Source organism: Alkalibacterium putridalgicola, assembly GCF_040959045.1.
Taxonomy (GTDB): Bacteria; Bacillota; Bacilli; order Lactobacillales; family Carnobacteriaceae_A; genus Alkalibacterium; species Alkalibacterium putridalgicola.
The window spans coordinates 2,364,120-2,421,790 of the sequence record NZ_CP162615.1 but is presented as its reverse complement, the minus strand read 5'-3'; the positions used below and the strand labels follow the sequence as shown (position 1 = coordinate 2,421,790).

Here is a 57,671-nt window from a genome sequence, read left to right as displayed (position 1 = left end):
AAACCGAATCCCTTTTCTAAATTTAACAAATTAACTACTTTATTATTCTTTTAAAAACTCTTGAATGAATCGCTTTCACATGATAAGGTGTATACATATTAATGAAAGGGATGATTTTAAATGCATATGAACAGAAAAAAGTAACTGCATTATTGGCTATGTCTTTACTTTCTTTTGGTCTGATTACTTCTAACGGCTCTGACATCGTTAGTGCTGATGATCCTAATATTGTAACAACTTATGCTAAAGTTACAACTGCTCATAATGTATGTCCCTACCTTACACACTGACATAAGGGAGGTCACTATAAATAAATGAAAAATTACATATTATTATTCAGTACGGCTTTAGTTATATCCGCATGCGGCACAACTGAGGACTCCCCTGAAGTCCAACCCAATGAAGATATTGTTGGAAAAACAGATATAGATGAGGAAACAGTCATCGATCTAGGTGAAAAAGAAGCGGTCAATAACGAAGTTAAGGAAAAATATTTCTTTGATTTGTCAGAATTCCCTACAGAAAAGGGAAGCTCAGAAGGAAATAAAGAAGACAATACTTACTGGATTCGTGCAAATGGTTTTCCAGTACGCGGTGAGGAGTACTTCTCATCTGTTGGTTTAGTTTACGCTGAGTACGACGCCGATACTGATAAAATAGAGATTGCTCATATCCTAAACGAAGAATCGATGATTCAAGATATTCCAATAGAAGAGGATTTGTATGTGAGTTGGGTCTATGACTTTACAAATGGAGAATTACAAGACCTTGTTCAAGTCAATGCTGAAGACGAACCACAAGATGTGATCCCTTTCTCAAAAGAAGAATGGTCAGATTTTTCGAATGGATATAAAGAGAATCTATTACAAATGCTAAAATAAAGAGATAAAGGAGACCAGACAATGAAAAAATTATTTAACGTAATTTTTATCTCACTGTTTAGTCTTCTTTTTTTTATGATTTTTTTAATTTATCGCGAACAAGATATTTCTAATATGCATAATCTATTCGGTTTTACAGATCAATACGAAAATGGCGATATTTATTTTCAAAATCCGCTATCGGAAGAAGAACAAAATCAAGTTATTCAAAAAGTTGAGACGATTGCAAATAACGAAGACGTTACGATCATGTTTGCTCATTACGAAGGATCAACTGGAGAAACAAGCCACTTTCACTATTATGTGAGTGGTAAGGATAACTTCATACAACAAATGGTGCCTTCATCAGTCAGTATCCCTAGAAAATTTTCAAAAGGGTCCGCTTATTTAACGACTGATCTAAACGATTCAAATACAGAATCGATACCTTTTTTCTCTTTTTATCAAGAGGCCACGTATTCCGTTTATCCGATATCTCATCTGATGGAAAACCCAGAAGCCATGCGATTCGGTTTTACATATTTCTATGAAGATAAAGAAGATAGATCTTATTTTGAAAATGTCTTTTCAACAACATTTAGAGAGTTTAATATAGATCATCAAATGGTTCACCATGAAGTTTATAATAGTGACCAAGCCTTGTTAGAAAATACAATTTATATTTCATTAATTGTGTTGGCCTTGTCAGTTACCTTTGTTTTATTCCAAATTTCTAACACACTAAAAGAAGTGGCTATTTTGAAGTTGAATGGTTACCGGCTCAAAGATATTCTCCTTTATTTATTTAAAGAAAATATTATCTTGGCTGCTCTTTTCGCAATGACTATTCCTCTTGCTCTGACACTCATTTCTTTTCGATCAATCAATGCACGTGTTTTAAACTTTCTAACGCAAGTCCTTTCAGTTAGTTTTCTTTTAGTTGGTTTTTATGTCTTGATCGTTTTATTAAGCATGTTCATTATTCGTCATGTTCGACTCAGTGATTTGTTGAAAAATAAAAATATTAATCAGCTGCTTACTCACTTTATTTACGGAACATTGATTTTAACGAGTATTTTTGTTTTGCCTATCATCAATGCTTCAGTTGAAAAGCTGGTTGCGGTTGCTCCATATTATCTCGAACAACAGTACACTTTAAAAGGCTCAGGCGATCTATACACCATTCAAGAAGTGAATGACCCTAAGCGCGAGTGGGAATTTAATCAAATGGACTATGCACAAGGAAAAGAAAATATTCAAAATGAAAAGCACATTGAAATCTATAACGCCTTAGACAGTATGGATGCATTATATCAACTATCGCCCAATGTCATCGGTGGTAGTCAGTGGGATAGCGATGCGACGTATTTACTCTATCAGATCAATGAAAAGTCCTTTGAAGACCAAGTCTTTTATGTTGATGATGAAAAGATCAGTGTCACAGATAAACACGTCATTAATGTTTTTATGGATCAAGCGACCGCTCGAAAAGAAGAGTGGCAAGTCGAACAGTTTACGCAGCTAGAAAATGTAGAAGTTACCATCTATTTATTCGATCAAGTAGATTATATTGCCTATGATCAAGAAGATTATCGCAATTATGACAATGAACATGCCCCTATATTTGTTTATACAACTCATCCTGATGCGTTCAGACCTGACATTACAGCAGGAGGTCTTTATTTTGACGGAGAAAAAATAAATGAGACAAAAGAATACTTAAATACAATGGGAATAGGCGAACACTTGACTTTCCGTTCATCTAAAGAAGAACAAGAAAAATTATTTAAAGATTTACTTTATACTGTTCGTGTGGACCTAATGACTTTTTTACCAGGAGCTCTTTGCTTAATTGTTTTATTCATTGCCTTCCAAAAATTTATTTTGCTTGGCAATCAAAAAGAATGGCGTATCTTAAAAGGTGTAGGTTTTAAAACCTTCGATTTAACCAAACCGTATTTTATGGAGCTTATTCTGTTAAATTTATTAATTATTGCCATCCAATATGTGTTTTTAAGAACCATTTTATGGGGAAGCATGAGTTTACTTGTATTCCTTTCATTAGTTAGTTACCTCTTAATGAATAGGGAAAGTAATAAAATAAAGATTAATTGATTGAGGAGAAACGTATGAATGTAAAAGCAGAAGGCATCCGAAAAAAATATAGTAACAAAATTCTTTTTAAAGAGTTTAGCTTAACGATTCATGAGGGTGATAGTATCGTTATCGTGGGTAAATCAGGGTGTGGTAAAACAACTCTTTTGAATTTACTCAGTCTGATTGAAAAGCCAGATGATGGAAAAGTTCTTTGGCGAGATAAAGAAATAAAAAAAGTAAATACCCGTGAAACAAGTAAGATTATTCGCGAAGAAATCGGCTATCTTTTTCAGAATTATGCCTTAATCGACAATGCAACAGTTGAAGAAAATATAAAAATCGGTTTAAAATACCGAAAGGATAAAAAAAATAAACAGCAATTAGTTGAACAAGCCTTAATACAAGTTGGTTTAGAGGGTTATCAAAAACGAAAAATTTATTCTCTATCAGGAGGAGAACAACAGCGTGTTGCTTTAGCTAGAACGATAGTTAAACCGGGTTGGATCATCTTTGCCGATGAACCAACAGGAAACCTAGATGAAGAGAATTCAAAAAAAATAATGGATATTTTATTTAAACTAAACCAAGATGGCAAGACAATCGTTGTGGTCACGCATGACTTAGAACACATAAACAATTTTAATCAAAAGATTGTTTTATAATATTATAAAACAATCTGGTTTTAGTTCCTGATTTTACCATAAAGCGAAGTAGGACAAACGGATATTTTAAACAGTAAGACGATCATATCAACGTTCATGCCGACTTTTTGGCGTGGACTTTTTATATATAAACCGTTAATTCTGTCCCGGTCAAGTACTTTTACCGAATGGCAAGAAGTGGATGGGCAGAAGAAAAAAGACAAGAAAAAGATAGCAGTCAAAGACGTCCCTATTTTCTCCATGGCCGGTATCTGCGAACGCTACACGGACGAAAACGGCGACAGTTATCTGACCTATGCGATCCTTACCACAGATGCCAACGACCAGATGCGTCCCATCCACGACCGCATGCCTGTGATACTTGATCCTGAAGACGAAAAGCATTACCTAGATTTAGAATCAGACCCCAAAGAAGTGCAGACACTTTTGAGACCGACAGATAAGGAAATAGTTATTGAATAGACATTTTTCTTATAAAAGAATAGAACAGAGCAGTAAAAAACTGCTCTGTTCTATTGTGTGGGTTTGTAAAGTGAAACAATCGTGTTACACAAAAGTATAATATGCCTTATTGCTATATTAATACTTTATAAATCCATGTATCCGATAATTTGAATTAGTTTATAAACTAGAAACTTGTTTTACACCGTAAGCGATGAATAGCTTGGCACTTGTGAGCTAGCTATTCATCGCTTACGTACAATTGGGCTTTATGCCGTCAATCTTATGTTTTTTCACTCCTTCTCTGATATCTCTTCTCATTCCTATTCCACTCCAAATCTATAGGGGATAAGAAGAGTATAAAAAAATGTAGGAGAAGCAACAATTTCACATTGTCACTTTCCTACATTTTATAACTGCTCTTTACACTGTCTACTTTATTAGGAGCATATCAAACTGAAAAGGCACTTTTTTTGTTATTTTTACAATTCAAGTATTAATAAATTTTAATCATTAATATCTTCAATTAAATCAACTAAATCTTCAATTGATTCACCGGTAATATTGTCGTCAATCTCGCCTTCAACGTGAGCTTCAACTATAATGTCTTCACCACCAATAGTGTGGTTTGTAGTAGAAGTTAATTCACCATGTTCGCCATCTAAAAGATTGGATTTCAATTCTGCTGTTCCATTTTCATCGAAAACTATGGAGAAAGGTTCAATTGAGCCATAATAATTATTGAAATCGTCATCTTTTGACAAAAAGACGAGATATTTTCTATTCAGTTCAGGCTCAATATACAAAGGATCAATGACTTCTATTTCATGAATGGTGACTTCTGTTGCTTCTTTTTCGATGATACCTTCTGGAGAAACGACTGAGTTTGACTCTTCAAACTCAATAATTTCGGAATACCGCATGTTGATCTCTATTAATTCGGAGTCAACGTGACCTTTTATTATTTCGTCAACTTTAAAATTATAAATACGCCCTTCAACATATCTGTCTTCATCTTCTTTATAGATATCTTCTAAATCTCTTGACATATTCCAACTACGATCAAAATTTTCATAGTCTCCAATGGCCACTAAGTCAGCTGTTTCAACCATTTCTTTAAGTTCGCTGGTCGTTGGGTAGTCTAGGCCAATATTTATACCTGTATCATTCCCAGTAACATGCTCATTTTCTACAGGTAAATCTGCTGAGGAAAATCCCTGAATACCGAAATAAAGTAATGTCAAGGCTACTAGCAAAGTTGAAATGGATAAAATGAATTTATTCCTTTTCATTTTTGAAACCCCCTAATTTATTTTGTAAATTGCCGATATTCCGGCTTTATCATCCGCCGTGGGATTGTGCAATGTAGATCTATTTCGTCTCGAGTTCATAATACTATCCCCAAAATTGTGAGCAATGCCAAATGCGTGTCCTAACTCGTGAACTGCGACACTTTTAGCTACATTAATTTTAGCAATATCTGTAGCATTAGTATTAATTATACCGGAAAATTTTGTAACTATACCGGACACGTACGAGGTAGTCATGGTACCATATAGTGTTGTAGAAGCTTCTCTTGCGCCATTTAATACATTAACAGAATTATTATTATTAGTAATAAGTAAGCCACTTGCAGTTTTCCACGAAGCTGCACCGTTTTTCCAACCATTAGCTACGATAGAGTTTGAAGGTGCTTTGTCTCCAAATTTATAAGTAGTCGCAGTGGTACGCATTTTCCACGCTTCCCTATTATATGCTTCAACTGTTTGAGATGAAGAAAAAAACAATCCTAAAAGCAAAATAGATATAAATATCCCTTTAAATCGTTTCATTATTAACCTCCTATTAACTTTAGTAATAACTTTCGTTTTACTGCATAAACACTTTGTGATATAGACAAATTACTGAGTATATGAGTGCAGTACTTTTAATTGGAAGTATTGCAAACAAAGAGGAGTTCGTTTTTAAAAATGTAAACCGTTTTGAGAAACAGTATAGATCTCAAATTTTAAGTTGTATTTAAATAGAAAAGAATATAAAAACGTATACAATATAGGGTAATTGTTAATTACTAATAGTCACTTATGTTCCGTTCATGTTTTAAAATTATACAAACTCCTCCTTTTGAAAAGGCATTAAATAAATACACTGGTATTACGTCAATATCTTGGACACGATTTAAGAGAATTTCTTAATGAAACATGGACCCGTTTTGAGGCCTCAAGGTTTCGGTAAACGTTCTAACCACTGACGCTTTTTAGAACATTTACCGAAACCATGAGGATAGCTAAAGTCTTTCTATTTAACCGTCCTATGGTTCCGTCTAACTTAAATGACTGCTTGATCTAAGTATGCTTGCTCAATGGCCAGGGGTGTTCGGTTCCCAAGTGCCGAGTGGATTCTCTTCCGATTGTAGAAGGCTTCAATGTATTGAAATAATTCTCTATAAGCCGTATCGAAATCAGGATAATTCTTTTGGTAAACTTCTTCCTTTTTTACGATAGAATGAAAGGATTCGATTACGGCATTATCGTGAGGACTCCCTTTCCGACTGAAACTATGACGAATCCCTTGTTTTTCCAGCGCAGATTCATACGCTTCGCTTGTGTACTGCGAACCAAGATCAGAATGGAGAATGAGGCCTTCGGCCGCACCGTATCGTTGGGTTGCCTTTGTTAAAGTATCTAAGACCAGATCCACAGTCATCTGTCGGCTAAATGACCAAATGGCTTTCCGTGAATATAAATCAATAATCGTAGATAGATAACTCCATTCATCTTTGCCTGTCCAGATATAGGTGATATCCGTTACCCATACTTGGTTCAATCCGGTGGTAGAAAAATCTTGATTTAACAAGTTTACTCGATCGTCTGGCACAGGATCAGCGGACCTGTGTGGCCGCCATTTCTTTTGTGTAATGGAACGAATACCTTGTTTATGCATCAGTTTTTGGACACGTTTGAGACTGCAGTCTTCGTTTTCGTGAGTAACCAAAAGTGCGTGAATTTTCGGGGCACCATACACACGCCCACTTGATTCCCATATGCGTTCAATTTTTTCAAGGATACGCCGATTTTCACGCTCTCTATGCGATTCCTCGCGATTAATACGTTCATAAAAACTTGATCGTGGGATCTCAAACAATTCCAGTGTTCGCTTTAAATTGATGTCGTCTTTGATTGCGTCGAGTTCGAAAATAAAGTCATCGCGGTCTATTTTTGAGTGAACATGGCTAAGACCTTTTTTAGGATATCATTGTCTGTCTTAAGACGGGCATTCTCTGCTTTAATTTTTTCGATATCTGCTTCAGAATACCCGGTTTTTTCATCTGTGGAATATTTTTTGATCCACCGATAAATGGTTTGTTCTGCTATGCCATGTTCCTCACTTAAATTCTTTACTGAATGACCATTTTCGTACAAACTGACTAGCGTTTTCTTATAGTCGACATCATAGGTTCTTCGGTTTGACATCGATAGACACTCCTTTTCGATAGTTTATATTCTATCAAAACGTGTCCAGGATTTCATACTAACATCACACATTAAAATGAAGTAGTATGACTATTTCTCCAGGAAAGTATAGCATAGTAATCAATGTATAGATATAGGTAAAATAATGTTATTTTAGGTTAATATACTAGAATAATTCAAAAATTAATATATTGCTATATAAATCATGCTAAACATACCTAAGGATTAAAGCAATCACAAAATAGGCATATATTTATTCCTTTCTATTATAAATTAGGTGCCTTTTAGCTTTTCAGATGTATCGATTTGATAAGCTTTTAAATCTGTCTTTTAAGTATTGGTCTCGTTGATGTTTCTATTCATCTCAACCTTAACCTATGATAGTATTAACCCTAACATAGAAAATTAAAAATCAGTGATAATTGTCATATTATACAATTATGAAAGGAGACAGCATGGATCATATTGGAAAAACGTTTCGAACACTTCGGAAAGAACGCGGCTATACATTAAAAACGATGTCCAAAGGCATTGTCTCTTTTTCATACTTAAGCAAATTCGAACAAGGGAAGTCGGATATCACGCTGTCCACGCTGATCAAGTTACTACAGAGACTGAATATAAGTATTAATGAATTCCTGTTCTTTAATAAGATAATCATAACTGAATACAACCATTTATTTAAAAAGGTTTCTATTGAATATACCAAGAATAATCTTCCCAAACTTCTTGAGTTTTCTGAAGGCGAACGGAGCTTATATAAAGAAACCGGCAATCCCTATCATAAGTGTAACGCCATTATGATTTCGGCGATCGTTTACGATATAGATGAGAGTTATGACGTCTCAGCCGAAGACAAAGAGTTCTTGATTGATTATTTAGTCAACTGTACTTACTGGAGTAAATATGAGGTAAGTTTATTTGGGAATGCCCATGCCATATTTTCCGCTTCTTCTTTACTTGTTCTTTTAAAAGAAATCGAAAAAAGAGCCGATGCGTACAAAATCAAAAATCAGAATGTCAGAGAACTCATTATGGTACTTGAGAACGTCTGTCTATCTTTACTGAGAGAGGGTAAAGTTGAAGAAGCTAAAGAGGTTTCTATTTCTTTAGATGCATTTATAGTAACAAATTATTACTACGAAAAAACGAGGAAACTTTTTATTGACGGTTTGATTCATTTTCTTGAAGGAAATGTGGAGGAAGGGACCGTCAAGGCAAAAAAAGCAATCGAGATCATGAGACATATGGATGAGCAGTTTGCGGAAGACCATCTGGCTGAACTCGATAAGTTTTTGAAATAAGAGTACATCAAAAGGAAAACACCAGAAGTTCGGTGAGTAATAGAGAAGTCCATTCGACTCTCGGCCAATTAATACAAGAGTAAACTTATTTTAAAAAACCGCAAATAAAATCACGGAAGTCATTCGCTAAATGGTAGTGGATGACTTCTGGGGTTTATTGTTTTTAATTAGACTTTTTATGCTAATGCATTCGGAGACTTCAGTTTAAGTAAATGATTCCTTCATTAGACTTTATAGTTTCAAGTTTCTCAGACAGATGAACAAATTTTCAGCCAGTACGTACACATACATTTTTCTATATTGTCAGTAAAAGCTGTTCATCCTGCATGGATTCAATTATGTACATGATAAAAAGAAATATTCAGATTATAAAATAATTGTATAATATGATAATTATCATAGTTTTATATTTTTGTATGATAAGGTATAAATAATAACAGAGGTAGTTTTTATAATTCTTTAATTGTTTTAAAATATTGGTGTTTATTGAACTATTTCAGAAAAAGAAACTGAATACAGATTTTTAAAAGGAGGATTAGTATATGAAAAGGGGGGGATTCGACACTAATAAGAAACGCATGTTGTTAACCATTATTATCTTAATAGCAATAGTCACTGTCATTTCACTTTTTAGTAGTCACAAAGATAAAGAGCAAATGATCAGTGAAGAGCTTCTAAAAATAGATAATATTGAATACATACGGGTTGATATACCTGGTGAAGAGGAAATCAACATCAAAGAGACTGAAAAGGTCCACGAAGTAATATCTCTTCTTCAACAACTTAATGGAAAAATCGAATTAAAAACATTACCTCAGGATGATGAACCTATATTAGGTATTCATATTGCTTTAGAAGGGTATTATCCAAGTGCAGCAATTGCTGTTTATGAGGATGCGATATATTATGGGGGTGGCAGAAGCGCTCCAAAAGAACGTGTTAATCAATTAGTTAGTTCTATCAAGAGTAATCATGATAAATAACTTTATTAATAAGTGTTGGAGGAGATAACCACTAATAAAAAGAGTCTAACGTACTTTGCGATCATTCTTGTTGTATCACCCGTCATTGCATTTCTGAGCGGTCAGGTTGCTAAATGGTTAGTTGATAAGAGACTCGGAAATGATTCGAAAAGATCTGAATAAGGTTGGATTCCAGCAATCATCCGCTGACTGAAGGAAATAATGGATGGAAATCAGTAAATAATAATTTAAAATCTAATGGTTTGATTTAAGAATCAGTATAACTCCCACTTATCAGCTCTCATGATATAGGTGGGGGTTATACTGATTTGTCTTTATGTTCTGCTTTCTCACTCTCCGTCATTAGTGATTCGGGCTTGTCATGCCATTCCAGAAATTCCATGCGGTGACCGAAAAAGGCATAGGTGTAGAATCGTCTGGCTCCGGGCATGTTGAAGTCTTCTTCATAGGGAATATTATGTTCATCCAGTCTGTCCATCAGCCCCTGCAGATTTTCTACGTCAAAGGCCGGATGACCGCGTTTTTCACTGTGATGGTTTTCCTCCAGTCCCACGTGAATGATGTGGCGTCCCATATCGAACCAGATACTTTCAAAGTGACTCAGCGAGTCCGGTTTTTCTACTTCAGGGCATCCCAGCACGTCTGTAAAGAAGTGATGCACCTCTTTTTCCGTACCCAGTGGGGCAGTGATTTGATAATGGTCTAACCCGTTAAATGAAAATGTCATTGCTTTTTCTCCTTTCACACTCTTTCTAATAGTCTAGCATAGAAATGAAAGAACAGTAATAGTGTCAGACTATGGATGCCGTAAAAAAGAATGCTAGATCCTTGTCATTACAGTAGCTATTCGTGGAGCAAGCTGACTGGTTTATGCTACAGTTTAAGTGTGAAGGTAACAAGGACGACAGAATAAAAACAGGAAAGGATAGACGATAATGACTAAGGAAAAAGAGTATGCATCAGCCCAGTATTTACAAAAAGTGGATGCCTGGTGGCGCGCGGCGAACTATTTATCTATCGGCCAGATTTACCTGAAAGATAATCCGCTGCTGAAACGTCCGCTTGAAGAAAAAGACGTGAAAGTCAATCCGATCGGTCACTGGGGGACAGTACCGGGACAGAACTTTGTCTACGCCCACTTGAACCGGGTCATCAATAAGTATGATCTGGATATGTTTTACATTCAGGGGCCCGGACACGGCGGACAGGTCATGGTCTCCAATGCTTATCTGGACGGCAGTTATACTGAAATTTACCCGGATATCACGGAAGACGAAGAAGGCATGAAAAAGCTGTTCAAGCAGTTCTCTTTCCCGGGAGGAATCGGGTCACACGCAGAACCTTCTGTACCCGGCTCGATCCATGAAGGCGGCGAACTGGGCTATGCCTTGTCTCATGCGACAGGGGCGGTGCTCGACACGCCGGATACGATCGCGGCTGTGGTGATCGGGGACGGGGAAGCGGAAACAGGACCTTTAGCAACGTCGTGGTTCTCCAATGTCTTTATTAACCCCGTCACAGATGGGGCCGTCCTGCCGATCCTGCATTTGAATGACTACAAGATTGCCAATCCGACGATCCTTTCAAGGAAGTCGAATGAAGAACTGCAGCATTACTTTGACGGCCTGGGATGGGATCCGCTGTTTATTGAAGGGGAAAATCCCAATGACATGCATCCCGAAATGGCTGAAGTGATGGATGAAGCGATTGAAACGATCCATAACATTCAAAAATATGCCAGAAAGAAATCCGCCCAAACTGTGGGAATGCCCAAGTGGCCTGTCATCATCTTAAGGAGTCCGAAAGGCTGGACAGGTCCGGAAGAATGGGACGATGAGCCGGTCGAAGGGAGCTTCCGTTCGCATCAGGTGCCGATCCCGGCTGAACAGGAGAAGATGCAGCACAGTGATGCCTTGACCAACTGGATGAAATCTTACCGTCCGGATGAGCTGTTTGACGAAAACGGACGGTTGAAAGAAGAAATCAGAGAGATTGCGCCTAAAGGGAATAAGCGGATGGCACTAAACCCGATCACCAACGGTGGCAGAGACCGAAAAGAACTGAAACTGCCGGACTGGCGCCTGTACACGCTGGATATCGACACGCCAGGTGCAGAAAAAGGGAAAGACATGACGGAGTTCGGGAAATTTGCCCGTGATATCGTGGATGCTAATCCGGACAACTTCCGCATCATCAGTACGGATGAACTGAAGTCGAACCGATTGAACGCGGTCCTTCAAACGACGAACCGCCAGTGGATGGAAGATATCGACGAACCCGAAGACGAGGCACAGTCCAGAAGCGGCCGTGTGATCGACTCCCAGCTTTCCGAGCATCAGGCAGAAGGGTGGATGGAAGGCTACACGCTGACCGGACGCCACGGCTTCTTTGTGAGCTATGAAGGCTTCCTGCGGATCGTGGATTCCATGCTGACGCAGCACTTCAAGTGGATGCGCAAGGCAGACGAACTGGACTGGCGTAAAAAATATCCGTCGCTTAATATCATCGCCTCGTCAACCGTCTTCCAGCAGGATCATAACGGCTACACGCATCAGGACCCGGGGATCAGCACACATCTGGCAGACAAGAAGCTTGAGTATATTCGTGAGTACTTCCCGGCAGACGCCAACTCCTTGATGGCAGTGATGAATAAAGTACTGAAATCCCAGCAGAAGATCAACCTGATCGTTTCCAGCAAGCATCCACGCCCGCAGTTCTATACGGCTTTGGAAGCAGAGACGCTGGTAGAAAAAGGTCTGATGGTCATCGACTGGGCCAGTACCGATCAGGACCTTGATCCGGACATTGTGATCGCAGCTGCCGGAACAGAACCGAATTTAGAGGCTTTGGCCGCCGTATCGATTTTGCATGACGAATATCCTGATCTGAAGATACGCTTTATCAATGTAGTGGACCTGCTCAAACTCAACAGTCCGAAAAATGACAAACGCGGTCTCAGCGACGAAGCCTTCAATGAACTGTTCACGACAGACAAACCGGTCCTCTTTGCCTTCCACGGCTATGAAGGACTTTTGAAGAATTTATTCTTTGACCGTCAGAACAGAAACCTGATCCCGCATGGTTACAAAGAAAACGGAACAGTGACCACACCCTTTGATATGCGCGTGGTCAACGAGATCGACCGCTTCCACCTGGTCAAAGATGCCGCACGTGCGGTCTACGGTGACAAAGCAAGCGACGTGGAAAAGAAGATGGACGGCTTGCTCGAGAAGCATCATAACTACATTAGAGAGCACGGCGATGATATGCCTGAAGTCAAAGACTGGAAATGGCAGCCTTTGAAATAAGGGTCATGGAAGGTTAGATGTTGATTAAACAGGTAAGATAGCGCTTGCATTTTTAGGGTATTGTGTTTACGATTAATGTGTAAGCGAAGTAACATTCAGTAGATGGAGGTTGCTATGACTAATCATAAAAAAGACACAGGGATCAGACTGTTTGCCCTGAATTCCAACCCGAAACTGGCGAAGGAGATCGCTCAGGAAGTGGGGGTCGAACTGAGCAAGGCCAAGATCGACCGCTTTTCCGACGGTGAGATTTCCCTTCATATCGAAGAAAGTATAAGGGGAGACGATGTCTATTTAATCCAGTCAACGAACGACCCGGGCAATGACTACCTTATGGAACTTTTGATCATGATTGATGCGCTGAGACGAGCCAGCGCCGGGTCGATCAATGTCGTGATGCCGTACTACGGTTATGCCAGGCAGGACAGAAAGCCAGGACCGCGCGAAGCCATTACGGCAAAAGTCGTGGCGAACATGCTGACCCAGGCAGGTATCGATCGCCTGATAACCATGGAACTGCACGCCCCGCAAATCCAGGGGTTCTTCGATATTCCGGTCGACCACTTGTCGGCGACGGCACTTCTGGCCAATCATTTTACGTTAAATGACTTGGGAGGAGAAAATACGGTGGTGGTCTCGCCTGATCACGATGGGGTGAAGCGTGCTCGTGAAATGGCCGAACTTCTAGATTCACCTTTAGCCATTATTGACCGGCGATTATATGAAACGACAAAGCCCAATACGTATGAGCTTGTCGGAGAAGTCGACGGGAAAGACTGCATTTTATTTGATGACATTATGGATACCGCCAAGACCGTCACGAAAGCGACTCAGTCACTTAAAAAAGCAGGCGCAAAAGATGTCTATGTCTGCGTGACCCATGCGGTCCTTTCAGGCAAAGCAATGGAACGCTTAATGAGATCCGGTGTCAAAAAAGTCATCATCACCAATACGATCAACTTATCTGAGAAAAATAACACAGATTTGGTCAATCAGTTAAGTGTGGCGCCGATACTGGGAGATGCCATCAAACGCATTTCGAATCATGAATCCATCAAACCTTTATTTGACAAAGAATACGTTGAAAAATTGATGCATTGATCAGAAAGTCGTTGATCTGGCAACTGCAGGAAGTTAATAAACTAATAATGAAGAGGCTGGGGTTCCAGCCTCTTTTCCTTTTTGAAGTCTTTTCAAGGTTAAAAAACCGGAGGGGTGAAGGATTGCATCGGTTTGCGACCACTTCCTAGAGAATTATTGTGTGAACTGGTCACTAAACGGTTATTGCACCTAGTTCCTGGGGAATTATCGTATGAACTAGTCACTAAACAGCTAGTGCGACTACTTCCTGTGGAATTATTGTGTGAACTGGTCACTAAACGGCTATTACGACCACTTCTGGGAGAATTATTGTGTGAAGTGGTCACTAAATGGTTATTGTGACTCTCCTTCTATCTTACGTTCACTGACATATACTGGTATACTATGCCTAAAGAAAGTGCTTACGGAAAAGAGGTTTTTGGATTGCCTTTAAAAAATTATGTTCAGTTTATTTTAAGTGTCCTGATAGTCGGGACTGGGATCACGCTCATCACTCAGTCAGGTTTGGGAACGACAGCTGTGTCGAGTCTGCCTTTTGTAGTCAGCGAAGTCACGCCTTTAAGTTTTGGGATGCTGACGATGCTGTTCAACAGTCTGTGGGTTATTCTGCAGATACTGCTGCTCAGAAATCGCTTTGAAAAAAGACAGTTCCTTCAATTTTTGGTCGGGCCGGTTTTAGGGCTGGCTATCGATGGGTCAAACGCTGTATTCAGTTTTCTCAGTCCGGCTACCTATCTCAGTCAACTCTTCGTGCTGTTTGTCGGGATCGCTGTGTTAGCCTTGGGGATCTTTGTTCAAATCAATGCAGCTGCCATATATAATCCGGCTGAAGGCCTTGTTTATTCGATCGCAAGAGTGATCAACAGGAAATTTGGAGATATTAAATTAACATTTGATTTGGTCCTAGTCCTGTCCGCTGGGCTGCTCTCTCTGATCTTTAGAGGCGAGATCATGGGATTAAGAGAAGGGACGCTACTGACTGCCTTGCTTGTCGGACCGATGGTGAATGGCCTTCAGATCCTTTTGGCTAAGAGAGCTCCGGTCATAAGGGACAATAATTAAAAACGAGGATCCTTAACAAAAAGAACACCACTCTAATTATGATTATATTAACTTTGTAAACGGTATTGGAATCAGGTGTATAAACGATTTTTATGCGTTATTATGTATAAAAACAAGCTGTCTGACATGGTCATTTCAAGATGAGATACAGGAATCGTACCCTATTAAAATAAGTTCGTTTTAGTTTACCTTATCTAATGTAAGCGTTACAATAGTGTTGAAGGAAAGAGAATAACTTCACAAGACGAGTGTAACGGAAAGGGGCAAGAGAAATGAACAACATGTTTCCTTCGCGACGTGATTTCAGAGATTTGCGCAGACAATTTTTCGACGACACCTTTGACCAAGTACTGGGAGAAGCGGGGAACTTCAAGACCGATATCATAGAAGACGACAAAGAATATACAGTGGAAGCGGAACTGCCCGGTATGGATAAGGAAAATATCGAACTGGATTACCATGACAATATCCTTTCCATCTCAGGCAAGCAGGAATCGGAAACGAATGAAGAAGATAAAGAACGCAACTATATCAGACGGGAACGCTCGAGTCGCTCATTCAGCCGTCAGTTTTTGATTCGCGATGTCGATGAAGACAATATTTCGGCCAGCTTTGAGAATGGTATCCTGGAGGTGAAGCTGCCTAAAAAAGAATCTGGCAAGTCGGAAAATAAACGTATCGATATAGAGTAGTAAATCAGAAGTTAAAGATCTCGACGACTTATACAGGTTATAAGTTGTCGAGATTTCATTTTGTCCGAGCAAATATGATAAACTAGAGTGGCAAGGATAGAAGATAAATAATAGAGCGTTCAAGAAGGAATAAGAAAGGAAGTATTCGAATGAAAAGAGTTGAATCAGTAACAGAATTGGTCGGAGGTACCCCCTTGCTGAAATTGAATCGAGTGGTTCCAGAAGGAGCGGCTGACGTCTACGCAAAATTGGAGCTGGCCAATATCGGTGGGAGCGTAAAGGACCGCATTGCTTTAAATATGATCGAAACAGCCGAAAAAGAAGGCAAGCTAAAAGAAGGCGATACGATCGTTGAAGCAACGAGCGGGAATACAGGCGTCGGACTGGCTATGGTGGCTGCAGCTAAAGGGTATAAAGCTGTATTTATCATGCCTGATACACTTAGCGTTGAACGTCGCTCACTGATGAAAGCCTATGGGGCCGAGCTGGAACTAACACCAGGGGATAAGGGAATGCCGGGCGCCATGGCTCGTGCACGTGAGTTGGCTGCACAAGATGATTTCTTCATGCCCTCACAATTTACCAACCCGGCTAATCCGGCGATTCATATCGAAACAACAGGGCCGGAAATTATTGAAGCTTTAGACGGAAAAGTGCCGGATGCTTTCGTTGCAGGTGTAGGTACGGGCGGCACAGTGACTGGTGTAGGGAAAGCTCTGAAATTGGAGGATCCCTCGACACGAATCATTGCTGTAGAACCCGATGAATCAGCTGTATTAAGTGGGCGTGAGAAAGGGAAACACAAGATTCAGGGGATAGGTGCTGGGTTTATTCCAGACGTTCTGGATACCACTATCTATGATGAAATCATCACGGTCACGAGTGAAGAAGCGATGGAGATGACCCGACGATTAGCTAGAGAAGAAGGCCTGCTGACGGGTATTTCCGCTGGAGCCAACATTGCGGCCGCAGTACGTGTGGCAGAAAAATTAGGCAGCGGTAAAACGGTCGTCACTGTAGCCTGTGATACAGGTGAACGTTACTTGTCTACGCCTGTCTTTTCTGATGATCAATAAAAAACGAACAAAAAAGAACCGGAGGACGAGTTAATGACTCGTTCCTCCGGTTCTTTTTTGATTATTGGGTTATTCTTCTTCGGATGATTTATCAGAAGAAGACAAACCCATGTCCTGTTTCATACGCTCGAGCTCTTCTTCGACAGCAGCGGATCCTGTTTCTTCTGCGTACTTCTCTTCGAGTGCCTGAGCCGAATCTTTCGGCTGCTTGTTCAGTTCTTCCATGGCATTCGCTTCATCCAAGCGGCGTGTCGCTTTATCCTCCATACGTTCAAAGTTACTCATTGCACCTTTGGATTTTCCGAGAGAGGTGTCTACTTTGTTCAATTTTTCCTGGGTATCAGCGACAGACATCTGAGCTTTGATCATCGAACGGCGGTTTCTTAGTTTCTCGATATCCGAAGCCAGTTTGTCATGCATCTGACGCATTTTCATGGCATTCTCGTGCGCTTTTGCATAAGCATTTGCCAAGCCTGTACCGACGTCTTCAAGTTCCTGTTTTTTGGACAGGAAGACGCGCGCATCCGCATCGTTCCCGGCCTCCAGCGCTTTTTTAGCGTAGCGTTCGTATTTTGATACTTCCGCTTCGTTTTCATCCACTAGACGTTTGGCACGTGTTTCTTCAGCCATGACGCTTGCGGTATTTTTCTTCACTTCTGCCAGGTCATCCATCATGTCACGCAGATACTGATCGATCATTTTCTCAGGATCTTCCATGCGATCGATAATCGCGTTGACGTTTGCACTGATGATATCTGAAAAGCGGTCTAAAATTGCCATGTGTATTCCTCCTAATTGTGAATGCTTCATTTTTTCAAAAGTTAATTACTTCTTGTCGTCATCGTATTTTTTCGCCAGTTCATCGGCTTCACTGCTTCCGAAGGTTTCGATCGGCCGCTTGAGCATTTCTTCTGTTCGTCTGGCTTCGCGTTCTTTGCTAGCTTGTCGCGATTTCCACCATCTGAATAGAAGATACAACAAGGCCAGGACACCGAAGATCACAAGGACCGGGATCCATGGTGAAGTAGTGACTTCCATGATACGGTCAGCTGCTTCTTTGAAAGACTGGCTAAAGTACTCTTCATCGCTTAAATCGTCATCGTAGTAATTTCTGTCCAGATAATCAAGCAGGATGTCTCCCGCTTCAGTATCAATGACGGATCGTGCCTGAGAGCCTGTGACATAATACGTCGTGTAGTCGTTTAGGGTAGGTTCATAGAAAACGAGCAGCAGATGCGCTTCGTCTGTAAAGAGTTCATCGTACAAGTTGTTGGCGTACGTTTCGATTTCATCCAGTGTCGGATCGCCGGATGCGCCGATGTCACCGGTAATGTAGACGTGGGGCTGGACACCTGTTTCATTATAGAAATACTGCAGGCCATCCACCATCTGCGTATGATTGCCGATCCACCCAAGTTCATCCGTATAGTAGTCGGTCTCATTGACAGCTCCAGTCGGCAACGGTTCACGCTCCACCGTTGAAGAAGTGATGTTCGTCGGCCCTCCATTCCCGCCACCCATGAAGTTACCCAGGGATGAAAAGAGAGTGAAAATAATGAACATGAATATCAGGACTGTGAAAATACTTCCACAGCCTAGAAAGCCGCAGCCACCACCGCCACCGGGAGAATAGCGTCTGCGACCAAAACCGCCGCCTCCGAACCAGATCGGTCCCATTCCGGGGCGTCTGTTGCCGCCTGAACGGTTGCTGCTTCCGCCACCGAACAAGCCGCCACCACTGTTTCCACCGCCGCGGCCACTTCCGAAACCACCACCCATACGGCCGCCTCCGCCTCGACCACCGCCGAAGCCACCGCCACGGGAACCTCCGCCGCCGAAGCCGCCACCGCCACCACGGCCGCCTCCTCTACCCATATGTATCATCTCCTTTTAAAGTCAGATTGTTTTAATTTAAATAATTAATAGGGTGCTGCTGATTTTGATCCAGCACCTTTACGTACCTTAAACACATTATAGCTCAAAGATATTTTTATTCATAAAAATATCACTTGATATCAGTCTTCAAGAATAGCTCTTTAAATAAAAAGTCAGTTATTCGATAAACGGACAATATAATAGGTAGACTAATAAATTGGAGCGTGAGCAAATGATTGTAAAAGAACGAGAACCATCGAACCAACTGGAGATGCTTCAGATCTTGGACCGGCGCGGGGATCTCTTGAACCCCCAAACGAATACTATCCGAAATAGGGTAAAAGGGTTTGAAGGAGAATGCCAGTTTGATGAGTTACTTAAAAAGTTGAAGTGTGAGTGTCTGATCGTGAACGACTTGACGCTGAAAATAAGTGGTCAGACCTGTCAAATCGATTCACTTCTGATAACGAGTAAAGGGGTGATCCTCTATGAAGTGAAAAACTATGAAGGGCAGTTTGTCTGTACCGAAGACAAGCTGAAGGTCCTTTCCACGAATAAAGAGATCTCGAATCCGGTTCATCAGTTGAACCGAACGACCAACCTGTTTCGCCAGTTGATGGAAGAACAGCATGCAAACTTTACGCTGCAGTCGTATATTGTCTTTATAAATGAGGCATTTACGCTTTATAACGCACCGGTAGATAGTCCGTTGATTTTACCGACGATGCTGGATTATCATATGAAGAAGCTGACGAATGAACGGAGAGCGCTGAATAAAAGTCACTATACGTTTGCAGAAACCCTCAAACAGTTGAATCAGACGGATCTTTCCTTTTACTCGTTCCCGGAATATGACTGGTCGGGACTGGAAAAAGGAGCTTTCTGCCGCGAATGTGAGACGGCGCTTGAAAAACCCGTGGGAAGGATATGCGAGTGTAGTCAGTGCGGATTTAAGGAAGTGACTACAGATGTGATAAAGAGACAGATAAACGAGTATCTCCTGCTTTTCCCTGAAAAGAAACTGACCACAAACGAAGTCTATGACTGGATAGGAAAGCTTTTTTCCAAAAAAAGCATCCGATCAGTGTTGAAAAAGAATTTTGAGCTGAAAGGTCAGAGTACAGGCTGCTATTATGAATGATTTTTAAGCGGAAGGACCGGCGCGTGCCCTTCAGAGAAGAAAAGAAGAGGTGAAGGTCACGCAAATGGCTCGCGCGTGCCCTTCAGGAGAGAAAACTGAAGTCGATGGTCACGCAATGGGCCCGCGCGTGCCCTTCAGGAAAGAAAACAGAAGTCGAAGGTCACGCAATGGGTCCGCGCGTGCCCTTCAGAGAAGAAAAGAGGAGCCGAAGGTCACGCAAACGGCTCGCGCGTGCCCTTCAGAGAAGAAAAGAGGAGGCGAAGGTCACGCAAACGAGTCGCGGGTGCCCTTCAGAGAAGAAATGAGGAAGCGAAGGTCACGCAAATGGCTCGCGCGTGCCCTCCAGAGAAGAAAACAGGAAGCGAAGGTCACGCAATGGGTCCGCGCGTGCCCTTCACAAAACAAGTCAGTGCACGAAGGACACAAAAGACGAAGATATCCGCCCTTCAAACAAAAAAACTTAAAGGAAGGGCGGATATCCACCTCACAAAAAAAATAATGCAGTGGAAAGAAGCCCGCGGCTTCTTTCTTCCTCCCTGAAACAAAAAAGAACACTCACGACCGCGGTCGTGAGTGCTCATCATTTAAATAAGTTAGGCGTAAAGAGCCGCAACTTGTTCTTGTGCAGTTTTATTTTCCAGGAATTCGTCGTACGTGATTTCTGAACGGTCTACCACACCATTTGGTGAGATCTCGATAATGCGGTTAGCCAGCGTCTGTATGAACTGGTGGTCATGCGAACCGAATAAAATAGCGCCTTTGAAATCGATCAGGCCGTTATTCAGTGCCGTAATGGATTCCAGATCCAAGTGATTCGTCGGATCGTCAAGGACCAGTACGTTCGCTTTGCTCAACATCAGTTTAGAAAGCATACAACGGACTTTTTCGCCACCGGACAAGACAGAAACTTCTTTCATGACTTCTTCACCGGAGAAGAGCATGCGTCCCAGGAAACTTCTCAGGAAGGTGTTGTCGTTCTCTTCTTTATTGACGACATATTGTCTCAACCAGTCCAGGATAGTCAAATCACTGTTTTCGAACTCGCTGTTCGTATCTTTCGGAAGATAAGCCTGTTTCGTTGTGATGCCCCACTGATACGTTCCAGTATCGGGTTCCATTTCGCCAGTAATGATTTTGAATAAAGTCGTGATCGCGACGTCACTCATACTGGTGAAAGCGACCTTGTCTTCACGTGACAGGTTAAAGGAAATGTTGCCCAGGACCTTTTTGCCGTCGATCGTTTTAGAAATGTTTTCAACGCGCAGAAGATCATTACCGATTTCACGTTCAGGCGAAAAACCGACGAACGGATAACGGCGTGACGACGGCTTGATATCATCCAGTGTGATCTTTTCAAGCATTTTCTTACGCGATGTTGCCTGCTTGGATTTAGACGCATTTGCGCTGAATCGGGCGATAAAGGCTTCGAGTTCTTTGATTTTTTCTTCTTTCTTGCTGTTCTGGTCTGCGGCCATTTTTGAAGCCAGCTGACTGGATTCCAGCCAGAAGTCGTAGTTACCGACGAACAGTCTGATCTGACCGAAGTCGACATCGACCATGTGCGTACAGACTTTATTCAAGAAGTGTCTGTCGTGGGAAACGACAATAACAGTATTTTCAAAGTTGATCAGGAAGTCTTCGAGCCAGGCGATCGAATGTGTGTCCAGGCCGTTTGTGGGCTCATCCAATAGAAGAACGTCCGGTTTACCGAACAAGGCTTGAGCAAGCAAGACCTTAACGTGCTGTCCACCGGTCAGTTCGCTCATTTTCTGAGTATGCAAGTCTTCGGGGATGCCTAAGCCTTTAAGCAAAGTCATGGCTTCCGGTTCAGCTTCCCAGCCATTAAGCTCGGCGAATTCACCTTCAAGTTCAGCCACACGAATACCGTCTTCGTCAGAGAAGTCCGCTTTCATGTATATGTCATTTTTTTCCTGCATGACGTTGTATAAACGTTCATGTCCCATGATGACTGTGTCGACAACAGTCTGGTCTTCATAATCGTAGTGGTTCTGTTTCAAAACGGCCATACGTGAATCCTTCGGCATAGACACGTCGCCTGAAGTTGGAGAGATCTCTCCGGATAATATTTTTAGAAAAGTTGATTTACCGGCACCGTTTGCCCCGATAACACCATAGCAATTGTCGTTTGCGAATTTTAAAGTGACATCTTCAAATAGTTTTTTGTCAGAAAAACGTAAGCTTACATCTGTTACTGTAATCATATTTAATAAAACCTCAATTCTTTCTGTGTAGTCCTGGTCTGTTTTTTTGCCATTATGTCTATTATACTTACTTTTACATAGATGTCAGGCTTTATGAGAATTTAATAACCACAATTTACCCGATTGTGACAGAATAGTGAAGTTGTAAAGGCATTCACGGGCTGAGAGGAGAAATATCAGGGTGAAAAAGGTAGAATGAGATTATCAGGTGCTCCTCTGGTTCAGCAGGAGCCGGTCAGCCTACCGATCAAGAATTCAAAGACCATTCGTTTCTGTTATACGAAATGTGGATTTGAAGTAGAAAAACTAGTAGTTTTTTGTTAAAAACATTGGTAAACTTATTATTAAATAGATAATTGTCTATGTATAGGAGGATCAACTTATGAAAATCGTAGTCATTGGATCGGTTGCAGCAGGGACATCGGTTGCTGCTAAAGCCAGGCGCAACGATGAAACGGCCGAAATCGTCGTTTATGAAGAAGCGGAGGATATTTCCTATTCCGTGTGTGGGATGCCGTACTTTTTAGGCGGAGAAGTGGATGAACTGGATACGCTCATCCCAAGAGATGCTGAATGGTTCAAGAAACGTTTTGAGATCGACATCCACACGAATCATCATGTCAAAGCCATTCACCCTCTGGCTAAAGAAATAGAAGTGTATGACAAAGTGAAAGGTGAAGGGACAAGAGAAACGTACGACAAACTGGTGCTGGCTACGGGGTCATATTCGCTTACTCCACCGCCATTTACTCTGGATACTTACGAGAACGTCTTTCATGTCAAGACGATGGATAACACGAAGGCTATCGATACTTATATGAAGAGTAACGAGGTTGAGCATGCGACGATCATCGGTTCCGGCTATATCGGACTCGAGATGGCCGAGCAGCTGACGAAAAAGGGATTGAAAGTGTCGATCGTAGAATTGGCCGACCAAATTTTCCCTCGCATCGATGCAGACATGGCCTATCATCTTGAAAAAGAATTACAAAACAACAATGTCGACCTTCATATAAACGATAAAGTCAAAACGATAAAAGGTGAGGGTAAAGTAGAAGCTGTCGGTACAGAAAACGGTGCAGCGATCGAAACGGATCTGGTCATCCTGGCCGTTGGTGTCAGACCCAACACGGTGCTGGCGACAGAGGCTGAAATCGAACTGGGCGAAACCGGTGCGATCAAAGTAGATAACTACATGAAGACATCTGCAGAAGATGTTTATGCCGTTGGAGATGTGGCTGAAAGTTTCCACAGAGTGACCGGTCAGTCCATATACCATCCACTTGGCTCCACCGCGAACAAGATGGGACGTATCGTGGGCGATCACCTGACCGGCGGACCGCTTGAATTTAAAGGAACACTGGGGACGGGGATCTTCCGCCTGTTCGATCTGACAGTCGCTTTTACCGGCTTTTCTGAAAAAGAAGCAGCCGCTGCCGGCTTCGATCCGGTGGTTATCCATAATATCAAACCGGCGCATGCCAAGTATGTCGGGGGGCAGGAGATCACGATCAAAGGGGTGGCGGACAGAAAATCCGGACGCTTCCTTGGCGCTCAGATCATCGGACCGGAAGGCGTAGACAAGCGCATCGATGTGTTTGCGACGGCCATTACCTTTGAAGCCACAGCCGAGGACTTGTTCCATCTGGATCTGGCCTATGCACCGCCATACAGCACCACGAAAGACCCGGTGATGTATACAGGCATGGTCCTGGAAAATGCCCGCAAGAATCTGCCGGTCGTGACGCCGGAAGAATTAGTGAGGCTCCAGGATAAAGATGTTCCGCTGCAGATCATCGATGTGCGCTCGCCTAAGCAGTACGAGAAGAACCATGTGAAAAACGCCGTCAACATTCCGATGCCGGATCTGCGCAAAGGGGTTGCGGACTTGGATCATTCGGTCAAAACGGTCGTCTACTGCAACAAAGGCGTCACCAGCAACACCGCTCAGAATCTGCTCTTGAACATCGGCTTTTTAGATGCGAATGTTTTGTCTGGCGGTAACACAAATTATCAGAATTATATTAAAAGTCAAAACAGATAAGCACTCAGTAACGTAAAAAAGGGCTGTTCAGCTCTTTTTTTATGTTCGGATTGACAAGCTTTGACGATTGCCGTAACTTATATATAGAAGATTATCTATGTATAGAAATTTGGAGGTAACGATATGAGTGAAACACAAAAAACAACATCCGCGATAAGTGTTTTTGAAAAATATCTGACGGTCTGGGTCCTGTTATGTATGGGGATCGGGATCCTGATCGGCCAGTTCCTGCCGGTCATTCCGGAAACATTGAGCCGCTATGAATACTATCAGGTCTCTGTTCCAACGGCTGTACTGATCTGGATCATGATCTTTCCCATGATGCTGAAGGTCGACTTCTCAAGCGTCGTCGGGGTCACGAAAAAACCAGTCGGCTTATTTTTAACTACTTTTGTTAACTGGGCGGTCAAACCATTTACGATGTTCGCCATTGCTTCTTTGTTCTTCTTGTTTATTTTTGATGGACTGATTGCCAATGAACTGGCGCGCGAATATATAGCCGGTGCAGTGATTTTAGGAGCTGCCCCGTGTACGGCCATGGTGTTCGTCTGGAGCAAGCTGACCAACGGGGATCCCGCGTACACACTGGTTCAGGTCTCAGTGAACGACATCATCGTCATCGTCCTGTTCGCGCCGATCGTGGCTCTGCTGCTCGGCGTCGGAAACGTGGCCGTCCCATGGAACACACTGATCCTGTCAACGGTCCTGTTCATTGTCGTACCACTCGTGCTGGCTATTATCACGCGAAAAGTGATCGTCAGTCGAAAAGGGCAGCACTACTTTGAACACAACTTTATCAGCAAGTTTGATCGCGTCACCATGGCCGGACTTCTGCTCACACTGATCATCATTTTTTCATTCCAGGGTGAACGGATCGTAGAGAACCCGCTGCATATCCTGCTGATCGCCATCCCACTGACGATTCAGACCTTCCTGATTTTCGGGATAACCTATTCAGGAGCGTATGCCTGTAAGCTGCCATTCAATATTGCCGCACCGTCAGCCATGATCGGTGCCAGCAATTTCTTTGAACTGGCCGTAGCGGTATCCATTTCACTGTTCGGTTTGAATTCCGGGGCAACTTTGGCCACCGTGGTTGGTGTGCTGGTCGAAGTACCTGTCATGCTGCTGCTGGTGAAAATAGCCAACAGCACTAAAGATAAATTCAATTTTGTAAAAGACTAATATGAAATGATTTAAAGAAGAAAAAGCCGGGGCGAGTACCCCGGCTTTTTTTAACCTTTTAAAGAACAAAACGTCTTTATCTGAAAACGTCTGATTCATTTATCAGATTGCAACATATTCAAAAAGCTGTTCCGTATATCTACTGACAACTGCAGTTTTCGTTTTTGCTACTCCGCTTCGTCAGCTTAGTTCATCTAAAAAAGTAGAGGCTGTAAAAATCAGATAGGACATCGTACTGCAGCCTACTTGTTCACTTACTTCATTTGATTATGATTTTCAGCAAAAAGATACCCCAAAAGGTTTAGAACCTTCCAGGGTATCTTTTTAATTTTTAGCGATCAATGTTGTAAAGCTGGCACTTTTTTCTCTAACTCCATATCGTAATGACCGATATCATAGTCATAGTAAAGGTCAGATGTTGTTTTAAAACCGAATCTCTCATAAAAATCCTTGAGATACGATTCAGCTTGAATAACGACTTCGCTGTTTGGATAATGACAATTGACATAGTCAAGTGCTGTCTTGATAAGTTCTTTGCCGTGTCCTTCATTCCTGAATTCACCAGGAACTAACACACGTCCGATTTTAATTCTTCGCTCATCTTTATAAATACGGGCATAAGCTTTGATTGAATCTTTATGTCTCTTAATGAGATGTATCGCTCTCAGATCGATATCATCAACTTCTTGATAGGCACAGCCCTGTTCTACGACAAAAATTTTTGTACGCTCTTTTATTATCTGATGAAAATCTTGTGCACTCAATTCCTGAAAGTGTTTGTACTGCCACATAGCTGTGTTTCAATCCCCTTTTTAAAACGTATTTTTTTCCACTTATTTTTCTTATTTACAACCCACACCCACAGTATACATAAAATAAATAATAGTACAACTCCAAACATAAGATTTTAGCTGAAAAAGCAGCGATCGCTTTATTCTAAAGGCACAAAATGTGACAGAATTATCAAATATTGATGCGTTCTAAAATGTTATAGAATTATCGAGAGCTGTAACCCCTTTCCATCCTTGATAAATTAATTGTTAAGAGTATGATTGTATATAGAAGAATGAAGGGGAGTGTAAAAATGAAAAATAAAGTATTGTTCATGGTTGTATTAAACGAAACGGAACTGCTGGATGATCTGCTGCTGAAATTCAGTGATGAAGTAGGGCAGGCTGCCACAGTTATCGATTCTGTTGGGATGGCACAGCATTTGTCCCAGCTGGATGAAACGAAGATATTTTCTACCATCAAACCACTGATAATATCGAATCATACTGAAAATAAAACAATTTATAGTGTGATTCCGGAAGAAGATTTGGATCTGGCACGACAGACCGTCCGAAGTGTTTTAAAAGATATCGGCAAACCGGACACAGGTATCATGTTCGCTGTGCCCGTATTGTTCCAAGAAGGTATTAGAGAATAAAGAGTAAGTCACAAGAGTTTAAAATTAGAAAAGAAGGTAGAAAAGTTGGAAATATCGATTGTTATGTATATTGCTATTGTTCTTATCGTTGGATTAGCTTTTGGGCAACTGGCTACACTTTTAAAGATGCCTAATGTTACAGGTTATTTGATCGGAGGTTTGATCGTCGGCCCATCATTGCTCAATGGATTGACACCGACAGTTTTAGAACATTTTGAAATTGTTTCTGAGGTGGCGCTGGCGTTTATTGCATTCACTATTGGCTTATCGTTTAAGCGCAGTTATTTTAAACGTGTTGGCTTTCAACCTGTCGTGATCGCGGCTTTTGAAGCAACACTTGCCGTCGTGATCGTTACCGGTGGTTTATTGTTGTTAGGTGTCGACTTGCCCTTTGCTATCGTTTTAGGTGCCATTGCAGCGGCCACAGCACCGGCTGCCACGATCATGGTCATCAAAGAGTTCAAAGCTGAAGGCCCTGTCACAGAGACACTGCTGAGTGTGGTTGCACTAGATGATGCCTTTGCGCTTATCTTATTCGGTTTTGCATCTACGATCGCCAAATCGCTGATAGAAGTTGAAGGCGAGTTCTCATTGTTTCTATCCATCCTTAATCCATTCATCAACATCATCTATGCCCTCCTAGTTGGTGCAGTCTTGGGCTTCTTGATGAAATGGCCGCTAAAGTATTTCCGTACAAGCAGTAACCGACTAGTCGTTCTTATAATTTTTGTATTTTTAGCCAGCGGATTATCTTCCATGTTCGGCATTTCAGAACTGCTGACAACAATGATCATGGGAGCAGTTCTGACAAATGTGTCCTCGTATGCTACATCGATGAGTGACTTGAGTGACCGGATAACCTCTCCAATATTCGTGATGTTCTTCGTGATTGCCGGAGCAGAGCTGAATCTGTCCATCGTACCTACCGTCGGATTGATCGGTATCGTTTATATTACCTTGCGAGTTGTAGGTAAAATATTGGGTGTCTACCTTGGAGCCAAACTGACGCATGCACCAGAAACCGTCAGCCGCTATCTTGGGGCAACGCTTATTCCACAAGCGGGTGTAGCCATCGGCCTAACTGCAGTAGCACAGTCAATTGTACCGATGTACGCTCCTCAAATAAGAGTCGTCGTTTTAAGTGCGACACTGGTATATGAACTGGTCGGACCACTCATTACTAAAATAGCATTGACCAAAGCAGGAGAAATAGCACCAGAGAATGAATGATTTCCCTTTATCAGCAATAATTCAAGATGTGTCATAAATTTTGTATCTTTCACAATTTAATAAACATGCTTATGTTTTCGTTTTGTAGTTCGAATTGAGCTATAAAACGTTTTTTTGTTTAGCAATTATACTGTTACATCTTTCATCTATTTTCTAATACAAACAATAAAGGATATCGGTGAGATTTCGTCTCGCCGATATCCTTTATTATACAACCAAATTAAATAAAAAATCACTTCAAACCATTGTATTTTAGCGCTGTTTGGTATAAAGTGAAGAGAGTGATTTTGTGAAACAATCAAGTGTTTCACGACTGATAATAGAAAGGATTTTTGAAGAATGACTCCAGAAGAATTTCAGTCAGAACTTAAAAAAAGAGACATTCCGATAACAGAAGCCAAGATGAACCAGTTTGAACGGTACCTGGAACTTCTGCAGGAATGGAATGAAAAAATCAATTTGACCGCAATCACCCAACGAGAAGAAGTATACTTAAAACACTTTTATGATTCACTGACAGCAGGTTTATATGTAGATTTTAGCAAAGGGGTCCACAGTCTATGCGATGTAGGCTCAGGTGCTGGGTTTCCTAGTATCCCCCTTAAAATCATCTACCCGGATCTTCAGATAACGATCGTCGATTCACTGAAAAAACGCATCACTTTTCTTGAAGAGATCGTTAAAGAATTGGGTCTGAGTGGTGTGTCACTCTACCACGACCGTGCGGAAACGTTCGGGCAGAACAAGCAGTTCAGAGCTTCCTTTGATTTCGTGACGGCCCGTGCCGTGGCTCGCATGAGTGTTTTAGCTGAACTCTGCCTGCCGCTCTTGAAAAAACAGGGCACATTTATCGCGATGAAAGCTGCGCATGCGCCGGCCGAACTGGATGAAGGGCTGGCTGCTATCGGGATACTCGGTGGCAAGTTCAGAGAGGCCCATTCATTCGAGCTGCCGGAAGATGCAGGTGAACGCACGATTATTTTAATAGACAAGAAAAAAGAGACACCGAACAAATATCCGAGACGACCAGGGACTCCCAATAAGAGTCCATTAGCATAAACAGACAGATGAGAAAGTTTGGAGGAATACCATGGCACAGATTATAGCCGTCGCAAACCAAAAAGGTGGCGTAGGAAAAACAACCACTACGGTCAATCTTGGCGCATCTTTAGCCTACAACGGGAAGAAAGTCCTGTTGATAGATATGGATGCCCAGGGGAATGCAACCAGTGGTCTAGGCATAAAAAAAGGCGAAGTGGATCGGGATATCTACGATGTGCTGATCAATGAAGAACCGCTTAAAGACGTTGTGCTGGCATCGAGCCGGGACAATCTGAGTATCGTGCCTGCAACGATCCAGCTGGCCGGTGCAGAGGTCGAACTGACCAGTCTGATGGCTCGGGAAACACGCCTGAAGAGCGCTGTTGAAACTCTGGAAGCAGACTATGATTATATTCTGATCGACTGTCCACCTTCCCTGGGTCATCTGACGATCAATGCCTTCACCGCCAGTGACTCAGTGCTCATCCCCGTTCAGTGCGAATATTACGCTCTGGAAGGGTTGAGCCAGCTCTTGAACACCGTCCGACTCGTACAGAAACACTTCAACAAGGACCTGAAAGTGGAGGGCGTTTTGTTGACCATGCTTGACGCCCGTACGAACCTTGGATTCGAAGTGGTGAATGAAGTGAAGAAATATTTCCGCGAAAAAGTGTATACCACGATCATTCCAAGAAATATCCGGTTATCCGAAGCCCCGAGTTATGGCCTGTCGATTATCGACTACGACATCAGGTCCAAGGGCGCAGAAGTCTATCAAGAATTAGCGAAGGAAGTGATGGGTAGTGGCGAATAAGAAAAAAGGATTAGGCCGAGGCATTGATGCCTTATTTGATGTGCCTAATTTTGAAGAAGAAGTCGACCGTAACGACGAACGCGTGCAGCTCATCGAACTAGCTGAGATCCGTCCCAATCCTTACCAGCCCAGACGTCATTTTGACGAAGACGCTTTGAAGGAACTGGCTGCTTCCATAAACATCTCCGGCGTTTTGCAGCCGATCATTTTGCGTGAATCTTCCGTTAAAGGCTATGAGATCATTGCAGGGGAAAGACGATTCAGAGCCTCTAAGATCGCGGGTAAAGACAAGATCCCGGCCATCGTCAGAGAACTGAATGAAGAAGTGATGATGCAGGTGGCTATTTTAGAAAACCTGCAGCGTGAAGACCTGACTTCCCTAGAAGAAGCTGAAGCTTATAACATGATGATGGACAAGTTATCCATGACACAGGAAAAGGTCGCTGAGAAATTAGGAAAAAGTCGTTCCTATATCGCCAACCATCTGCGTCTGCTGTCTTTGCCTGAAGAAGTGAAGCAGCTCGTCCAGGAAGGCAAACTGTCCAATGGTCAGGCGCGTACGCTTTTGGGACTGAAAGACAAATCAAAAATCAAAAAACTGGCCAAAAGGGCAGTGAAAGAAAAACTGACGGTGAGACAGCTTGAACATCTCGTATCTGAAGCGAATCAGAACCCGAAAGACAAGCCCCAGAAACCGCTGACTGCAGACAAATCAGTCTATATCAGAAAATCAGAAGAACTGCTGACCGATAAATTCGGCACGAGTGTCGTGATCCGTGAAAAAGGTGAACAGGGTAAGATCGAGATCGAGTATGTGTCGCCTGACGATTTGAACCGTATCCTCGACGAACTTGATATCGATTTAAATTAAAGACTGGGAGGGTAATGAAATGGAGAAATCCTATGATTTACACGATGTCGTGGAAATGAAAAAACCGCATCCCTGCGGCGTGAACCGCTGGGAAATCATTCGCATGGGCGCAGATATTCGTATTAAATGTACAGGATGCGGCCATTTAGTCATGATGCCCAGACGTGAATTCGACCGCAAGATGAAGAAAGTCTTGAAAGACTAATTATTTTATAGAAAGTGAAAGGTGACTATATTTATGCCTTTAACAGCAGGAATTGTTGGGTTACCCAACGTAGGAAAATCAACACTATTCAACGCGATCACAAAAGCTGGAGCAGAAGCAGCGAACTATCCTTTTGCCACGATCGACCCCAATGTCGGGATCGTCGAAGTGCCGGATGATCGCTTAGACCGTCTGGCTGAACTGGTGAATCCCGATAAAGTCGTTCCGACGACCTTTGAATTCACCGATATCGCCGGCATCGTCAAAGGCGCCAGCAAGGGTGAAGGGTTAGGGAACAAATTCCTGGCCAATATCCGTGAAGTAGATGCCATCTGTCACGTCGTGCGCTGTTTCGAAGATGAAAACATCACACACGTTTCAGGTCAGGTCAATCCGGCTGAAGATATCGAAACGATCAACCTTGAACTGGCTTTAGCTGATTTGGAATCTGTAGACAAGCGTTATGAAAAAGTAAGAAAACAGGCGAAATCCAAAGATCAGGAAGCTGTCGCAATGCTTTCTGTTCTGGATAAGATCAAACCGGTCCTTGAAGAAGGCAAACCCGTCCGTGTGCTGGACTTTACCGATGAAGAACTGCCTATCCTGCGTTCTTTATTCTTACTGACAAGCAAGCCCGTCCTTTATGTGGCTAACGTCGCAGAAGAAGAGATCGCTGATCCGGAAAGCAACAAACATCTACAGACGGTCCGCGAGATCGCCGCAGAAGAAGGTGCTGAAGTGGTCGCTATCTCTGCTGCCATTGAAGAAGAAATCGCCGAACTGGATGATGAAGAAAAAGAAATGTTCCTGGAAGACTTGGGTGTAAGTGAACCGGGGTTGAACAAGCTGATCCGTAAATCTTACGATCTGTTAGGCCTGGCGACCTTCTTTACCGCCGGTGTTAAAGAAGTCAGAGCCTGGACCTTTAAAAAAGGCATGAAAGCTCCGCAGACTGCCGGTGTCATCCATAGTGACTTCGAACGCGGATTTATTCGTGCTGAAACCATTTCTTATGAAGACTATGACCGCTTGGGCAGTGAAAAAGCTGCGCGTGAAGCTGGAAAACTTCGAGCAGAAGGTAAAGACTATGTCGTCAAAGACGGCGATGTCATCCTGTTCCGTTTCAATGTGTAGATAAAGGAGATTGACTGAAATATGGCTAAAAAGAATACGTCGAATGAACAAGAAAGTCAGATCGATTACGCGACAAAAGAAAAAGAGAATGCGACACTTTTCGACCAGCTGACGAACAAGAACCAGGAATACATGATCAAACTGAACCGCCGACTTGACGATGCGAATATGTCAGAAGAGCGCAAAACGATCATTTTTAACGACATGCTGAAAAACATCGTGGCTGAACAAGCTAACCACGTCACGGCGAGAAGCATCTACGGGACAGTGACTGATCAGGCCCGCTACCTTATTGAAGGCAAACGCGGTGTGGTCCAAGAACCTGTGGAACGCTCAGAATCATGGAAGCTATGGCTGGACGGTGCGTTACTTTTAGGAGGAATGTTCGCTGTGATCACAGGGATCTCCTACTTCACCGGTAATGAAGGAGCCGGTCTAGGCTTACTGACACTGATCCTCAACTTTATCTTAGGTGGCTTCGCGGTCATGATCATCACGAAGTACGCTCCGCGGCCCGGTGTCAAAGGCGGCTTCCTGAAATATGTTCTGGCGACGACACTGACGATGGTCGTCTGGATCATGCTGATGGCCTTCGGTACGGCACTGATCCCGGCTGCACTGAATCCGGTGATCCCAGGACCTTATACGCTGGCCATCGGTTTAGTAGCATTCCTGGCTAAATGGTACCTGAAGAAAAAACTCGACATCAAAGGCACACTAATATAATATTCGGAACGAGGCTGGGAAAAACTAACAGCCTCGTTTCTTTTTTTACAGAAAAAATTTCTGATGAGTGATTGCATGGATCGCAGTCTCTTCCTGAAAAATCACAGTGTTACTTGGTAGCTTAACTGCTATCGCGACCACTTCCTTGGGAATGATCGCATAAACTGGTCACTAAACCGTTATTGCGACCACTTCCTGGGGAATTATCGCATAAACTGGTCACTAAACCGTTATTGCGACCACTTCCTGGGGAAATTATCGTATAAACTGGTCGCTAAACCGTTATTGCGACTACTTCCTGGGGAATGATCGTATAAACTGGTCGCTAAACCCTTATTGCGACCACTTCCTGAGGAATTAGTAAGTTAACTAGTCTCAATACGGTTAGAAATTCACTTTCACTTGAATGATCATTGGAAAAAGAGAGATGAGAGGGTAAGCCTGGCGATTTACTTACATGCTCAGATAGGAAAAGCTGCCGGAGTTGGTAGTGGCTCATCCAGCATCGATCATTCTAAGCGAATACGAGTGATGCTGGAAGATAAAAAGGGCGTGATTTCGCTGATTTTGTCATTTTCGACTATTATTCGCATTTCCCCTATGTATTATGATACAATGGTAAGGGATAAATTAGAAAGCTCTCATTTCAAAACGGAGGAATTTATATGACAAAGAACACGACCACGCAACTGATTCAAGAGGTTGTCGATTATTTAATTGAAACAGATACGAATGAACTCTCAAACTGGGGAGAAAACAGAACAGAATGGTTGAAGCAGGGGGGAGAGCAACTCAAAGGCATCGATAAAGTCATTGCCGGCGATTTGCGTATAAAAAAAGATGACGGAAGCATCGGAACATATCAGGCTTTCCGAGTCCAGCATAATAATGCCTGCGGGTACTATAAAGGCGGGATCCGCTTCAGTACTGGGGTGAATCAAGATGAAGTCCAGACACTGGCCATGCTGATGACCCTGAAAAATTCCCTGCATGACCTGCCATACGGTGGTGGCAAGGGTGGCGTGCATATCGACGTCAGAAAGCATTCCAAACGCGAACTGAAAGAAGTCAGTCAGGCCTTTGTATCCATGGTTAAAAATGATATCGGTCCGTATCGTGACATTCCGGCACCGGATGTCGGTTCAGGCCCAGAGCTGATGGACTGGATGACTCAAGCTTATAAAGAGCTGCATCCAAATCAGCCTTTCATCAACACATTCACCGGTAAAAGCATCAAAAACGGCGGAACTAAAGGCCGAGGTGAATCAACGGGGATCGGAACCTTCCTGAGTTACTACTACTTGGTGGATGCTGTCTTGAACGGTTCTCTTGATGTGAACGACAAGCATGCCGACAAAAAAGACATGATCAAGGCGATCGGCGAAAAAGATGATGTGAAGATAGCTGTTCAGGGATTTGGGAACTTGAGCCGTGCCGCAGCCATTGCAGCTCAAAATGCTGAACGAAAGCATACAGTCATCGCTGTGTCTGACAGCCGTTCAACAGTCTACAATGAAAACGGAGTGGATGCAGAAAAACTGGCACCGTTCAAAGAAGAAAATGACCGTCTGCCGAATGCGGATGAACTAAAAGAAATGGGACTGGAAGGCGACGTTCTGGATCCTATGGACATATTGACGCTGGACTGTGATGTGCTGATCCTGGGAGCGATCGAAGATCAGATAACAGGAGAGAATCAGGCTGATATCAAGGCAGACATCCTTGTTGAAGGAGCCAACGGACCGGTCACAAGTGAAGCGGACCAGTATCTGACCGAGCAGGGTAAAGTGATCATTCCGGATATCCTGGCAAATGCCGGAGGAGTAACTGTTTCTTATCTGGAATGGATCCAGGGATTCACCAATGAAGTGAAAGAAAAAGAAGTCATCCTTGAAGACATGAGTAAGCGTATGAAAAAGGTGAGCGAGCGTGTTTATGGCTCTTACTTCTCATCAGAACATGACGAATCATTACGTTTCTTATGCTTCAAGTTGGCAGTTGTACGTGTGATCGATGCGATGAAACGCTCAGGCAAGATAATATAAGCAGAGGTGAATACGATGCAGCAGAAGCTCGTTGTCACAGGGGCTGCCGGACGTATCGGGTCCAGCCTCGCTGAAGGGTTCAAAGAGAGTGGGCATCTGGTTTTAGCAGACAAGGATATGGATAAACTGGGTGAATTAAAAGGTGAGAACAGAACGCTGTTCGAACTGGACATTCTGGATAAAGCGTCCTGTCTTGAGGTATGTAAGGGAGCGGATGCTGTGATCCATCTGGCGGCGAATCCGTCTCCGTCCTCAACATTTGATGAAGTAAAAAGCATCAATATGGACGGGACCTATAATATGATGTCTGCAGCACATGAACAGGGGTGCCGCCGTTTTATCTTTGCCAGCAGTATCCATGCTGTGAAAGGCTATCTGAAAGACGAACAGGTGAAAACGACAAGCCCCGTGCGTCCGCTCGACTTTTATGGGGTCAGTAAAGTCTTTGGAGAAGCACTGGGGAATTACTATGGCTATCAGACGGATATGGAAGTCATCGCCATTCGCATCGGCGGCTTCCGATCGCTGGAACACTTGAAGGCGCAGGAGAAAGAACCTGAACCCTATCAGCGCTCGAGTTACATCAGCGAACGGGACATGGTCCAGCTAATCAAGCGCTGCGTCGAAACTGACCTTGAACGTCCTTTTGAGATCGTCCACGGCGTGTCGGATAATCAGTTTAAATTTCTGGATCTGTCTGATACCAGAGAAAAAGTTGGTTATCAGCCACAGGATAACGGCTTTACTTTTTAACTCGGTCCCCCTTTTCCAGAGCAAGCAGGTGTTCTTTCATCTGAAGACCGCCGCGAAAGGCTTTGGGCTTGGATGCCTTCGGGACGACTCTGTGACAGGGATAGACGATCAAGAGTGGATTGGATGCCAGAGCCGTTCCAACTGCTCTGGCCGCTTTTTTGGAGTATCCATTGGAAGCGGCCAGTTCGCCATAAGTTAATGTTTCACCGTATGGGATGGCTCTTAAGCTGTCCCATACTTTTTTCTGGAAGTCAGTACCGCTAAGAAAAATGGTGTCAAATGTGAAAGCCTGTGTTTTACCGGTTAAATAAGCAATGAATTCAGCTCGAAAAGGGTCCAATGCGGAATCGTCTTCTCTGAGCTCAGTTTCAGGAAAATGTACAGCGACCCAGTCAGTCATTTCTTTAAATGAGGCGGGACTGGAACCGACAAAGCAGAGCCCTGTGTCTGTACCTAAGATATAGAAGGACCAGTCGTCCTGTTCGATCAGTGAATAAGTGAAAGTCTGAATCATTATCACGCACTCCTTGTCTTAAATAGTAAGAAAAAAAGCTTCCCGCTGATCGGAGAAGCTTTTTTTCGTTTATACGTGCTGCTGTTGTTTTTTCAATGCCTCTTTGACTTTATTCATGACCAGAGCTTTATCGCCTTCACGCTCAAGGTTGATTTCATCGATATCGATGATCAGAGTCGGGCTCTTGTCGTAGTCAGCAAACCAGTCGTCATAACGACCGTGCAGACGTTTGTAATAATTCATCAGTTCAGGGTTGCCCTCGACCTGTTCAAAAGATCGACCGCGTTTCTTGATGCGTTCCAGGTGGGTGTCTAAAGAACCTCTAAGATAAATGAGTAGATCCGGACCTTTTTTAGGCATGCCGTCTATTTCTTCCATCATATTATCCAGCAAGTCAGTATATAAAGTCATCTCCGCTTCACTCATGTTTCCCTGTTCATAGTTGATGCGTGTAAACAAAGCATCTTCATAAATCGATCGGTCCAAGACGTTATGTCTATGTACCAATGCTTCTTTGATACTTCTGAAACGTGTATTCAAGAAGAATATTTGTAGAGAAAACGCCCAGCGTCTTGGGTCATCGTAAAATTTTTCTAAAATCGAGTTATCATCGACATGTTCATAAAAAGCTTTGCTATTCAGTTCTTCTGAGATCAAAGTGGTATACGTACTCTTTCCGGCTCCGATCATTCCTGCTAATACAATCACAGACATTGTATCTCCTTCCAAATCATAAAAGTTTTTCGTCTATATTATCATACCATAACTGGCAGATAATATAGACGAAAATAAGAAAGTTTCACAAAAATGTGATAGGATTAAAACGTGAATAATAGAAAGGATTGTTAACATGCAATGCAGAATATGTCAGCACGATACAAAGAGATTGGAACACCCAAGTAACGGGCAGGTCTTTCATGAATGCGTGAACTGCCATTTCATATCCAAGGATCCCGAATTTTACTTAACCTCAGAAAAGGAATTCAAACAGTATGAACAGCATGAGAATTCCATAGAAGATCCCCGCTATGTGGCTTTCTTCGAGAAGTTCCTGCAGGCCGCAGTTTTCCCCTTTGTGAATGAAGGAAGAAATGCGCTCGATTTTGGAAGTGGTCCAAGTCCGGTCCTTGCTCAATTACTGGAACGGGATTATGATTACGATGTGACGATTTATGATCTGTTTTACGAACCGGAAACGGTCTATCAGAATCAGACCTATGATTTGATCACGTCCACAGAAGTGATGGAGCACATCCCTGATCCGCTTGAAACGTTTAGAGAACTGAAGACATTGATGAAGGCGGACACTGTCTTAGCCGTCATGACGCTTTTTCATCCAAAAGACATAAATGAATTATGGGGCTGGCATTATATCCGGGACTTCACTCACATCTCCTTCTTTACTCCCGAAGCTATGCAGATCGTGGCGGATACAGTGGGGTTCGAACTGGTCTACTGTGATGATTACCGGTATACGACGTTTAAGTTGAAGTAAGCGGTTGGTCAGGACTTATCTATAATCATTCTAAATAGTTTAGAAAGATATTAAATAATTGATTTAAATCAATTATTATCCCCCTTTGGTAAGCGTATACTTAGGATATAAGTAAGTAAGTGCATCAGATGAAAGTAATAGTATTGTATTGATTACAATATGGACGATAAAGGAATAACTCGTGTTTTCCTCTTGGTTAAGCTGTTTTTAAAAGGGCGAGCGTATCGTTTGAAAAAATATTCTGATGTGTTACTATTACATTATAACGAGTACAAATTACAAGGAGGAAAAGAAAAAATGGAAATAGATTACAAAGACCACGGCAAAAAGCCGTATATCATTAATATAGAAGATGCAACATTGGGTAATGACAATTACCGTACGACGATCTGGACAGGTGAAAAGCTTCAGACGACCGTCATGGCTATCAAACCTGGCGACGATATCGGCCTGGAAGTTCATCACGGCATCGATCAGTTCATCCGTATCGAAGAGGGTGAAGGTGTATGCAAGATGGGGCCTTCAGAAGACGACTTGAATGTTGAAGAAAAAGTTAGCGATGACGATGTCGTATTCGTACCTGCCGATATGTGGCACAATATCGAAAATACTGGTGACAAGCCGCTTAAATTATATACGATTTATGCAGGTCCTGACCATCTTCCAGGAACCGTTCATCCAACACACGAAGATGCAGAAAACGATCCGAACGAAGACTGATAGGAAAGAATAATAATAAAAGAAGCTCCCGCTTTAAAAAGTGAGAGCTTCTTTTTTATGTTGGTAAAGAATGCTAGCCTCAGAGGAAATCAATTAGCGTAAATACGCCAAGGAGAAAGATGAAGAATAGAACGTACTGTTTAAACTTATTGACGTTTATTCTGGCATAGATGTAATTTCCGAGTAATATGGCCGCTATGACAGCGGGGATCGAGGATAGAAAGTAGGTGCCTAATTCCTTTGTCCAGAAACCACTCAGGAAGTGACTGAGTACGATAAATATGCTTGAAAAGAGGAAATGACTTTGCAGCGTATCTTTAAAAGTTCTAGGAGGCCAGTTACTCATTGTGCCGTAAAGGACGATCGGGATCCCATTCATATTGTAGGCACTCCCAAGCATCCCTGAAAAGAAGCCGAAGGGAATGCCATACTTTGTGTTTTTAAATCTTTTTTCGATAGATTTCTGACGTCTTTTAGATCCGAAAATTGAATAAATGGAATAAAGGATTAGTAAGATACCGAGAATCAGGCTGATCCATCGTTTTTCTGCAAAACGTACTAGCAGGAGGCCGAATGGGATACCCAGTAGTGTCGATAAAGACAATTTCAGTAGAACGGCCCTGTCGAGATTTTTCCAGCCTGAAAAGATAGAGATAAGGGCAACTGTACAGCCGACCAAACCAACTAGCGAAACGGCCGTAGAAAATGGAATAGGCAGCAGCGCCAACAGAGGCATACTCACGACAGAATCCCCGAATCCGAAAGTGGAGCGCATTAATGAGCCTAGAAAAACGGCTCCAATGATCAGCAATAGTATAGAAATATCCATGATGTTCCTCCAGATTAATGATGATAACTTGATGTAAATCAATTCATGTAAATGTGTCTATGGTATAGTAAGTTTAACATAGATAAACAGTGAGTATTTGAAACGTAAAGAAAAAGAAAGAATGTCTTTTTAGAAAGGATAAATAAAATGACTAACACGAATCATAATCATAACTGCAGTATTTCGCATAAAGGCTGTGTTTCACTTGTCCCGATTTTCAATCATCTGGATGCAGAACAGATGGATGAAATAATGGAGACAGTCCAGTCCCAATCATTTGAAAAAGGGGAAGTGGTTTATCACGCCGGTGACAAATCGGATGTCCTGACGATCGTCAATAAAGGAAGTCTGCGTATTTACCGGTTGGCAGAATCCGGCAAAGAACAGCTTGTCCGAGTGCTCCGACCCGGTGAGTTTACGGGAGAACTTGCTTTATTCAATGAGAAAGTGCATGAGAACTATGCAGAAGCCATGGAGCCGACGTCTGTCTGTCAAATCACTCGCTCAGCTTTACAGGATTTGCTTGTCAAGTATCCTTCCATCTCGCTCAAAATACTTCAGGAACTTTCGACCCGCGTTGATCAGAGTGAACAGCAGGCTGCTCGGTTCACGACTGAATCCACAGAACAGAGATTGGCGCTTTACCTGGCCGATCTGCTTGGACCAGACAATGAGTCGAATATCGTGACGCTTCCTTTAACGAAAAAAGATTTAGCTTCCTATATCGGGACAACGCCTGAAACAGTGAGTCGTAAGCTGAAAGAACTGGAAGAACTGAATTTGATCGAACGAATCAGCTCATCAAAAATCAAAATACTGGATGAGGACAATTTATTATTTCTATAACAACGTAAAATATTGAAAAGAATAAACAGGATAGAATCCCTTACTGTCAGATATTTATCTGGACCTAAGGGATTCTTTTTTACGGATATGATTATTCTTCCGGGATTCAAAAAGATAACTGTCATTCTGCTTTTCGGTCAGTTAGTGCAGGAAATAGGAGACTGGTAGATAGCTAGAATGGGGTAGAGAAGTGACATCAAGAGGACATTTATTTCTATAAAATTGACAAGCATCAATTTTTACTCTGCTGTCATGTCTTATACTATGGTTGTAAGCGGGAAAAGAAAGAAGACTGCTGGAGGTGAAAAGACTGAAAAATAAACCTTTCGCAGTCATTCTAACAAACTTGACGTACGTCAATTCTAACTCATCTAGTATGACTTATACTATGAGTGTAAGAGGGAGAGACAAACCGATAGATAATACAAAAGGAGAGAGTAATAATGGAAAAAGCAATTTTGAAATTGGAAACACTGTCGTGCCCGAGCTGTATGCAGAAAATCGAAAATGCACTGAAAGGTCTGGACGGGGTCGATAAAGATAGTGTCAAAGTCCTATTTAACTCAAGCAAAGCGAAAACAGCCTTTGACCCCGAGAAGATCTCAATAGAAGAAATCGAAAAAGCTATAGAGGATTTAGGTTATCCTGTCCTCAAATCAACGGTTAAAGCAGCTTAATCACTTACAAACTTTAGAAAGAAGGAAAAAGAATGACAGAATTCGATGCCGTAGTAAAAGAACATTTTCCAACACTTGAGATTTATACCCTGCCCCTGACTCGTGCGCACGGGAAGAATCATCCGGAAGTCTTCAGAGTGCATGAACTGTTCCAGACGATGAATGAAAAAGTGAAAGACAGTGGCTCAGACAAGCCTGACCTCAATGATGAATTCACTGAACTGCGTGAGGTGACGAGCCAGTATGCCTTGCCTGGGGATGCCTGTGAGACATATAAAGCAGTGTATGACATGCTGTCAGAGGCGGACGAAGCCTACTACGCTTGACCTTTTTAGTTATAAATAAAAAACCAACGATCCGCCCGGAAAGTGAAAGAACTTTCTAGGCGGATTTTTTGATGGTTTATAAAAGGGATCAAGATGCGCCGGGCAGCGCGTCTTTTCATTCAATAGAAAGATCGAAGTGAGTATTTGTCACGTTGATAGAAGAGCTTGAGCTGCAGCGATAGGTTTTACTTGTGTTCGACAAGTAGAAATGTGTTGAAGTCTCCTAAGTACCGAATTTTAGCATGTTGGGTACTTAGGTAGAGATATTAAGAGCCTAATAGCCGAATAAGGTCGAGGTTCGACAAGTAGAAATGTGCGTGCGCATCCTAAGTACCGAAGAGAGGCAAGATCGACACTTAGCGGATGTAATTTTAAACGTACTTACCGAATAGGGCTGAAATTCGGTAAGTAGAAACATCCATAAGCATCCTAACGACCGAATAAGAGCACATTAGACACTTAGCTGGCAGTATCATAAACGTAACCACCGAACGCAGCGCAAAATCCCGAAAAAAAGATTCAAATCTGACACCGCATTAAAAAAGTCGCATGTATTCAGTGATCAGAGTGCTGTTTCGTCCTCAAACGTCCTGAAAACCATAAAAATGAATGAACTTGACAGCTGTCAATTCCAAGTCCGAATGAACCCCGTATACTTAACTTAACATCAAAGGAAACAAACAAGAAAATAGGAGGAATCATCATGCAGAAAGTTATATTAAGTCAGAAGAAACTGATCACCTTATTAAGCGGGATACTCATCGTCGTCGGCTACTTCAGCCGGTTCGCGCTGGGGAACGTGGCTGTCCTGGAGTGGGCATTGATCATCGCGTCAGTTATCGGAATCGCTCCGATCGCAGTCCAGGCGTATCAGGCACTAAAGGTGAAAGTCGTCAGTATCGACGTGCTGGTCACCATCGCGGTCATTGGGGCCTTTCTTATTCAGAACTTTGAAGAATCAGCCATCGTTACTTTTCTCTTCCTATTCGGGCATTACCTCGAACAGCGGACACTGAATCAGACGCGTTCGGCCATCAAAGAGCTTACTGAAATGGCTCCAGAAATCGCACTCGTCCAGACCGACTCCGGTGAATTTGAAGAGGTGGACATCGATGAAGTCGACGAAGGGGATATTCTGCTCGTTAAAACCGGGGCTAAAGTACCCGTTGACGGAACGGTCCTGTCAGGTGACGGCTATATCAACGAAGCGAGTATTACCGGAGAATCCGTTCCGGTTACGAAATCAAAAGATTCAGGCGTTTATGCGGGGACGATCCTTGAAAACGGGACGATTCAGATCCGGGCGGACCGAGTTGGAGAAGAGACGACTTTTGGGAAAATCATCGAACTGGTAGAAGAGGCTCAGGATTCCAAATCAGAAGCGGAGCGCTTTATCGACAAGTTTTCAAAATACTATACACCTGCCGTTTTGCTTTTGTCCTTTGTGGTCTGGCTGATCAGTCAGGATATTGAACTGGCGATTACCATCTTGGTTTTAGGTTGTCCAGGGGCTCTCGTTATCGGTGTGCCGGTCTCAAACGTTGCCGGGATCGGTAATGGCGCCCGTCATGGTGTCCTTTTAAAAGGGAGTGAAGTGATCCATGACTTCAGCCGAGTAGACACGATCGTCTTCGATAAGACCGGGACGTTGACCGTTGGCAATCCGAGTGTGGCGAAAAAGGCAGTTTATGGCGAAGAGTCAGACGAGGCCTTGAACTATCTGGCCAGTGTGGAAAAAGAATCCGATCACCCGCTGGCTAAAGCGATCCTCGAAGAAACGAAAGCGGCGCAAATTTATCCGGTCGAAGAGACAGAAGTCGTCAAGGGCGGCGGGATCGTGGCTCAGGTCGGTGGTCACCGCGTCGCTGTCGGGAATGTGGCTTTAATGGATAAAGAAGGCATCGAACTCAGTGAGAAAGCGAAAGAAGACGTTCAAGAAGCAGAAACCAGCGGAAACTCCCTAGTCCTCACTGCTGTTGACGGTGAACTGCGCGTTTTGATGGGGATCAGAGATCAGGTCAGACCCGGTGTGAAAGACGACCTTGATCAGTTGAAGGATTTGGGTGTAAAGAATCTAGTCGTTCTATCGGGGGACAACCAGGGGACGGTCGATGTCGTCGCCAGCGAACTTGGACTGACGGAAGCCCACGGTCACATGCTGCCGGAAGATAAGTCTGCGCACATCGAAAAACTTCAGAAAGAAGGACAGATCGTTGCTTTCGTGGGCGACGGGGTGAACGACAGCCCGTCGCTGGCTCTGGCGGATATCGGTATCGCCATGGGAAGCGGGACAGATGTCGCGATCGAAACATCTGATGTGGTCCTGATGAATTCGGACTTCAGCCGTCTGCCGCATGCGTTAGGCCTAGTGAAAACCACAGCGAACAACATGATCCAGAATATCGCCATTGCAGTGGGCGTCGTTTTCGTCCTGCTGGCCAGCGTCTTCTTCAGCGACTGGATGAACATGTCCATCGGTATGCTGGTCCATGAAGGCAGTATCCTGGTCGTTATCTTCAACGGGATGCGTCTCTTGAAGTATCGCCTTCGTGGAAGCAGGAAACACGAGGAAGTGAAGCACGTTAAAACAGCTTAATATTTAAGTGAAAAGCATTCTACTCAGGTAGAATGCTTTTTTTAATGAAAAAATGAAGTACAGCACCTTGGAGATGTCCTGAACTCGACTATTTACTGGAAAAATGAAGTACAGCACTCTGAAGAGGCTCTGAACTTAATTATTTTTAAAAAAAGTGAAGTACAGCTCTTTGGGCCAAGTCTGAATTCAACTATTTACTGAAAAAGTGTAGTACAGCACTTTCTTGGACTCCTGAACTAAAGGATGATCTATTGAAACCACGCCTGCATCTTGGTTTGGAAGTTTATCATAAAAGAATCAGCTTTAAAATTGGCTCCATACGGATCGATTCATCCAGATCAGCCTCGAATGGATATAAATAGACAGTTTACTGTTCAAAAAGTCTTAGAAACGTCACAGTTTTCCTTCGGCGGTAGAGTTGACTCACAGATTAAAATTGTGTAAGCTAGTAGAATCAAACCCCCAGGGGTATAAATAGGTCGAAAGCATAAAGCTTAAACTTCAATGAACATAGTTATTAATGCGAATGTCTTGAAATCAAGTTATTTATCTACTCTTTACCCGTTGCGGTATATAAGTCAGGAGAATGTACGTGGAAAATATTATTTCCAACCCGATGTTCAGCGCGGTCGTGTCGCTGCTTGTCGGTATATTGCTATGGTACGGTTTGACGGATGAGTCAGCCAGCGTGAAAAAAAGCGTTGTATCGGTTTTCATGGATAGTGTGTTTTATTTTGTTGTCGCACTGTTCGGTATCAATGCGGTCTTAAACATCAGCGAAATCATTCAGGTCCCTTACCGGATCCTGCTGTTCTCGTCGAACGTCGTCTGGATCGCTTCACTCGGTGTACTGATATACGGAAGTTATCTTTATGGAGATAGATTATGGGAGAATAAAGAGAAAGCCAAAAGTGCAGCCAAGCTTTTAACGACGATCGGCTTAGCAAATCATGCTTACATGTATTACCGCTATGCATCGGTCGCTACATTGCTGCTCATCGTACTCTTCGTGAGCCTGCTGGCACTTTTAACATTTACGAACCTTACTCAAAAAGTGCCGCCCGTCTGGATCGTTTTAGGATTCGGTGCTTTGCATCTTCTGATCATGGGCACGCGTGCGGTCATTTATTTCAATTTTGTCTTTACACCCCTAGCGATCCTGTCACTTTTTATAGTGTTCAGCGGTCTGCTCCTGGGTTATAAAAGGGGGATCTTACCATCGAGACAGAACTAACAGCACTCTTGGCATTTGGCGCAGGCGCTTTGTCTTTTTTCTCTCCATGTACCTTGCCGCTGCTGCCTTTATATTTATCTTATATTACCGGTAAAAGTGTGAAAGAAGTGAAAGAGAATCAGTCGGCCGAGTTCAAAAGAACGGTCATGCTGCACTCGATCCTGTTCCTGATTGGTGTGTCAGTCGTTTATGTTAGTCTGGGACTCAGCATCAGCTATTTGGGCGATTTTTTCAGTCAACTGCTGACCGGATCGACGAGCCTGCTGCTGCAGCGTGTCGCGGGACTACTCATTATCGTTATGGGACTGGTCACAGCTGAATGGCTCCAGATACCGGCCCTATTGAAAGATACACGCAGGATGGCAGGGAACCGGACCACCAGTTATTTTTCAAGCTTTTTCATCGGCTTAGGCTTTGCAGCTGGATGGACGCCGTGTATCGGCCCGATCTTTTCTTCTATACTGCTGATCGGCGTGTCGACCGGTTCGCCGCCGGCCCTTTATTTGACCCTTTACATTTTAGGCTTTGCTCTGCCGTTTCTTTTAGTGTCTTTCTTCCTCGGCAAGATGGACAACATCATGAAACACAGTCAGAAGTGGATGAAAGTCGGAGGCATACTCATGATCGTTATGGGTCTCCTGCTTTTCACAGGAACGCTGGAAATAATATCAGAATGGATCGCACAGTGGCTCGAAGGCACGCCTTTTGAGCTGCTAGGATAGGAGTGTTGACATGGTAAAAAAAGGTTTATGGGCTGTCATTGCCCTCATACTCGTTTACGTCGTCTTTGACTTTGTCACAGGATTGAACCGCGAACAGGAAGTCATGGAACAGGCATCGATTCAGAATGAACTGAGTGTACAGGACGAGCTGAATGAAGATATCGATACAGAAGAGATGTCAGAAGAAGAGCTTCAGGAGCTGATGGATGAGATCGCTGAGCAGAATGCTGCCGGCGAAACAGGCTCTATGATGGAATACGGATTGAATGCCGGAAACGTTGCCTATGATTTTCAGCTGGAAGACATGGACGGCAATACGGTGCAGTTGTCGGATTACAGAGGAAAGAAAGTCTTTCTGAACTTCTGGGCCAGCTGGTGTCCGCCTTGTCGCGTAGAAATGCCGCACTTGCAGGAATTTCATGAAGAACAGGACGAGGTCGTTGTCTTAGGCGTCAACGTCATCTCCTCTGAAAGTGATCCTGAAAACGTTCCGGCATTCATTGATGAATTCGGTCTGACTTTTACGAACGTTTATGCACCGAGTGAAATCACCGATCTGTACCGTGTCGAATCCTTGCCGACCTCTTATTTCATTGGCAGTGACGGTGTGATCTATGAGCGTGTCGTGGGACCAGTCACGAAAGATATACTGGAAACGAAATTCGAAATGATCGACTGACTACCCAAAAGACTTCTTAAAATTATTGCTACTGGAAGGTCATGAGTGTATCGCTTCGACTTCATCGTATTGTGATTCAGTCAAAAGCTGAATACTGCAGCTCGTGTGGGAGTATTGTAAGTGACCAGGCTACTGATAAAAAGGATCGATTCCTGGTAAGCAAAGGCTTGACCCGGAAAAAATGATGTGCTATTATGAGAGTGAATTCACAAGAAGATAAAAATGTGTGATATAAATCACGTCACTTGAAAACTTAATATGAAAGCTTTGAATAGGCATAATCTATTCATTGTGATCTGAACAGGCGGTGAACGCATTAAAAGGTTCATGCAGCCGGGCTGCACATGTTGCGGCAGCAGACTATGTATTTAAAGGACATATCTGTGGGACAGTTAATTCTGTTCTACGGGTATGTCCTTTTTGATTGTGACGAACTTATAAAGAAAGGAGTGAAGGCAGGCATCAGACTGTTTCACCTGAGTGAATTAAGTAAGTTTTAAACCAACCAATAAGGAAAGAAGGGGTTAGAAATGATCAATTATTTAACTAAAAGCAGACAAGGACAGTTTTTAGTCGTAGGTATTTTATTCGCAGTACTGGGCTCTGTCTTTATGTCAATCAACGACGGGTACAGTACATGGCTGTTTTATGCAGCGATTTTCTTCTTAGGCTTCTATGCGGCCAAGGACGCGGTCGTGGAAACGATCAGGGAGAAGTCGCCGAACGTGGACCTTTTGATGATCCTGGCAGCTTTAGGTGCCGTCATCATCAACTATGAATCAGAAGGGGCTGCTTTGCTGCTCATTTTTGCAACAGCCGAGGTGCTGGAAGACTACGCCAACAACAAGTCCACGTCCGCTATTTCAGAACTGATGGCCCAGGTCCCGGAGACTGCTCAAGTCTTGAAGGCGAACGGAGAAGTCGTCACTGTTCCGACAGAAGAGCTGGAAATAGGCGATACCGTTGTGGTCACCAAAGGCGCACAGATCCCTATCGACGGGGTCATCGACCGAAAAGCTGTAGTGAATGAAGCAGCTTTGACAGGGGAAGCCGTTCCTGTAGAAAAGGATCAGACAGATGAAGTGTTCGCGGGGACGATCAACGAAGGCAATGTGTTCCATCTGGAAGTGACGAAATCCAATGATGAAACCGTCTTTTCTAACATCATCCGAATGGTCGAAGAAGCTCAGAGACGACCGTCGCGCATCTCAAAGGTCATTGACCGCATCGAAAGCAAGTACGTGATCTCTGTCCTGGTCATCGTTCCTATCTTTATCTTTGTCTTATACACGATGATGTCTATTCCTTTTGAAGAAGCTTTCTACCGCGGGATGGTTTTTCTCACTGTCGCCAGTCCCTGCGCTTTAGTCGCTTCTGCCACGCCCGCCACATTGAGTGCGATCAGCAACGGAGCGAAACACGGTATCCTCTTTAAAGGTGGAGCCGCAATGGAAGCCTTGAGTACGATGGACACGTTATATACAGATAAAACAGGCACGCTGACCTATGGCGAATTCAAGGTCGATGACTATAGTGCACCAGAGGCTGTCTTGAAAGAAGTCGTCTATATGGAGCAACAGTCCAGTCATCCGATCGCTCAGGCCATCGTTTCGGCCTTCAAAGAGACTGATTTGAGTTCTGTGGACCATGAAGAACCCGTCAATGAAATAGCCGGTTCCGGTGTCGAAAAAGGCAAGGTGAGAGTCGGAAAGCCCACTGCCTTCAGTGATTTCAAGAATTATGACCACTTCAAAAAGTACTTCCAGAAAGGCAACACCATCATCCTGGCAGCGAAGGATAAGGAAGTCGTCGGCTACTTCTCACTCAGCGACCAGATCCGCAGACAGTCGGCGGATGCGGTGGCGAATTTCCAGAAAGAAGGCATCAAAGTCACGCTGTTAACGGGCGACAATGAAGAAGTCACAGCCAATGTAGCGGAAGTCGTCGGGGTCGATGACTACAAAGCGTCCATGCTTCCTGAAGACAAGATCGACTATGTCATGCAGAGTCAGGACAAGGAAGAAGTGGTCGGCATGATCGGTGACGGGATCAATGACGCACCGGCTCTGGCCAATGCAGATATCGGGATCGCGATGGGCAGCGGTTCGTCTGTGGCAATGGAGTCGTCCGATGTCGTGGTCGTCAAGAACGACCTGTCAAAACTGTTTTACAGCTACAAACTGAGCAAGCGTCTCAACCGTATCATTTTCCAGAACGTTGTCTTCTCGATCAGCGTGATCGTGACCCTGATCGTACTGAACCTCTTCGGCATCTTAGGTCTGCCGCTGGCGGTGCTGTTCCATGAAGGTTCGACGATCCTCGTTATCTTAAACGGACTGCGCCTGATCGGTTCCAAACCTAAAAAGGAAGACGTAGACGCATCACTGGAGTCTGTAAAAGTATAAAAAAAGGCCCCTGAGACTATCTATCATACTAAACTGGACCCCATGTCAAGGACAGTTTGATAAAAACCCCTTATAATTTATTATCGCTCCTTCTATGATAACGTCATAGGAGGAGCGATAATACGTTTAAGCCTGGATCAATACTTAGATTTTGGGTGGGGATTATCCAACAAAAAAATGAATAAGAAGGATTTTAATAGCCTAGAAACCCTTGGTTTCTCAATCTTTAGAGACATGCATACAGAACGCGTTTATCCAAACTGGATGTTACGTTATTTTGAAACATTGACTGAAAGCGAACAGAGGGTGTACTTCCACTCCTTTCGCCAGGTGACTGATCAAATGTATTCCGAAGATTATTTGATTGATCGGTTGAAATGGATTTTAAAATATCCAGCTATCGAAATGGAATACGACCTCTATGTTCATGCAAAACTGGATTTAGATTTTTATTATCCTGCTGTTTTCAAACCCGAAAAATGGACACAATTAGAGGAAAAATATTTTGATCGCTTTAATGAGGATATTCTATCGGTACTTGAATCTCAGGAAAATCAGGCGTTTTCACCAAATGACTCAGGGGATACACACCCGTTTTAAAATAATCATAATATTGATTAGGAGATAATTTCGCCAGTTTCCACTGATAGCGTTCTGTATTATGATAATCCATATAGTCATCAATAATGGGGTGAAGGTCTGAGAACGCCTCAACATCACCAAGATAAGCTATTTCGTCTTTCATGTGTCCAAAGAAGGATTCTTGGGGAGCGTTATCCCAACAGTTTCCTCTTCGTGACATAGATTGACGCAGTTCTTTATCCGCGAGTAATTTTTGAAATTTTATACTTGTATAGTGAATGCCCTGGTCGGAATGGATCAGGGTTTTCTGTTGTTTTGAAATGTCATGGTTGATCAAAAGGTCTTCAATCATCTCTAAAACAAAATCAATACTTAAGGATTCACTTAATTGATACGCTAAGACCTGGTTCGTGAATGCATCAATCACGGCAGATAAATAAGCTTTCCTTCCTCGCCCGTAAAAGAGATAGGTGATATCTGTTAAGAGGATCGTTCGTGGACCGTAGGCTCTAAATTCTCTGTTAACGAGATTAGGTTTTAACGCATGTTCCTGGCGTACTTTTGCCATGCGCTTATACGGATTCGGTTTTCTTATAGGGCAGAACAGTCCAAACTTTCTCATTAAGCGCTGGATTTTCTTCCGGTTCATGAGTATCTCCATGTGTAACAGTCGCATATGGATCCCTCTGGATCCTTTATCATAGCCGCGATGTGTATAGGCTTCAAGTATCAAATTAAAATCGTGCTGATCTTGTTCTTCTTTTTTCTTTCGACTCTCTTCAGATTTCAACCAGTTGTAATACCCCGAACGTGAAACTAAAGCAATCTCACATAGCCATGATATATTTAACAAATTATGATCTCGTTTTGTTAGGTCTTTAATGAGTTGGAATTTTTCTTGTGTGAAGCCCTCTTGGCCTTCCGATGGATAAAATTTGTTTTTTTTAGGGCATCTATCTGTTGTTTTTGAAGGGCGACTTTATGTTTCAAGTGTGCGATTTCTTCTTCTTGAGTTCTTTCTTTAGTACGGGGTCTTCCACTGGATTCACTACGTAAATCCATAAATCCTTCTGGGCGATGGCTCATATTTTTAATTCGTCTGGAAAAAGTCTTTATACGGTCTTTCCTTAACGCTATCACATCAAAGTCTGCGTCTCTAAAAATTTGCGTAGGTCCTTTTCCGAGAGCTTTTTCTTTAGCGAAATGGTCTTTGAATGCCTCTGAGTAAGTTACTGCTTTAGTTGATGCTTTCTCTACAAAAGGATTTTCTTCAAGTTCTCTTCGCTCTTCCTCTGTAAAATAATTTCTTCCCATGTCAACGCTCTCCTTTGAACTCATATAGTTGGGTTCATTATACAATAAAGAACCCTATAAAATAGAGAACGAATAAGGGTTTTTTATCCGTGTCTATTCTATAGGGTCCAGTTTATACAGTCTCAGGGGCCTTCTCATATTTCTATTTAGCTGATCATTGAAAAGAGCGTTTGGATCGTGCCGTTTTCAAGCATGATGTAGATCCCCAGACCGATGAAAACGATAGGGACAATGATTCGTTCGTACTTTTCCAGTGTTTCTGAAACAAAAGAGATTTTGGCCAGCCGGTAGCTGATATAGCAGAGTATCGAGACCGACACGGCAAAGATAACGATGGCAAGGATGATCTCAGATATATCCAGTGCTGTGAAGTAGGGGATATAGATACCCAGGTTGTCCCCGCCTGACGCGACAGTAATGAGTGCAACGGTCCAGAACAAGCGGTTCGATCCGCCGGCATCGATTTTTTCCGCCACTTCGTCTTCATCTTCTTCCTCTTCGCCGTGCAGGGCGACCTGGATCCCTAAATAAAGCGGGATAAGTCCCAAAAGACCGATGATCCAGTCCTGAGGGATGAAATTTAGGACATAAGCGGCAAACAGACTGACGGCGACTAAAAAGCCGGTCCCTAGATACTGGCCCCAGTAGATATGGGCGATGCCTTTTTTCGTGTGACTTTGAGAAAAAATGATCAGTAAGATAAACAAATAGTCGATGCTGGTCGATATGTAAACGGCGATGGCCGATATGATGGTTTCTATCAAAATGTTCTCCTCCAGTTATGATGATGGCGTGACTGTTTCAGTTAAATCGCTGAGTGAGTTGAAAACAGAAGCAGCTTTTTCCTTGATCAGCGAGTAATAAACGACTTTTCCGTCTCGCTTTGATTCGAGCAGGCCGTTCTGCTTCAGATAGCGCAGGTGATGCGACGTCGAAGCAACGCTGGCTTCAAGCACAGCGGCCAGATCGCAGACACATAATTCTTCGTAGGTCAAGAGTGCGTACATAATCTTGATCCTAGAAGGGTCTTTGATGCATTTGCTCAAGAGCAGGATATCAGAAAAGTCTTTGTCTGTAAGGCAATCTTTAACTGTATTTACTTTGTCTTCGTGGATGATTGTGGAACTGCAGACGTCCAGAGTCATGGTTTACTCCTTTCATTCAAATATATGTTTGAATGAAGTATAGCACGCTTTTAAATAGCTTGTCAACAGGGTCAGAAACCGGACAGGAGAGTGAGCTGAATAAAATTCAGTCAATTCGCTCAATCTAGTTTACTCAAAGGCATTAAAACAGATACAATAAGAAGGAGAGTACAGCTGGAGCAGGTTTTTAAAAGTATAAAATCAGGCAACAGCTAACTAATGGAGGTTAAAACATGCTAAATATTGCGTATATCGGTGACGGAAAAAGTACGAACCGCTATCATATCCCTTTTTCCAGCCAAGTAGAAAGCATCAAGATCAAGACCATTCAAGCCCGCTCAGGTCACAATGAGATGTGGGAAAGGGTCCCTGGAGCGGACTATGTGAAAGATAAAGAAGCGATCTGGAACGACCCGGAGATCGATCTGGTCGTCATCTCCACACCACCGCAAACACACTATTCCCTTGCGAAAGAAGCCCTGTTGAACGGCAAGAATGCCTTGGTTGAAAAGCCTTTTGCCGAAACGCCTGAAGAAGCAAGAGAACTCTTTGCATTGGCTGAAGAAAAAGGTCTATTCATCCAATGTTACCAGAACCGTCGCTTCGACTCGGATTTCCTGACTGTTCAGAAAGTGATCGAAAGCGGAGTCCTTGGAGATATCCTGGAAGTGGAAATGCATTTTGACTACTTCAGACCTGAAGTGCCGAAAAGTGCGGAATCATTTGAGAAGTTGAACAGCTTCATGTACACGCATGCCTGTCACACGGTGGACCAGGTGCTGTCTTACTTTGGCGACCCGAAAGCGATCCATTACGACGTGCGCCAGCTCCTAGGCGACGGTCGCATGAATGACTACTTCGACTTGGATTTCAACTATGAAAACAATCTGAAAGTTGCTGTTAAATCCAGCTACTTCCGTCTGAAGAGCCGTCCAAGCTTTGTCGTTTACGGTAAGAAAGGCACCTTTGTCAAAGAGACGAAAGACCGTCAGGAAGAACATCTGAAGCTGTTTTATATGCCGACGAATGATGATTTCGGCGTCGACCTGCCGGAACACTACGGTACGCTTTACTATATGGACGAAAACGGGCAGTATCACGAAGAAAAAGTCGTTTCAGAAGTGGGCGACTACAGCCGTATTTACGAAGGCGTCTATGAGTCGATCGTTAACGGCAAGGAAAAAATCGTCAAAGACGAAGAAACGATCCGTCAGATCGAGATTTTAGAGCAGGGCATCCAGGAAATGACGAACTACTAAGTGAGTGTAGATAGTTAATTGCCCTTCGCGGGAACAGCTAGCAGCTGAAGGGCATAAAAGTGGTGGATATGTGCCCTTCACGGGAACAGCCAGCAGCTGAAGGTCACAAAAGAGATGTATATGTGCCCTTCGCGGGAACAGGTAGCAGCTGAAGGTCGCAAAAGCGATGTATATGTGCCCTTCGCGAAGTCAGGCAGCAGCTAAAGGTCGCAAAAGCGATGTATATGTGCCCTTCGCGAGAACAGGCAGCAGCTAAAGGTCACAAAAGTGGTGGATATGTGCCCTTCGCGAAGTCAGGCAGCAGCTAAAGGTCACAAAAGCGATGGATATGTGCCCTTCACGAAGTCAGGCAGCAGCTAAAGGTCGCAAAAGCGATGTATATGTGCCCTTCGCGAGAACAGCTAGCAGTTGAAGGTCACAAAAGTGGTGTATATGTGCCCTTCACGAGAACAGGCAGCAGCTAAAGGGCACAAAAACGGTGGATATGTGCCCTTCACGAGAACAGACAGCAGCTAAAGGTCACAAAAGTGGTGGATATGTGCCCTTCGCGAAGTCAGGCAGCAGCTGAAGGTCACAAAAGTGGTGGATATGTGCCCTTTGCGAAGTCAGGCAGCAGCTAAAGGTCACAAAAGTGGTGGATATGTGCCCTTCACGAGAACAGGTAGCAGTTGAAGGGTGCAAAAACAGTGGGCCTTATCTTGAGAGAGGACCATCATTGCTGAAATCTATAATAAGGATAAGGCTGTCCCTTCAAATGCTTTACAGCAATAGATAACTTTTGACAGTGACTTTGTGACTCTTTAAACTTAGTAGTACAAGAAGTGTACGATTTTATCTTACTAATTAACGTAAGTGATACAAGTATAAAGATCGAAGGAGGTAATATAATGTCTGAAAATGCTAGTCTCTTTCATATATTGTCATGGGCTTGCCTGTTTTTAGGTTGGATGGGATTATCCATACTGGCCTTTCCGTTAGGGATTTATCTGGCTGGTCAGGCGATGGAAGGCGGCGTGGATGCGGCTCTGGCGCGTAAACTGAATTCGTGGTCGCTGATACTGGTCATCGTTCTGATCGTTCTTGCATTCTTAGCTTTCTTATTATTTGCTTTTGTTTAAGAATGATTCAGGAGCATATCTGAAATAAAGCTTTTAAAATTCAGGAATAGAAGTGACTGATCCAGCTTCTATTCCTTTTCTATGTTTGAATACTAAGTATAGATCCGCAGAAAATTAAAGACTGAATATATTGGAGGCGAGCAAGTGGATGCTTTAAAATTTCACGGCATGACCCTGTACTGGCTGGACGGTGGAGTCGTTTCGTTCGATGGAGGAGCGATTTTCGGTGTGGTTCCGAAACCCTTATGGAACAGAAAATATCCGGCCAATGAAAAGAATCAGATCACGCATGCCACCGAACCCATTCTTATTCAGTATCTGGGAAAGAATTATCTGATCGATACAGGGATCGGAAAAGGGAAGCTCACTGAGAAGCAGAAGCGCAATTTCGGTGTTCAGGAAGAATCGCGGATCGATGAGAATCTGGATGAGCTGGGACTGACTAAGGAAGATATCGATGGGGCGCTAATGACGCATATGCATTTCGATCATGCGACTGGACTGACTCATGCAGAAGACGGAAAGTTCGTGTCGACTTATCCCAATGCGGTGATCTATATGACAGCAACCGAATGGGATGAAGTGAGACATCCGAATATCCGGTCCAAAAGTTCTTACTGGAAACAGAACTGGGAAGCCATTCAGAATCAGGTCAGAACATTCGAAAAAGAACTGGAAGTCGTTCCGGGCATCACGATGCACCATACCGGTGGTCACAGCAACGGTCATGCGATAGTGAAATTGGAACAGAACGGAGAAACCGTCATGCATATGGCTGATATCATGGCGTCGACCGCCCATCAGAATCCACTATGGGTCATGGCCTATGACGATTACCCGATGGATTCCATATACGCCAAGCAGGAATGGATGCAGAGAGCCTATCAGAATAATTATAAATTTATTTTCTATCACGATGCCTACTACCGCATGATCCAGTGGGATGAAGAAGGAAAAGAAATCGTTGATGTTCTGAAGCGTTCGAAAAGCTGATTTTATAACTATCACGTATGCACACAGAGAGAAGGGGACGTATGACTTTTAAAAAGTAACTTTTCTGCTTTTTTGTGAGAACGATAGTATAAGTAATGTAAAACAGAAAAAATAAAGAAGATGACTTCCGTGCCTTAACGGAGTCATCTTCTTCTGCGTACTATCGTTTATCATTTCATGTCATGAATGTTTGTATCATTCTAATCATGCAATTACTGCTGAGCAATCAGTTCTTCTGCTGCGATCAGCTCTTGTAAACTGCTTGGGGTGACGTATTCTTTTTGATCGTCTGATAGTGCGTCATAAGCTGCGCGTGCTTCGTTAACTTTAATAATAAATTGTTTTGATACTTTTTTGCCGGAAAATTTGAATCGTGTGACTAATTTTTCTACTTTTACCGCTGCGTCCTTATCTTCTGCATGTGTCACTTGTTCTTCTGCTTCGTTCAATTTCTCTAAACTGCTTGGTGCTACAAATCCTTTTTGTGTATCAGATAATGCATCATAGGCCTCTCGAGCTTTTCTTACTTTAGAGACATAGCCGTTTGAAATCATTGCTGAAGGTGACTTGATTTTTGATATCAAGTGCTCTACTGCCTGGGCTTCAGCTCTGTACTCATCTGTCGCTATGTTTACCATAAGTTTTTCTAGAACTCTCACATTAGTATTCAGTCTATCCATGATTCTTCCAGGATAGTTCATTTCGATATAATCCAAGGTATCGTTTCCGGTATGCATGATCGGTCCTTCTTCGGTTTCTATATAGCCGTCCAGATAGTTGCCTTTATCATCTTGGATCAACCAGTTAGTGGACTCGAAGTAGGCGACTGGGATATTTTTTTCGTTGAAAGGGGCATGGTCGCTCCAGTCTCCCGTTTCTCCCCATTCATGATCAGGATGTAAACCGGTTTGAGTAATAAGATCTAAGCCTAACTCATCAGATATATTAAGGGCCTGGTCTCTTACCCAGCCTATACTGTTAGATCCGCTGTAAACATAAGCATAATCACCGGCTAATATAGTATCCAGATTTATCATAGCTATCGTATTTTCTATATCTTCCTCCGACATAGTTTCTACATATGCTCTAGATCCTTCTAAACCGACCTCTTCTGCACCGAATCCTATGAATAGTATAGTGTGCTCTGTCTTGATATTTTTCAATTTATTTGCTACTTCCAACATCGCACCCACACCTGAGGCGTTGTCAGAGGCTCCCTCGCTCCCACCGGAAGTGACCTGGTCGTAATGGGCCCCGATAATAACCTGTTTTCCTGATGTACCTCTTTTTACAGCGATGACGTTTTGAGAATGAACAGTTTCGCCTTTGTTGCTTCCTCTTCTACTGACAAATGAAAAATCTTCCAGAGTTGTTTCATATCTATAGCTTTCAAATTCAGCTTTTATATAATTTGCTGCTTCTTTTTCGAATGCTGAACCCGCTGTTCTGGCTCCGCCAAGTTCTTTAGAGAGATGGTAGATATGCTCGTAAGCCAGACTGCCGTATTCACTTGAACTTATTGTAACAGTAGACTCTGCACTATCCGCCATGACTTCTTCGTTTGCGACAGGTGCAAACACTGATAAGCCCATGACAGAAGCTATCAGAACGGGGTACAATTTGATGTTTGTCTTATTTTTCACTATATAAATCCTCCTAAGGTAAAATAGTCGTCATCAGTCACCGATTTTTGCTTCATCCTGCGAGTCAAACACCTCCTTACGGGCATCTTTTATCCGTTTGATCCATCTCTCCATCGCTCACCTCACTTGTTTTTAATTATACGACCATGGTGCTTTAACACTTCTAATGAAGCGCTTACATAATAAGCGTTTCTTACTTTGCAAGTGTTCGAGTACATCTTAGCACCTTAATTAATTTAATGCAAAGTATAACCCGGTTATAAATTATTTTTAAAAAGATGATTACAAACTTAAATAATTATGTTATACTAGTGAGTGTTCCGGCTAGGTGGTGGAATGGTAGACACGCTAGACTCAGAATCTAGTGAGCGCAACGCTCGTGAGGGTTCAACTCCCTTCCTGGCCATATTTTAAACGGATCAAACGCATATTCCGATATGCGTTTTTTTATGCAATAAAATAGATGTTGAATAGTTTTGCGTGCCCTTCGCACGGTAAAAGGAGTTACGAAGGCAACGGAAAAGTAAATTGCGTGCCCTTCGCGAGTTCGTAAAGTATCTGGAGGTCACGCAAAGGGCTGGCGCGTGCCCTTCGCGAGATTGGAAAGTGTCTGGAGGTCACGTAAAAGGCCGTCGCGTGCCCTTCGCGAGACCAAAAAGCATCTGGAGGTTACGCAAACGGCGGGCGCGTGCCCTTCGGGAGTTCAAAAAGCATCTGGAGGGCACGCAAAGGGTTGACGCGTGCCCTTCGCGCGTTCAGAAAGTATCTGGAGGTCACGCAAACGGTCGTCGCGTGCCCTT

The 57,671-nt window shown here is 43.0% G+C and carries 57 protein-coding genes, 1 tRNA gene and 1 riboswitch; of the genes, 41 read left to right on the top strand and 17 right to left on the bottom strand.

Features of this window, described 5'->3' with window-relative positions:
• Positions 1–101 precede the first annotated feature (101 nt).
• The 5 genes from AB4027_RS11480 to AB4027_RS11460 all read left to right on the top strand — a co-directional run bounded on the left by AB4027_RS11480 (position 102) and on the right by AB4027_RS11460 (position 4,081).
• Complete coding sequence (locus AB4027_RS11480; protein WP_368645448.1) at positions 102–290, top strand: hypothetical protein; 189 nt, start codon at positions 102–104, stop codon at positions 288–290.
• Positions 291–314: 24 nt separating this feature from the next.
• Positions 315–881, top strand: a complete 567-nt coding sequence (locus AB4027_RS11475) for a hypothetical protein (RefSeq protein WP_368645447.1) — start codon at positions 315–317, stop codon at positions 879–881.
• A 21-nt stretch (positions 882–902) separates the two neighbouring features.
• Complete coding sequence (locus AB4027_RS11470) at positions 903–2,975, top strand: hypothetical protein (protein ID WP_368645446.1); 2,073 nt, start codon at positions 903–905, stop codon at positions 2,973–2,975.
• 14 nt (positions 2,976–2,989) lie between these two features.
• Entirely contained in the window at positions 2,990–3,619 is a 630-nt protein-coding gene (locus AB4027_RS11465; RefSeq protein ID WP_091531085.1) for a putative bacteriocin export ABC transporter, read from the top strand.
• 96 nt (positions 3,620–3,715) lie between these two features.
• Positions 3,716–4,081 carry an SOS response-associated peptidase family protein gene (locus tag AB4027_RS11460; protein WP_368645445.1) on the top strand — a complete coding sequence of 122 codons (366 nt, stop codon included), beginning with the start codon at positions 3,716–3,718 and terminating at the stop codon, positions 4,079–4,081.
• Positions 4,082–4,566: 485 nt separating this feature from the next.
• Here the strand turns inward: AB4027_RS11460 and AB4027_RS11455 are convergent, their stop codons facing one another.
• The 4 genes from AB4027_RS11455 to AB4027_RS11440 form a co-directional block, all read right to left on the bottom strand.
• Complete coding sequence (locus AB4027_RS11455; protein ID WP_368645444.1) at positions 4,567–5,352, bottom strand: hypothetical protein; 786 nt, start codon at positions 5,350–5,352, stop codon at positions 4,567–4,569.
• Between the two features lie 12 nt (positions 5,353–5,364).
• The gene (locus tag AB4027_RS11450; RefSeq protein ID WP_368645443.1) at positions 5,365–5,892 is read right to left on the bottom strand and encodes a matrixin family metalloprotease; all 528 of its coding nucleotides are present in this window, start codon (positions 5,890–5,892) and stop codon (positions 5,365–5,367) included.
• A 496-nt stretch (positions 5,893–6,388) separates the two neighbouring features.
• Positions 6,389–7,240, bottom strand: a complete 852-nt coding sequence (locus AB4027_RS11445) for an IS3 family transposase (protein WP_338192724.1) — start codon at positions 7,238–7,240, stop codon at positions 6,389–6,391.
• A gap of 32 nt (positions 7,241–7,272) precedes the next feature.
• A complete protein-coding gene (locus tag AB4027_RS11440; protein ID WP_080145561.1) occupies positions 7,273–7,533 on the bottom strand; it encodes a transposase in 261 nt (86 codons plus the stop codon).
• Between the two features lie 455 nt (positions 7,534–7,988).
• Between AB4027_RS11440 and AB4027_RS11435 the strand changes: the two genes are divergently transcribed.
• Positions 7,989–8,837, top strand: coding sequence for a helix-turn-helix domain-containing protein (locus AB4027_RS11435; RefSeq protein ID WP_368645442.1), 849 nt, complete (start codon positions 7,989–7,991; stop codon positions 8,835–8,837).
• 542 nt (positions 8,838–9,379) lie between these two features.
• A complete protein-coding gene (locus tag AB4027_RS11430) occupies positions 9,380–9,820 on the top strand; it encodes a hypothetical protein (RefSeq protein ID WP_368645441.1) in 441 nt (146 codons plus the stop codon).
• A 298-nt stretch (positions 9,821–10,118) separates the two neighbouring features.
• Here the strand turns inward: AB4027_RS11430 and AB4027_RS11425 are convergent, their stop codons facing one another.
• On the bottom strand, positions 10,119–10,547 hold the full coding sequence (locus AB4027_RS11425; RefSeq protein WP_368645440.1) for a hypothetical protein: 429 nt from the start codon (positions 10,545–10,547) through the stop codon (positions 10,119–10,121).
• A 208-nt stretch (positions 10,548–10,755) separates the two neighbouring features.
• Here AB4027_RS11425 and AB4027_RS11420 point away from each other — a divergent pair, with 208 nt between their 5' ends.
• The 5 genes from AB4027_RS11420 to cysK all read left to right on the top strand — a co-directional run bounded on the left by AB4027_RS11420 (position 10,756) and on the right by cysK (position 17,059).
• On the top strand, positions 10,756–13,128 hold the full coding sequence (locus AB4027_RS11420; RefSeq protein ID WP_368645439.1) for a phosphoketolase: 2,373 nt from the start codon (positions 10,756–10,758) through the stop codon (positions 13,126–13,128).
• 114 nt (positions 13,129–13,242) lie between these two features.
• Positions 13,243–14,229 (top strand): ribose-phosphate diphosphokinase, encoded by a 987-nt coding sequence (locus AB4027_RS11415; RefSeq protein WP_368645438.1) that lies wholly within the window; start codon positions 13,243–13,245, stop codon positions 14,227–14,229.
• A gap of 423 nt (positions 14,230–14,652) precedes the next feature.
• Positions 14,653–15,291, top strand: coding sequence for a YitT family protein (locus tag AB4027_RS11410; RefSeq protein ID WP_368645437.1), 639 nt, complete (start codon positions 14,653–14,655; stop codon positions 15,289–15,291).
• A gap of 272 nt (positions 15,292–15,563) precedes the next feature.
• Positions 15,564–15,983, top strand: a complete 420-nt coding sequence (locus tag AB4027_RS11405; RefSeq protein ID WP_368645436.1) for an Hsp20/alpha crystallin family protein — start codon at positions 15,564–15,566, stop codon at positions 15,981–15,983.
• A 149-nt stretch (positions 15,984–16,132) separates the two neighbouring features.
• Positions 16,133–17,059: a cysteine synthase A gene (cysK, locus tag AB4027_RS11400; protein WP_368645435.1), complete on the top strand. Its 927-nt coding sequence runs from the start codon at positions 16,133–16,135 to the stop codon at positions 17,057–17,059.
• Between the two features lie 69 nt (positions 17,060–17,128).
• Here cysK and AB4027_RS11395 read toward each other — a convergent pair whose 3' ends face one another.
• Together AB4027_RS11395 and AB4027_RS11390 are read right to left on the bottom strand one after the other, a co-directional pair.
• A complete protein-coding gene (locus AB4027_RS11395; protein ID WP_368645434.1) occupies positions 17,129–17,839 on the bottom strand; it encodes a PspA/IM30 family protein in 711 nt (236 codons plus the stop codon).
• Between the two features lie 45 nt (positions 17,840–17,884).
• Positions 17,885–18,934, bottom strand: coding sequence for a hypothetical protein (locus AB4027_RS11390; protein WP_368645433.1), 1,050 nt, complete (start codon positions 18,932–18,934; stop codon positions 17,885–17,887).
• A 232-nt stretch (positions 18,935–19,166) separates the two neighbouring features.
• On the opposite strand from AB4027_RS11390, the gene AB4027_RS11385 reads away from it, so the two are divergent.
• Complete coding sequence (locus AB4027_RS11385) at positions 19,167–20,075, top strand: NERD domain-containing protein (RefSeq protein ID WP_368645432.1); 909 nt, start codon at positions 19,167–19,169, stop codon at positions 20,073–20,075.
• A 593-nt stretch (positions 20,076–20,668) separates the two neighbouring features.
• Here AB4027_RS11385 and AB4027_RS11380 read toward each other — a convergent pair.
• Positions 20,669–22,297, bottom strand: coding sequence for an ABC-F family ATP-binding cassette domain-containing protein (locus AB4027_RS11380; RefSeq protein WP_368645431.1), 1,629 nt, complete (start codon positions 22,295–22,297; stop codon positions 20,669–20,671).
• 382 nt (positions 22,298–22,679) lie between these two features.
• Between AB4027_RS11380 and AB4027_RS11375 the strand changes: the two genes are divergently transcribed.
• Together AB4027_RS11375 and arsB are read left to right on the top strand one after the other, a co-directional pair.
• Complete coding sequence (locus AB4027_RS11375) at positions 22,680–24,341, top strand: FAD-dependent oxidoreductase (protein ID WP_368645430.1); 1,662 nt, start codon at positions 22,680–22,682, stop codon at positions 24,339–24,341.
• A gap of 123 nt (positions 24,342–24,464) precedes the next feature.
• Complete coding sequence (gene arsB, locus AB4027_RS11370; protein WP_368645429.1) at positions 24,465–25,526, top strand: ACR3 family arsenite efflux transporter; 1,062 nt, start codon at positions 24,465–24,467, stop codon at positions 25,524–25,526.
• A gap of 338 nt (positions 25,527–25,864) precedes the next feature.
• On the opposite strand, the gene AB4027_RS11365 is transcribed toward arsB, so the two are convergent.
• Positions 25,865–26,317: a GNAT family N-acetyltransferase gene (locus AB4027_RS11365; RefSeq protein WP_091489756.1), complete on the bottom strand. Its 453-nt coding sequence runs from the start codon at positions 26,315–26,317 to the stop codon at positions 25,865–25,867.
• Positions 26,318–26,610: 293 nt separating this feature from the next.
• Between AB4027_RS11365 and AB4027_RS11360 the strand changes: the two genes are divergently transcribed.
• The 11 genes from AB4027_RS11360 to AB4027_RS11310 all read left to right on the top strand — a co-directional run bounded on the left by AB4027_RS11360 (position 26,611) and on the right by AB4027_RS11310 (position 35,774).
• Positions 26,611–26,955 (top strand): hypothetical protein, encoded by a 345-nt coding sequence (locus AB4027_RS11360; protein WP_368645428.1) that lies wholly within the window; start codon positions 26,611–26,613, stop codon positions 26,953–26,955.
• 45 nt (positions 26,956–27,000) lie between these two features.
• Positions 27,001–28,185 (top strand): cation:proton antiporter, encoded by a 1,185-nt coding sequence (locus AB4027_RS11355; RefSeq protein WP_368645427.1) that lies wholly within the window; start codon positions 27,001–27,003, stop codon positions 28,183–28,185.
• Between the two features lie 339 nt (positions 28,186–28,524).
• A complete protein-coding gene (gene rsmG, locus AB4027_RS11350; protein WP_091489765.1) occupies positions 28,525–29,244 on the top strand; it encodes a 16S rRNA (guanine(527)-N(7))-methyltransferase RsmG in 720 nt (239 codons plus the stop codon).
• A gap of 31 nt (positions 29,245–29,275) precedes the next feature.
• Entirely contained in the window at positions 29,276–30,040 is a 765-nt protein-coding gene (locus AB4027_RS11345; protein ID WP_091489768.1) for a ParA family protein, read from the top strand.
• A complete protein-coding gene (locus tag AB4027_RS11340; protein ID WP_368645426.1) occupies positions 30,030–30,911 on the top strand; it encodes a ParB/RepB/Spo0J family partition protein in 882 nt (293 codons plus the stop codon). Before AB4027_RS11345 ends, AB4027_RS11340 begins: the two co-directional genes overlap by 11 nt.
• Positions 30,912–30,930: 19 nt before the next feature.
• Entirely contained in the window at positions 30,931–31,116 is a 186-nt protein-coding gene (locus tag AB4027_RS11335) for a DUF951 domain-containing protein (protein WP_091531415.1), read from the top strand.
• A 33-nt stretch (positions 31,117–31,149) separates the two neighbouring features.
• A complete protein-coding gene (gene ychF, locus AB4027_RS11330; RefSeq protein WP_368645425.1) occupies positions 31,150–32,250 on the top strand; it encodes a redox-regulated ATPase YchF in 1,101 nt (366 codons plus the stop codon).
• A gap of 21 nt (positions 32,251–32,271) precedes the next feature.
• Entirely contained in the window at positions 32,272–32,976 is a 705-nt protein-coding gene (locus tag AB4027_RS11325) for a DUF1129 domain-containing protein (RefSeq protein WP_368645424.1), read from the top strand.
• A 402-nt stretch (positions 32,977–33,378) separates the two neighbouring features.
• Positions 33,379–33,645, top strand: coding sequence for a hypothetical protein (locus AB4027_RS11320; RefSeq protein ID WP_368645423.1), 267 nt, complete (start codon positions 33,379–33,381; stop codon positions 33,643–33,645).
• The gene (locus AB4027_RS11315) at positions 33,642–35,021 is read left to right on the top strand and encodes a Glu/Leu/Phe/Val dehydrogenase (protein ID WP_091489784.1); all 1,380 of its coding nucleotides are present in this window, start codon (positions 33,642–33,644) and stop codon (positions 35,019–35,021) included. Before AB4027_RS11320 ends, AB4027_RS11315 begins: the two co-directional genes overlap by 4 nt.
• Before the next feature lie 15 nt (positions 35,022–35,036).
• Positions 35,037–35,774 (top strand): NAD-dependent epimerase/dehydratase family protein, encoded by a 738-nt coding sequence (locus AB4027_RS11310; RefSeq protein ID WP_368645422.1) that lies wholly within the window; start codon positions 35,037–35,039, stop codon positions 35,772–35,774.
• Here the strand turns inward: AB4027_RS11310 and AB4027_RS11305 are convergent.
• Both AB4027_RS11305 and AB4027_RS11300 read right to left on the bottom strand, forming a co-directional pair.
• Positions 35,764–36,288, bottom strand: a complete 525-nt coding sequence (locus tag AB4027_RS11305) for a methylated-DNA--[protein]-cysteine S-methyltransferase (RefSeq protein ID WP_368645421.1) — start codon at positions 36,286–36,288, stop codon at positions 35,764–35,766. The genes AB4027_RS11310 and AB4027_RS11305 overlap by 11 nt on opposite strands.
• A gap of 69 nt (positions 36,289–36,357) precedes the next feature.
• Complete coding sequence (locus AB4027_RS11300) at positions 36,358–37,002, bottom strand: deoxynucleoside kinase (protein WP_177165557.1); 645 nt, start codon at positions 37,000–37,002, stop codon at positions 36,358–36,360.
• A 136-nt stretch (positions 37,003–37,138) separates the two neighbouring features.
• Between AB4027_RS11300 and AB4027_RS11295 the strand changes: the two genes are divergently transcribed.
• The gene (locus tag AB4027_RS11295) at positions 37,139–37,783 is read left to right on the top strand and encodes a class I SAM-dependent methyltransferase (protein WP_091489796.1); all 645 of its coding nucleotides are present in this window, start codon (positions 37,139–37,141) and stop codon (positions 37,781–37,783) included.
• Positions 37,784–38,080: 297 nt separating this feature from the next.
• Positions 38,081–38,503: a cupin domain-containing protein gene (locus AB4027_RS11290; RefSeq protein ID WP_368645420.1), complete on the top strand. Its 423-nt coding sequence runs from the start codon at positions 38,081–38,083 to the stop codon at positions 38,501–38,503.
• Between the two features lie 79 nt (positions 38,504–38,582).
• Here the strand turns inward: AB4027_RS11290 and AB4027_RS11285 are convergent, their stop codons facing one another.
• Complete coding sequence (locus AB4027_RS11285; protein WP_368645419.1) at positions 38,583–39,332, bottom strand: sulfite exporter TauE/SafE family protein; 750 nt, start codon at positions 39,330–39,332, stop codon at positions 38,583–38,585.
• 147 nt (positions 39,333–39,479) lie between these two features.
• On the opposite strand from AB4027_RS11285, the gene AB4027_RS11280 reads away from it, so the two are divergent.
• The 9 genes from AB4027_RS11280 (at position 39,480) to AB4027_RS11240 (ending at position 49,417) form a co-directional block, all read left to right on the top strand.
• The gene (locus AB4027_RS11280) at positions 39,480–40,178 is read left to right on the top strand and encodes a Crp/Fnr family transcriptional regulator (RefSeq protein WP_368645418.1); all 699 of its coding nucleotides are present in this window, start codon (positions 39,480–39,482) and stop codon (positions 40,176–40,178) included.
• A gap of 443 nt (positions 40,179–40,621) precedes the next feature.
• Positions 40,622–40,855, top strand: coding sequence for a heavy-metal-associated domain-containing protein (locus AB4027_RS11275; protein ID WP_368645417.1), 234 nt, complete (start codon positions 40,622–40,624; stop codon positions 40,853–40,855).
• 32 nt (positions 40,856–40,887) lie between these two features.
• Positions 40,888–41,181 carry an iron-sulfur cluster repair di-iron protein, ric gene (locus tag AB4027_RS11270; protein WP_368645416.1) on the top strand — a complete coding sequence of 98 codons (294 nt, stop codon included), beginning with the start codon at positions 40,888–40,890 and terminating at the stop codon, positions 41,179–41,181.
• A gap of 703 nt (positions 41,182–41,884) precedes the next feature.
• Positions 41,885–43,777 (top strand): heavy metal translocating P-type ATPase, encoded by a 1,893-nt coding sequence (locus AB4027_RS11265; protein WP_368645415.1) that lies wholly within the window; start codon positions 41,885–41,887, stop codon positions 43,775–43,777.
• A 592-nt stretch (positions 43,778–44,369) separates the two neighbouring features.
• The gene (locus tag AB4027_RS11260; protein WP_368645414.1) at positions 44,370–45,011 is read left to right on the top strand and encodes a hypothetical protein; all 642 of its coding nucleotides are present in this window, start codon (positions 44,370–44,372) and stop codon (positions 45,009–45,011) included.
• Between the two features lie 8 nt (positions 45,012–45,019).
• The gene (locus AB4027_RS11255; RefSeq protein ID WP_368645413.1) at positions 45,020–45,733 is read left to right on the top strand and encodes a cytochrome c biogenesis CcdA family protein; all 714 of its coding nucleotides are present in this window, start codon (positions 45,020–45,022) and stop codon (positions 45,731–45,733) included.
• A 10-nt stretch (positions 45,734–45,743) separates the two neighbouring features.
• A complete protein-coding gene (locus AB4027_RS11250) occupies positions 45,744–46,412 on the top strand; it encodes a TlpA family protein disulfide reductase (protein ID WP_368645412.1) in 669 nt (222 codons plus the stop codon).
• A 286-nt stretch (positions 46,413–46,698) separates the two neighbouring features.
• Positions 46,699–46,806, top strand: a riboswitch (NiCo riboswitch).
• Positions 46,807–46,942: 136 nt separating this feature from the next.
• A complete protein-coding gene (locus tag AB4027_RS11245) occupies positions 46,943–48,817 on the top strand; it encodes a heavy metal translocating P-type ATPase (RefSeq protein WP_368645411.1) in 1,875 nt (624 codons plus the stop codon).
• A gap of 177 nt (positions 48,818–48,994) precedes the next feature.
• Entirely contained in the window at positions 48,995–49,417 is a 423-nt protein-coding gene (locus AB4027_RS11240) for a hypothetical protein (protein WP_143059437.1), read from the top strand.
• Here the strand turns inward: AB4027_RS11240 and AB4027_RS11235 are convergent.
• From AB4027_RS11235 to AB4027_RS11220, 4 genes are all read right to left on the bottom strand, one after another.
• Positions 49,332–50,252, bottom strand: coding sequence for an IS3 family transposase (locus AB4027_RS11235; RefSeq protein ID WP_091482215.1), 921 nt, complete (start codon positions 50,250–50,252; stop codon positions 49,332–49,334). The two genes, AB4027_RS11240 and AB4027_RS11235, sit on opposite strands and share 86 nt — an antisense overlap.
• Before the next feature lie 17 nt (positions 50,253–50,269).
• Positions 50,270–50,713, bottom strand: a complete 444-nt coding sequence (locus AB4027_RS11230; protein ID WP_368644674.1) for an HTH domain-containing protein — start codon at positions 50,711–50,713, stop codon at positions 50,270–50,272.
• Between the two features lie 146 nt (positions 50,714–50,859).
• Positions 50,860–51,477: a CadD family cadmium resistance transporter gene (locus AB4027_RS11225; protein WP_368645410.1), complete on the bottom strand. Its 618-nt coding sequence runs from the start codon at positions 51,475–51,477 to the stop codon at positions 50,860–50,862.
• Between the two features lie 15 nt (positions 51,478–51,492).
• A complete protein-coding gene (locus AB4027_RS11220) occupies positions 51,493–51,858 on the bottom strand; it encodes an ArsR/SmtB family transcription factor (protein WP_368645409.1) in 366 nt (121 codons plus the stop codon).
• 233 nt (positions 51,859–52,091) lie between these two features.
• Here AB4027_RS11220 and AB4027_RS11215 point away from each other — a divergent pair, with 233 nt between their 5' ends.
• The 3 genes from AB4027_RS11215 to AB4027_RS11205 all read left to right on the top strand — a co-directional run bounded on the left by AB4027_RS11215 (position 52,092) and on the right by AB4027_RS11205 (position 55,228).
• Positions 52,092–53,117 carry a Gfo/Idh/MocA family oxidoreductase gene (locus tag AB4027_RS11215; RefSeq protein ID WP_368645408.1) on the top strand — a complete coding sequence of 342 codons (1,026 nt, stop codon included), beginning with the start codon at positions 52,092–52,094 and terminating at the stop codon, positions 53,115–53,117.
• 887 nt (positions 53,118–54,004) lie between these two features.
• Positions 54,005–54,235 carry a hypothetical protein gene (locus tag AB4027_RS11210; RefSeq protein ID WP_091489049.1) on the top strand — a complete coding sequence of 77 codons (231 nt, stop codon included), beginning with the start codon at positions 54,005–54,007 and terminating at the stop codon, positions 54,233–54,235.
• Between the two features lie 144 nt (positions 54,236–54,379).
• Positions 54,380–55,228, top strand: coding sequence for an MBL fold metallo-hydrolase (locus tag AB4027_RS11205; RefSeq protein WP_368645407.1), 849 nt, complete (start codon positions 54,380–54,382; stop codon positions 55,226–55,228).
• Between the two features lie 212 nt (positions 55,229–55,440).
• On the opposite strand, the gene AB4027_RS11200 is transcribed toward AB4027_RS11205, so the two are convergent.
• Positions 55,441–56,871, bottom strand: coding sequence for a M20/M25/M40 family metallo-hydrolase (locus AB4027_RS11200; RefSeq protein ID WP_368645406.1), 1,431 nt, complete (start codon positions 56,869–56,871; stop codon positions 55,441–55,443).
• A gap of 322 nt (positions 56,872–57,193) precedes the next feature.
• Between AB4027_RS11200 and AB4027_RS11195 the strand changes: the two genes are divergently transcribed.
• Positions 57,194–57,277 (top strand) — tRNA-Leu (locus tag AB4027_RS11195).
• Positions 57,278–57,671: the final 394 nt, after the last annotated feature.

Coding starts and splice junctions, on each gene's coding strand:
- AB4027_RS11480 (WP_368645448.1), top strand. CDS start 102: ATGAAAGGGATGATTTTAAATGCATATGAACAGAAAAAAGTAACTGCA.
- AB4027_RS11475 (WP_368645447.1), top strand. CDS start 315: ATGAAAAATTACATATTATTATTCAGTACGGCTTTAGTTATATCCGCA.
- AB4027_RS11470 (WP_368645446.1), top strand. CDS start 903: ATGAAAAAATTATTTAACGTAATTTTTATCTCACTGTTTAGTCTTCTT.
- AB4027_RS11465 (WP_091531085.1), top strand. CDS start 2,990: ATGAATGTAAAAGCAGAAGGCATCCGAAAAAAATATAGTAACAAAATT.
- AB4027_RS11460 (WP_368645445.1), top strand. CDS start 3,716: ATGCCGACTTTTTGGCGTGGACTTTTTATATATAAACCGTTAATTCTG.
- AB4027_RS11455 (WP_368645444.1), bottom strand. CDS start 5,352: ATGAAAAGGAATAAATTCATTTTATCCATTTCAACTTTGCTAGTAGCC.
- AB4027_RS11450 (WP_368645443.1), bottom strand. CDS start 5,892: ATGAAACGATTTAAAGGGATATTTATATCTATTTTGCTTTTAGGATTG.
- AB4027_RS11440 (WP_080145561.1), bottom strand. CDS start 7,533: ATGTCAAACCGAAGAACCTATGATGTCGACTATAAGAAAACGCTAGTC.
- AB4027_RS11435 (WP_368645442.1), top strand. CDS start 7,989: ATGGATCATATTGGAAAAACGTTTCGAACACTTCGGAAAGAACGCGGC.
- AB4027_RS11430 (WP_368645441.1), top strand. CDS start 9,380: ATGAAAAGGGGGGGATTCGACACTAATAAGAAACGCATGTTGTTAACC.
- AB4027_RS11425 (WP_368645440.1), bottom strand. CDS start 10,547: ATGACATTTTCATTTAACGGGTTAGACCATTATCAAATCACTGCCCCA.
- AB4027_RS11420 (WP_368645439.1), top strand. CDS start 10,756: ATGACTAAGGAAAAAGAGTATGCATCAGCCCAGTATTTACAAAAAGTG.
- AB4027_RS11415 (WP_368645438.1), top strand. CDS start 13,243: ATGACTAATCATAAAAAAGACACAGGGATCAGACTGTTTGCCCTGAAT.
- AB4027_RS11405 (WP_368645436.1), top strand. CDS start 15,564: ATGAACAACATGTTTCCTTCGCGACGTGATTTCAGAGATTTGCGCAGA.
- cysK (WP_368645435.1), top strand. CDS start 16,133: ATGAAAAGAGTTGAATCAGTAACAGAATTGGTCGGAGGTACCCCCTTG.
- AB4027_RS11395 (WP_368645434.1), bottom strand. CDS start 17,839: ATGGCAATTTTAGACCGCTTTTCAGATATCATCAGTGCAAACGTCAAC.
- AB4027_RS11390 (WP_368645433.1), bottom strand. CDS start 18,934: ATGGGTAGAGGAGGCGGCCGTGGTGGCGGTGGCGGCTTCGGCGGCGGA.
- AB4027_RS11385 (WP_368645432.1), top strand. CDS start 19,167: ATGATTGTAAAAGAACGAGAACCATCGAACCAACTGGAGATGCTTCAG.
- AB4027_RS11380 (WP_368645431.1), bottom strand. CDS start 22,297: ATGATTACAGTAACAGATGTAAGCTTACGTTTTTCTGACAAAAAACTA.
- AB4027_RS11375 (WP_368645430.1), top strand. CDS start 22,680: ATGAAAATCGTAGTCATTGGATCGGTTGCAGCAGGGACATCGGTTGCT.
- arsB (WP_368645429.1), top strand. CDS start 24,465: ATGAGTGAAACACAAAAAACAACATCCGCGATAAGTGTTTTTGAAAAA.
- AB4027_RS11365 (WP_091489756.1), bottom strand. CDS start 26,317: ATGTGGCAGTACAAACACTTTCAGGAATTGAGTGCACAAGATTTTCAT.
- AB4027_RS11360 (WP_368645428.1), top strand. CDS start 26,611: ATGAAAAATAAAGTATTGTTCATGGTTGTATTAAACGAAACGGAACTG.
- rsmG (WP_091489765.1), top strand. CDS start 28,525: ATGACTCCAGAAGAATTTCAGTCAGAACTTAAAAAAAGAGACATTCCG.
- AB4027_RS11345 (WP_091489768.1), top strand. CDS start 29,276: ATGGCACAGATTATAGCCGTCGCAAACCAAAAAGGTGGCGTAGGAAAA.
- AB4027_RS11335 (WP_091531415.1), top strand. CDS start 30,931: ATGGAGAAATCCTATGATTTACACGATGTCGTGGAAATGAAAAAACCG.
- ychF (WP_368645425.1), top strand. CDS start 31,150: ATGCCTTTAACAGCAGGAATTGTTGGGTTACCCAACGTAGGAAAATCA.
- AB4027_RS11325 (WP_368645424.1), top strand. CDS start 32,272: ATGGCTAAAAAGAATACGTCGAATGAACAAGAAAGTCAGATCGATTAC.
- AB4027_RS11315 (WP_091489784.1), top strand. CDS start 33,642: ATGACAAAGAACACGACCACGCAACTGATTCAAGAGGTTGTCGATTAT.
- AB4027_RS11310 (WP_368645422.1), top strand. CDS start 35,037: ATGCAGCAGAAGCTCGTTGTCACAGGGGCTGCCGGACGTATCGGGTCC.
- AB4027_RS11305 (WP_368645421.1), bottom strand. CDS start 36,288: ATGATTCAGACTTTCACTTATTCACTGATCGAACAGGACGACTGGTCC.
- AB4027_RS11300 (WP_177165557.1), bottom strand. CDS start 37,002: ATGTCTGTGATTGTATTAGCAGGAATGATCGGAGCCGGAAAGAGTACG.
- AB4027_RS11295 (WP_091489796.1), top strand. CDS start 37,139: ATGCAATGCAGAATATGTCAGCACGATACAAAGAGATTGGAACACCCA.
- AB4027_RS11290 (WP_368645420.1), top strand. CDS start 38,081: ATGGAAATAGATTACAAAGACCACGGCAAAAAGCCGTATATCATTAAT.
- AB4027_RS11285 (WP_368645419.1), bottom strand. CDS start 39,332: ATGGATATTTCTATACTATTGCTGATCATTGGAGCCGTTTTTCTAGGC.
- AB4027_RS11280 (WP_368645418.1), top strand. CDS start 39,480: ATGACTAACACGAATCATAATCATAACTGCAGTATTTCGCATAAAGGC.
- AB4027_RS11275 (WP_368645417.1), top strand. CDS start 40,622: ATGGAAAAAGCAATTTTGAAATTGGAAACACTGTCGTGCCCGAGCTGT.
- AB4027_RS11270 (WP_368645416.1), top strand. CDS start 40,888: ATGACAGAATTCGATGCCGTAGTAAAAGAACATTTTCCAACACTTGAG.
- AB4027_RS11265 (WP_368645415.1), top strand. CDS start 41,885: ATGCAGAAAGTTATATTAAGTCAGAAGAAACTGATCACCTTATTAAGC.
- AB4027_RS11250 (WP_368645412.1), top strand. CDS start 45,744: ATGGTAAAAAAAGGTTTATGGGCTGTCATTGCCCTCATACTCGTTTAC.
- AB4027_RS11245 (WP_368645411.1), top strand. CDS start 46,943: ATGATCAATTATTTAACTAAAAGCAGACAAGGACAGTTTTTAGTCGTA.
- AB4027_RS11240 (WP_143059437.1), top strand. CDS start 48,995: ATGAATAAGAAGGATTTTAATAGCCTAGAAACCCTTGGTTTCTCAATC.
- AB4027_RS11230 (WP_368644674.1), bottom strand. CDS start 50,713: ATGGGAAGAAATTATTTTACAGAGGAAGAGCGAAGAGAACTTGAAGAA.
- AB4027_RS11220 (WP_368645409.1), bottom strand. CDS start 51,858: ATGACTCTGGACGTCTGCAGTTCCACAATCATCCACGAAGACAAAGTA.
- AB4027_RS11215 (WP_368645408.1), top strand. CDS start 52,092: ATGCTAAATATTGCGTATATCGGTGACGGAAAAAGTACGAACCGCTAT.
- AB4027_RS11210 (WP_091489049.1), top strand. CDS start 54,005: ATGTCTGAAAATGCTAGTCTCTTTCATATATTGTCATGGGCTTGCCTG.